The organism is Streptomyces sp. NPDC087270 (assembly GCF_044744625.1).
Taxonomy (GTDB): domain Bacteria; phylum Actinomycetota; class Actinomycetes; order Streptomycetales; family Streptomycetaceae; genus Actinacidiphila.
Map to the genome: position 1 here is coordinate 1 of NZ_JBIUYR010000034.1, position 52,608 is coordinate 52,608.

Annotated in this window: 40 protein-coding genes and 1 pseudogene; 27 read left to right on the plus strand and 14 right to left on the minus strand. The window is 73.9% G+C overall.

The features are described 5' to 3' along the window. Positions 1 to 451 precede the first annotated feature (451 nt). Positions 452 to 676 carry a hypothetical protein gene (locus ACIPAE_RS38860; protein ID WP_329368335.1) on the minus strand — a complete coding sequence of 75 codons (225 nt, stop codon included), beginning with the start codon at positions 674 to 676 and terminating at the stop codon, positions 452 to 454. A gap of 323 nt (positions 677 to 999) precedes the next feature. Continuing rightward, positions 1,000 to 3,948, minus strand: coding sequence for a BTAD domain-containing putative transcriptional regulator (locus tag ACIPAE_RS38865; RefSeq protein ID WP_329368337.1), 2,949 nt, complete (start codon positions 3,946 to 3,948; stop codon positions 1,000 to 1,002). Between the two features lie 477 nt (positions 3,949 to 4,425). On the opposite strand from ACIPAE_RS38865, the gene ACIPAE_RS38870 reads away from it, so the two are divergent. Next, positions 4,426 to 5,193, plus strand: a complete 768-nt coding sequence (locus tag ACIPAE_RS38870; protein WP_329368338.1) for an AMP-binding protein — start codon at positions 4,426 to 4,428, stop codon at positions 5,191 to 5,193. A gap of 139 nt (positions 5,194 to 5,332) precedes the next feature. Here ACIPAE_RS38870 and ACIPAE_RS38875 read toward each other — a convergent pair whose 3' ends face one another. Beyond that, a complete protein-coding gene (locus ACIPAE_RS38875) occupies positions 5,333 to 6,895 on the minus strand; it encodes a CehA/McbA family metallohydrolase (RefSeq protein WP_402452063.1) in 1,563 nt (520 codons plus the stop codon). A 552-nt stretch (positions 6,896 to 7,447) separates the two neighbouring features. Between ACIPAE_RS38875 and ACIPAE_RS38880 the strand changes: the two genes are divergently transcribed. From ACIPAE_RS38880 to ACIPAE_RS38895, 4 genes are all read left to right on the plus strand, one after another. After that, complete coding sequence (locus ACIPAE_RS38880; protein WP_402452066.1) at positions 7,448 to 8,650, plus strand: phosphodiester glycosidase family protein; 1,203 nt, start codon at positions 7,448 to 7,450, stop codon at positions 8,648 to 8,650. A 511-nt stretch (positions 8,651 to 9,161) separates the two neighbouring features. After that, positions 9,162 to 10,265: an ADP-ribosylglycohydrolase family protein gene (locus ACIPAE_RS38885; RefSeq protein WP_328465042.1), complete on the plus strand. Its 1,104-nt coding sequence runs from the start codon at positions 9,162 to 9,164 to the stop codon at positions 10,263 to 10,265. Between the two features lie 167 nt (positions 10,266 to 10,432). After that, positions 10,433 to 11,629, plus strand: coding sequence for a PLP-dependent aminotransferase family protein (locus tag ACIPAE_RS38890; RefSeq protein ID WP_402452070.1), 1,197 nt, complete (start codon positions 10,433 to 10,435; stop codon positions 11,627 to 11,629). A 367-nt stretch (positions 11,630 to 11,996) separates the two neighbouring features. Then, positions 11,997 to 13,622, plus strand: a complete 1,626-nt coding sequence (locus ACIPAE_RS38895) for a sodium:solute symporter family protein (RefSeq protein WP_402452072.1) — start codon at positions 11,997 to 11,999, stop codon at positions 13,620 to 13,622. 102 nt (positions 13,623 to 13,724) lie between these two features. Here the strand turns inward: ACIPAE_RS38895 and ACIPAE_RS38900 are convergent, their stop codons facing one another. The 3 genes from ACIPAE_RS38900 to ACIPAE_RS38910 all read right to left on the minus strand — a co-directional run bounded on the left by ACIPAE_RS38900 (position 13,725) and on the right by ACIPAE_RS38910 (position 15,923). Continuing rightward, positions 13,725 to 13,934: a DUF397 domain-containing protein gene (locus tag ACIPAE_RS38900; RefSeq protein WP_328465036.1), complete on the minus strand. Its 210-nt coding sequence runs from the start codon at positions 13,932 to 13,934 to the stop codon at positions 13,725 to 13,727. A gap of 200 nt (positions 13,935 to 14,134) precedes the next feature. Then, positions 14,135 to 14,989 carry a helix-turn-helix transcriptional regulator gene (locus ACIPAE_RS38905; RefSeq protein WP_328465034.1) on the minus strand — a complete coding sequence of 285 codons (855 nt, stop codon included), beginning with the start codon at positions 14,987 to 14,989 and terminating at the stop codon, positions 14,135 to 14,137. Positions 14,990 to 15,275: 286 nt separating this feature from the next. Then, on the minus strand, positions 15,276 to 15,923 hold the full coding sequence (locus tag ACIPAE_RS38910) for an NAD(P)H-dependent oxidoreductase (protein ID WP_329366928.1): 648 nt from the start codon (positions 15,921 to 15,923) through the stop codon (positions 15,276 to 15,278). Positions 15,924 to 16,099: 176 nt separating this feature from the next. Between ACIPAE_RS38910 and ACIPAE_RS38915 the strand changes: the two genes are divergently transcribed. Then, the gene (locus ACIPAE_RS38915) at positions 16,100 to 16,549 is read left to right on the plus strand and encodes a winged helix-turn-helix transcriptional regulator (RefSeq protein WP_402452075.1); all 450 of its coding nucleotides are present in this window, start codon (positions 16,100 to 16,102) and stop codon (positions 16,547 to 16,549) included. 74 nt (positions 16,550 to 16,623) lie between these two features. Here the strand turns inward: ACIPAE_RS38915 and ACIPAE_RS38920 are convergent, their stop codons facing one another. Continuing rightward, positions 16,624 to 17,085: a MarR family transcriptional regulator gene (locus tag ACIPAE_RS38920; RefSeq protein WP_328466715.1), complete on the minus strand. Its 462-nt coding sequence runs from the start codon at positions 17,083 to 17,085 to the stop codon at positions 16,624 to 16,626. A gap of 75 nt (positions 17,086 to 17,160) precedes the next feature. Next, positions 17,161 to 20,100: a SpoIIE family protein phosphatase gene (locus ACIPAE_RS38925; RefSeq protein ID WP_402452077.1), complete on the minus strand. Its 2,940-nt coding sequence runs from the start codon at positions 20,098 to 20,100 to the stop codon at positions 17,161 to 17,163. A 421-nt stretch (positions 20,101 to 20,521) separates the two neighbouring features. On the opposite strand from ACIPAE_RS38925, the gene ACIPAE_RS38930 reads away from it, so the two are divergent. The 5 genes from ACIPAE_RS38930 (at position 20,522) to ACIPAE_RS38950 (ending at position 25,177) form a co-directional block, all read left to right on the plus strand. Then, the gene (locus tag ACIPAE_RS38930; protein ID WP_402452079.1) at positions 20,522 to 21,403 is read left to right on the plus strand and encodes a J domain-containing protein; all 882 of its coding nucleotides are present in this window, start codon (positions 20,522 to 20,524) and stop codon (positions 21,401 to 21,403) included. Positions 21,404 to 21,530: 127 nt separating this feature from the next. Further along, a complete protein-coding gene (locus ACIPAE_RS38935; RefSeq protein WP_329366923.1) occupies positions 21,531 to 21,863 on the plus strand; it encodes a rhodanese-like domain-containing protein in 333 nt (110 codons plus the stop codon). 230 nt (positions 21,864 to 22,093) lie between these two features. Next, complete coding sequence (locus ACIPAE_RS38940; protein WP_402452082.1) at positions 22,094 to 22,894, plus strand: DUF5819 family protein; 801 nt, start codon at positions 22,094 to 22,096, stop codon at positions 22,892 to 22,894. Next, a complete protein-coding gene (locus ACIPAE_RS38945) occupies positions 22,891 to 24,282 on the plus strand; it encodes an HTTM domain-containing protein (RefSeq protein ID WP_402452084.1) in 1,392 nt (463 codons plus the stop codon). Before ACIPAE_RS38940 ends, ACIPAE_RS38945 begins: the two co-directional genes overlap by 4 nt. A gap of 79 nt (positions 24,283 to 24,361) precedes the next feature. Further along, positions 24,362 to 25,177, plus strand: coding sequence for a TrmH family RNA methyltransferase (locus tag ACIPAE_RS38950; protein WP_402452086.1), 816 nt, complete (start codon positions 24,362 to 24,364; stop codon positions 25,175 to 25,177). A 53-nt stretch (positions 25,178 to 25,230) separates the two neighbouring features. Here ACIPAE_RS38950 and paaN read toward each other — a convergent pair whose 3' ends face one another. Next, positions 25,231 to 26,907, minus strand: a complete 1,677-nt coding sequence (gene paaN, locus ACIPAE_RS38955; RefSeq protein WP_329366914.1) for a phenylacetic acid degradation protein PaaN — start codon at positions 26,905 to 26,907, stop codon at positions 25,231 to 25,233. Positions 26,908 to 27,061: 154 nt separating this feature from the next. Here paaN and ACIPAE_RS38960 point away from each other — a divergent pair, with 154 nt between their 5' ends. Beyond that, a complete protein-coding gene (locus tag ACIPAE_RS38960) occupies positions 27,062 to 28,594 on the plus strand; it encodes a 3-hydroxyacyl-CoA dehydrogenase (RefSeq protein WP_402452111.1) in 1,533 nt (510 codons plus the stop codon). Continuing rightward, on the plus strand, positions 28,591 to 29,196 hold the full coding sequence (locus tag ACIPAE_RS38965) for a TetR/AcrR family transcriptional regulator (protein ID WP_329366912.1): 606 nt from the start codon (positions 28,591 to 28,593) through the stop codon (positions 29,194 to 29,196). Before ACIPAE_RS38960 ends, ACIPAE_RS38965 begins: the two co-directional genes overlap by 4 nt. An 86-nt stretch (positions 29,197 to 29,282) precedes the next feature. On the opposite strand, the gene ACIPAE_RS38970 is transcribed toward ACIPAE_RS38965, so the two are convergent. Further along, positions 29,283 to 29,807, minus strand: a complete 525-nt coding sequence (locus ACIPAE_RS38970) for an Lrp/AsnC family transcriptional regulator (RefSeq protein ID WP_328466731.1) — start codon at positions 29,805 to 29,807, stop codon at positions 29,283 to 29,285. A gap of 183 nt (positions 29,808 to 29,990) precedes the next feature. On the opposite strand from ACIPAE_RS38970, the gene pdhA (ACIPAE_RS38975) reads away from it, so the two are divergent. The 6 genes and pseudogenes from pdhA (ACIPAE_RS38975) (at position 29,991) to ACIPAE_RS39000 (ending at position 37,454) form a co-directional block, all read left to right on the plus strand. Further along, positions 29,991 to 31,091 carry a pyruvate dehydrogenase (acetyl-transferring) E1 component subunit alpha gene (gene pdhA / locus ACIPAE_RS38975; protein WP_329366909.1) on the plus strand — a complete coding sequence of 367 codons (1,101 nt, stop codon included), beginning with the start codon at positions 29,991 to 29,993 and terminating at the stop codon, positions 31,089 to 31,091. A 77-nt stretch (positions 31,092 to 31,168) separates the two neighbouring features. Beyond that, entirely contained in the window at positions 31,169 to 32,140 is a 972-nt protein-coding gene (locus ACIPAE_RS38980; RefSeq protein ID WP_329374122.1) for an alpha-ketoacid dehydrogenase subunit beta, read from the plus strand. Further along, complete coding sequence (locus ACIPAE_RS38985; protein WP_402452090.1) at positions 32,140 to 33,585, plus strand: dihydrolipoamide acetyltransferase family protein; 1,446 nt, start codon at positions 32,140 to 32,142, stop codon at positions 33,583 to 33,585. The genes ACIPAE_RS38980 and ACIPAE_RS38985 overlap by 1 nt, the downstream gene beginning before the upstream one ends. Before the next feature lie 17 nt (positions 33,586 to 33,602). Next, a pseudogene (locus tag ACIPAE_RS38990) lies at positions 33,603 to 34,645 on the plus strand (DUF6457 domain-containing protein). Next, on the plus strand, positions 34,642 to 36,312 hold the full coding sequence (locus ACIPAE_RS38995; protein ID WP_402452092.1) for a molybdopterin molybdotransferase MoeA: 1,671 nt from the start codon (positions 34,642 to 34,644) through the stop codon (positions 36,310 to 36,312). The pseudogene ACIPAE_RS38990 and the gene ACIPAE_RS38995 overlap by 4 nt, the downstream one beginning before the upstream one ends. A 155-nt stretch (positions 36,313 to 36,467) precedes the next feature. Beyond that, positions 36,468 to 37,454 (plus strand): potassium channel family protein, encoded by a 987-nt coding sequence (locus tag ACIPAE_RS39000; protein ID WP_329374120.1) that lies wholly within the window; start codon positions 36,468 to 36,470, stop codon positions 37,452 to 37,454. Between the two features lie 74 nt (positions 37,455 to 37,528). On the opposite strand, the gene ACIPAE_RS39005 is transcribed toward ACIPAE_RS39000, so the two are convergent. Then, complete coding sequence (locus tag ACIPAE_RS39005) at positions 37,529 to 39,067, minus strand: MFS transporter (protein WP_402452095.1); 1,539 nt, start codon at positions 39,065 to 39,067, stop codon at positions 37,529 to 37,531. 95 nt (positions 39,068 to 39,162) lie between these two features. On the opposite strand from ACIPAE_RS39005, the gene ACIPAE_RS39010 reads away from it, so the two are divergent. Together ACIPAE_RS39010 and ACIPAE_RS39015 are read left to right on the plus strand one after the other, a co-directional pair. Then, positions 39,163 to 40,095, plus strand: a complete 933-nt coding sequence (locus ACIPAE_RS39010; RefSeq protein WP_366413352.1) for a LysR family transcriptional regulator — start codon at positions 39,163 to 39,165, stop codon at positions 40,093 to 40,095. Positions 40,096 to 40,106: 11 nt separating this feature from the next. After that, a complete protein-coding gene (locus ACIPAE_RS39015; protein WP_329366900.1) occupies positions 40,107 to 41,072 on the plus strand; it encodes an NAD(P)H-quinone oxidoreductase in 966 nt (321 codons plus the stop codon). Positions 41,073 to 41,119: 47 nt separating this feature from the next. Here ACIPAE_RS39015 and ACIPAE_RS39020 read toward each other — a convergent pair whose 3' ends face one another. After that, entirely contained in the window at positions 41,120 to 41,725 is a 606-nt protein-coding gene (locus tag ACIPAE_RS39020; RefSeq protein WP_402452099.1) for a hypothetical protein, read from the minus strand. Between the two features lie 976 nt (positions 41,726 to 42,701). Between ACIPAE_RS39020 and ACIPAE_RS39025 the strand changes: the two genes are divergently transcribed. Then, positions 42,702 to 42,926, plus strand: coding sequence for a hypothetical protein (locus ACIPAE_RS39025; RefSeq protein WP_402452101.1), 225 nt, complete (start codon positions 42,702 to 42,704; stop codon positions 42,924 to 42,926). A 110-nt stretch (positions 42,927 to 43,036) separates the two neighbouring features. Next, on the plus strand, positions 43,037 to 43,591 hold the full coding sequence (locus tag ACIPAE_RS39030; RefSeq protein ID WP_329366894.1) for a bacterial proteasome activator family protein: 555 nt from the start codon (positions 43,037 to 43,039) through the stop codon (positions 43,589 to 43,591). A 100-nt stretch (positions 43,592 to 43,691) separates the two neighbouring features. Here the strand turns inward: ACIPAE_RS39030 and ACIPAE_RS39035 are convergent, their stop codons facing one another. Then, the gene (locus ACIPAE_RS39035) at positions 43,692 to 45,401 is read right to left on the minus strand and encodes a protein kinase (RefSeq protein ID WP_402452104.1); all 1,710 of its coding nucleotides are present in this window, start codon (positions 45,399 to 45,401) and stop codon (positions 43,692 to 43,694) included. Positions 45,402 to 45,659: 258 nt separating this feature from the next. Here ACIPAE_RS39035 and ACIPAE_RS39040 point away from each other — a divergent pair, with 258 nt between their 5' ends. Further along, a complete protein-coding gene (locus tag ACIPAE_RS39040; protein ID WP_402452107.1) occupies positions 45,660 to 47,291 on the plus strand; it encodes a protein kinase in 1,632 nt (543 codons plus the stop codon). A 95-nt stretch (positions 47,292 to 47,386) separates the two neighbouring features. Here ACIPAE_RS39040 and ACIPAE_RS39045 read toward each other — a convergent pair whose 3' ends face one another. Next, positions 47,387 to 48,403 (minus strand): phosphotransferase, encoded by a 1,017-nt coding sequence (locus tag ACIPAE_RS39045; RefSeq protein WP_328474307.1) that lies wholly within the window; start codon positions 48,401 to 48,403, stop codon positions 47,387 to 47,389. Positions 48,404 to 48,819: 416 nt separating this feature from the next. Between ACIPAE_RS39045 and pdhA (ACIPAE_RS39050) the strand changes: the two genes are divergently transcribed. From pdhA (ACIPAE_RS39050) to ACIPAE_RS39060, 3 genes are read left to right on the plus strand one after another with little or no spacing between them, the layout of a single operon-like run. Beyond that, entirely contained in the window at positions 48,820 to 50,007 is a 1,188-nt protein-coding gene (pdhA, locus tag ACIPAE_RS39050) for a pyruvate dehydrogenase (acetyl-transferring) E1 component subunit alpha (RefSeq protein ID WP_328466753.1), read from the plus strand. Between the two features lies 1 nt (position 50,008). After that, positions 50,009 to 50,983: an alpha-ketoacid dehydrogenase subunit beta gene (locus ACIPAE_RS39055; RefSeq protein WP_329366891.1), complete on the plus strand. Its 975-nt coding sequence runs from the start codon at positions 50,009 to 50,011 to the stop codon at positions 50,981 to 50,983. A 19-nt stretch (positions 50,984 to 51,002) separates the two neighbouring features. Then, positions 51,003 to 52,463, plus strand: coding sequence for a dihydrolipoamide acetyltransferase family protein (locus tag ACIPAE_RS39060; RefSeq protein WP_402452114.1), 1,461 nt, complete (start codon positions 51,003 to 51,005; stop codon positions 52,461 to 52,463). Positions 52,464 to 52,608: the final 145 nt, after the last annotated feature.

The window sequence follows — 52,608 nt, forward strand, 5'->3', positions numbered from 1 at the left end:
CCTGCCTGCTCCTCTCCAATCCCCTGGCCTGACCGCTCCCCGGCTTGACCGCCCACCCGCCCCGGCCCCCCCCCCCCCCCCCCCCCCCCCCCCCCCCCCCCCCCCCCCCCCCCCCCCCCCCCCCCCCCCCAACCCCCCCCCCCAACCCCCCCCCCCCCCCCCCCCCCCCCCCCCCCCCCCCCCCCCCCCCCCCCCCCCCCCCCCCCCCCCCCCCCCCCCCCCCCCCCCCGGGGGGGCCCCCCCCCCCCCCCCGGGCGGCCCCCGACCTGCTGCCCGGACTGTGAGCCGGCCCCCTGAGCCAGCTCGCCGGTCCCCCCTCGGGCGTCCCCCTCTTCTCCAGCGGACCCGGAAACCCCCATCTCCAGGTCCACGGGACCATGCCCGCCGCTGGGCAGTTCGCCCGGCGCCCCGTGCCACACCGTGCCGTGCCGCACGGGCGCCTCGCGGCGGATCAGTTTGCGGGCTCGGACTCGGTGTGCCAGTTGTTCGGCTTGACCTGACCGGGCTTCGTCGTGGGCTTGTCCGCCAGCAGCCCGTCGACCGGGGCCTCCGAGGCGTCCTCCGTGTGCCAGTTGGCCGGCTCGACCTTTCCCGGAGTCGGCGTGGTCGGCGGAGCGGGGTCGGTCGGGTCGGTCGGCGGCTGGTTCTCGGTGGTCTCGGTGGTCTCAGTCGTCATGGTGGTTCTCCTGCACTTCGGGGACCTGCTGTGGTGAAGCCCACCCGGCGACGACCCCCGTGCATCACCGGGCGGGCGGCTCGTGCGGTGATGGAATCGTGGCAGCCGCCGATAATCAACCGATAAACGGTATCGATGAGTTGCCGAATCGGCTGGTAGCAGTCCCGGGCCGCGAGTCCGGTGCCCGTTTCCACCCCGTCCCGCCGGGCCCGTGCCCGGTTCCGCCCGGTCGCGGGACCAGGCCGCAACCCGGTCCCGTCAAATCCGGTACACGGTCCGGCTCGGGCCCGCCGCGTCGCACTCCGTGCCGTGGCCGGCCGTCGTCAGCCGACCATCCGGATCACCGAGGGCGCGGTCTCGTCACCGAGCAGCCGCCGTACCTCCTGCGCCTCCGGAGAGCCGAGCGCCACGTACATGCCCAGCGCGTCGTGCCAGCATGCGTGCGCTCGTACGAGCTGGCCCATGTCGGCGAGCGCCCGGCCGAGCACGGTGAGTACGTTGGCGGTGCGCCACTCGCCGCCGACCTCGCGCTGGATGACCAGGGCCTGTTCGGCCGCGGCCGCCGACCGCAGGCTGTGGCCGGCCGCCCGGTGCGCCTCGGCCAGCCGGTAGAGCGCCATGCCCTCCCAGAACTGCTGCCGGGCGTCGCGGAAGATCTCCACCGCCTCGTTCAGGCGGGCCACCGCCTCGTCGATGCGTCCGGCGGCGGTCAGCGCGACGGCGACGGCGTACAGCCCGTTGCCGAGCCGGAAGCCGACGTTCAACTCCCGGTAGACGGCGAGCGCCTGCTGGCTGTTGGCCACCGCCGCGTCGGAGTCGCCGAGGCTCAACTGGGCACGGGACAGGTTGCTGAGGGCGGACGCCTCACCGTGCCGGTTGCCGTCGGAGCGGAACGCCTCCAGGGCGGCCTCGTGGTATTCGGTGCAGACGTCGAAGCGTTGCGCCTGGTGCGCGATGATGCCGCGCAGGTTCGGCGCGTAGCTGCAGGTGACGGGGTCCTCGGCGGCCAGCCCGACGACCATCGCGCGCCGCGCTTCCTCGTCGGCGGCGGCGAAACGGGCGGTCATCCGCAGGAGTTGGGCGACCAGCACCCTGGCCCGGCCCTCGACCAGGGCGTCACCGCAGGCGTTCGCGGTGGCCACGACCGCGTGTGCGGCCTGTTCGTACTGCCGGGCGTAGATCCCCGACTCCATCAGGTCCTGGGCGGCCCACAGCAGGTCCGTCGCCTTGCGCATCAGGCCGCCGCAGCCGTCGTCGGCCGACTGCTCGACGGCCGCCAGCAGGACCTGGGCCTCGGCGAACAGCCACTCCAGCCCGGCTTCGCGGGAGTCGAAGGCCATGCCGGGCAGGGAGGTTACGGCGAGGTGGTCCAGCACCCGGTCACCGGGGTTCTCCAGCGCGTAGACGGCCGTGGCCGAGGCGAGGTAGAAGTCCAGCAGCCGGGACAGCGCCGAGCAGCGCTCCTGCTCGGTCTCGTCACGCTCGGCGCACTCGCGCGCGTACAGCCGCAGCAGGTCGTGGAAGCGGTAACGGGCCGGCGCCGCCGACTCGATGAGGCTTATGTCGACCAGTGTCTCCAGCAACTCCTCGGCCGTGTACGGGTCGAGGTCCAGGACGGCGGCGGCCGCGTCCAGCGAGATGTCGGGGCCCTCGGGGAGGGACAGCAGCCGGAAGGCGCGGGCCTGCTGGGGCGACAGGTGGCCGTAGCCGAGCGCGAAGGTGGCCTTGACGGCGAGGTCGCCGGCCCGCAACTCGTCCAACCGGCGTCGCTGGTCGGCGAGTTTGCGGGCCAGTACGGAGACGGTCCAGGTGCGGCGGGCGGCCAGCCGGGCAGCGGCGATCCGGATCGCCAGCGGGAGGAAGCCGCAGGCGCCCACCACGGCGAGCGCGGCCTGCCGTTCACCGGCCACCCGCTCCTCGCCGACGATCCGGCTGAAGAGTTGGAGGGCCTCCTCGGGCGACATCACGTCGAGGTCGACCAGGTGCGCGCCTTCCAGGTCGACCATCCGCATCCGGCTGGTGACCAGAGCGGCGCAGCCGGGCGTGCCGGGCAGCAACTGCCTTATCTGCGCGGCGTCGTAGGCGTTGTCGAGCAGGGTGAGGACGCGGCGGCCGTCGAGGGTGGAGCGGTAGAGCGCGGCGCGCTCGGCGAGCGAGTCGGGGATGGCGGGGTTGGGAACGCCCAACGCCCGCAGGAACGCGCCGAGTACGGCCTCGGGCTCGGCCGGGCGCGGTTCGGTGCCCTGCAGGTCGACGTACAACTGCCCGTCGGGGAAGGCGTCCCGGACCGCGTGCGCGACGTGCACCGCGAGGGTGGTCTTGCCGACGCCGCCGATCCCGGCCACGGCGGAGACCGCCATCACCCCGCCCTCCTTGCCCTGCTCGGTGGCCAGGGCGAGTTGGCGGCCGAGTTCGTCGGCGACGGCGCGGCGGCCGGTGAAGTCGGGCACGCTCGCGGGAAGTTGCGCGGGGCGGACGATCTCGGGGGTGCCGGCGTGCGCGGAGACCGGCGCGGCCAGGTCCGGGTCGGCCTCCAGGATGCGCTGGTGCAGGTCGCTGAGTTCGGCGGAGGGGTCGATGCCGAGCTCGTCGGCGAGCAGGCGGCGGGTGTCGGCGTAGACGCCCAGCGCCTCGGCCTGGCGCCCGCTGCGGTACAGCGCGAGCATCAGCAGGACGCGCAGCCGCTCGCGCAGCGGGTGTTCCGCGGAGACCGCGGTGAGTTCGGAGACCGCCTCGGCGTGCGCGCCCAGTTCCAGGTCGAGTTCGAGGCGTGCCTCGATCAGGCCGACCCGCCACTCGGCCAGCCGGGAGCGCTGCGTCTCCGCGTACGGCCCGGGCAGGCCGGCCAGCGGTTCGCCGTGCCACAGGTCGAGGGCGGCCGCCAGCAGGCGCCGGGCGTGCTCGGGGTCGCTCGCCTTCGCCTTCTCCGCGTCGGCGGCGAGACGTTCGACGACGGTGTAGTCCAGGGCGTCGGGCGCGACGTGCAGGGCGTAGCCGCCGGAGTCGGTGACCAGCGCCTTGGGGCCGAGCGCCTTGCGCAGCCGGAAGGCGTACGAACGCAGCGCGGCGAGCGCGGTGTTGGGCGGGCTCTCGCCCCAGACGGCGTCGAGCAGTTCGGACGCGGAGGCGGTGCGGCCACCGCGCAGCAGCAGCGCGGCGAGCACCGCCCGCTGCTGTGGCGCCCCGGTGCCGATCGGGACGTCGCCGCGCCAGGCACGCACCGGGCCCAGCACCGCGAAGCGCAGGCCGCCCGGGTCCGTGCTGCTTTCCATCGTCTGCCCCCTGGATCGCCCATGTGCACATGCCGGGTGCGTCCCCGAGCCCGGCGCTCCGCGCGTATATCTATCGTTCATCGCTGGACGGAACAGTTCTCTGCATGACATGCGGAGCCGAAAGTTCGGCCCCGTCCGTGCCAGTTTGCCGTGTCGGGCGGCCGAGGTCACCCCGTGCATGGTGCCGATCCGGCCTCGTGCCGAATGTTGGGCCGAATTCGAGGTTCTGTCTGTGCGTGCGCGGAGGTTGTGTTGTGTGGGACAGGTTCACACCTATGTGTGTCCTGCGAACGGGCGGGTGACAGAGACATGCGGGTGTCGGGCAAAAACGATTCGGCGGATTCTTCGGTTTCAGGAGGATTGCGCCGGGAAACAACACTTGTGTCCGGTGCGGTGCTCTCCTGGCCGTCGTTGCACGGGACATCCACGCTCCCGGGGACGGGACCCGTACCGCCCGCACCCACCGGGACGGATACGGTGACCCGCGGCGGCGGGAAGCACAGCCGGCGCCGGCGGGGGCGCGGCGGTGGTTCCCACACCACCCTGGGCGAAGGCGGGCGCCTGCCCGGCCCGTTGCTCCGGCAGCGGGCCGAGCACCGGCCGCAGGGCATACCCGCGCTGCCCTACGGAGACAGCGCGCCGACGACCGGTACCGCCGGGTGCAGCTTCGCCGAGCTGGACCGACGGGCCCGGGCGGTCGCCGCGCGGCTGGGCAGCGTGCTGCAACCGGGCAGCCGCGTCATGCTCGTCTACCCGCAAGGGCCCGACCTCGCGGGCGCGTTCCTCGGCTGCCTGTACGCGGGCATGTCCGCGGTGCCGCTCGTGCTGTCCTCGCCCGGGGCGACGAGTTCGGTGGCCCACGCGGTGCGGCGCTGCGACCCGGCGATGGTGCTCACCGGCACCGACACCTGGACGCCGCTGGCGGTCGACCGGACGCGGGTCGAGGTGGTCGAGGCGGATGGCGTCCATGTCTCCGGCGAACCGGTGTGGCGGCTCGCGCAGAACTGGCGGCCGGTGGGCGTGCTGCGCGGCGCGCCCGCCTACCACCGGTACCACGATGACGGGGCGGTGGGCGGTCGGCTGGAGCCGGCGATGTCGCACGGCGATCTCACCGAGGTGATGGACGAGTTGGCCCAGGCGGTGCGGCTCGGCACCGACGAGGAGAACGTCGGCTGGATCGCCGCGGTGCACGGCGTGGAGGATGCCGTGTGGCGCATCCTGCTGCCGATCCGGATCGCGGTGTAGTGGTCGGCGCGATGCGCGGACGGCAGCAGGAGCGCCCGGACGGATGAGCATGGATCAGAACGGATGAGAAAGGCAGGAGGAACGGAGACGAGGGGGCGGTGCCGCGAGGGGCTGCGCCGCGAAGGGGTGCGCGAAGGGGTTATCGGCGGCCGAGCCAGATCGGGTTGGTGAGCGCGGCGGCCGGTCCAGGCAGGCCGGAGGTGTCGCCTGCCGCCGCGGGGTGCCGTACTTCCGCGCGCACATAGGACGCCAGCGACGCGGTGGTGGTCCACTCCACGGCACCGGAGGCGGGCAGGACCTGTCCGACGACCTGGCCCTCGTCGGTGAGCAGCCGCAGCAGGGAGCCGGCCGGCACGCCGGCGACCTGGAGGCGGACGGTCACCTCGGCGTCCGCGGCGACCTGCAACCGGTCGCCGATGCCGGCGTGTTCGCCGTGCGGGCCGGTGGCGGACAGGGAGAGCCGGACGTCGGCGTTCTCGGCGATCCAGGAGTGCCCGGCGCGGATGCCGGCCTGCAGGGAGCGGCGGTCGAGGCCGTCGGCGAGGACCACTGTCTGCGGCAGGCCGACGACGTCGGGGTCGCGGTGGGCGTCGGAGTTGCCCATCGCCGGCAGCCATTGGCCGTCGCCGCGCCGGGCCGCAGCGGTGAGCAGGTTGTCCCAGGTGAGCAGGGAGGCTTCGTCGTCAGGCGTCCAGGGGCCGTTCCAGACCTCGATGGCGTCGACGTTGTCGTAGCCGAACTTCCACTGGCTGGCGAGGCTGGTGCCGTACGGGTGGGCGGGCACCACGATGCCGCCGGCCCGGCGGATCTGCCGGGCGAAGCGGTCGAAGGCGTCGTCGCGGGCCCGGTAGCGCCAGTCGATCCACTCGCCGCCGTCCAGGCCGATCGCGAGGTAGTGGCCGTTGCGGGTGGTGATCTCCTCACCGGTGAGGATGAGCAGGTCGTCGCCGGCCAGCGGGCCGAGCAGCGGGTGCGCGGAAGAGGTGTTGTGGTCGCTGGAGTTGATGAAGTCGAGCTTCGCCGCCCGGGCGAGCGCGGCCAGTTGCTCCAGGGTGCGCTTGCCGTCGGAGTGCACGGTGTGCAGGTGGCAGTCGCCGCGGTACCAGCCGCGGCCGCGGCCGCGCACCTGCTCCGGCGGGTAGTCGGGCACGGGGGTGGTGCCGCGGTCGCCGAAGGTGAGGGTGACGGTCACCGAGTAGTCAAGGCCCTGCGGCGCGACCGTGTACGGGCCGAGCACCACATGCCAGGTGCCCGCCTCGACCGGTCCGGGCAGGTAGCCGGGCGTCGCCTGCTCCGCGCTGATCGAGAACTCCGTGCGCGCCCCGCCCGACCAGCCGCGGAAGCCCCGGCCGCCCAGGTCCGTGCCGTGCTGGTCGAAGATGCCAATGTCGCAGGCGTTGCCGAGCAGCCCGGCGGGCACGTCGGGCCGGTCGTAGGTGTACGACACGGCGATCTGCCGTACGCCGCGTGGCACGTTCAGCGGCAGGTACACGAAGTCGGCCACGCCGGTGGGCAGGTGGCCGGTGAGGGTACGGGTCACCTCGGTGCCGTCGGCGGGTGTCGGGGAGCCGGCCGCGGGGTCCTGGCCTGAGCCGGGGCCCGCGCCGGAGTCGGAGGCGGCGGCGAAGTCCACGGGGGCCAGCGTAAGGACGCCGGCCGCACCCGCGCTCGCGGAGAGCTTCAGTACATCTCGTCGGTCCATGGCGTCCACGGTCGGGGGTCCGGGTGAAGGGTGCGTGGCCGGGTCCGGTGCGCCCGGGGGCGGTAGGCGGCGGGATCGGTGTGGCGGTACGGCCGTTCGGGTGAGCGGAGCGCACGTCGGAGCGGGCCCGGCCCGTACGCCGGGACGGCCGTGGGCTTGTGCGCCCGGGTGCGCCTCGGCACGCTCGCTCGCGTGCACATGCACATGCCAACCCCTCGCCCCGGGCGCGTGGTCGTACGACCCGCACGCGCGGGGCCGTATGCGGTGGGAGAGCGCGGCGCGCCCCTCGTGGGCTGCGTGTTCCGTGCCGCGCGCCACCGCCGCAACTGCGCTGCCGTGCGGGCGAATTCGCCGCAGCGCCGCCGTCCCGTCGCCCGCGGTTCACCGTGCGGCCCGCGCCGGGCTGCTGAAGTCCTTCCGGACGAAGCTGAGTTGCGGGTCGGAGGAGGAGACGTGAGCGGTCGTACGAGAGCCACGGCGGGGCCGACGGACAGCGGGGCACGGGCGCGGGCACGGGTGAGGGCGCGGGTGCGGGCCGGGGGAGCGGCGGTCGTGACGTTCGCGGCGCTGGCCGGCGGTCTGGCGGGGGCGTCGGCGGCGGTGGCGCGGGACGTCGGCGGCCTGCCGTACTCCCAAGTGGAGCAGGTGGCACGGGGAGTGACGTACGGGCAGTTCTCGGTGGACGGCGGGAAGGGCGCCGTGACCGGGTACATGCTGACCGTCGACCTGTCCGACCCGCGGGTGCGGGTGGACCTGCTGACGCCCGGTGCGGTGGCCGACCGGGCGCCCGTGTCCCAACTCGCCGACTCCGCCCGGGCGGTGGGCGCCGTCAACGGCGACTTCTTCAACATCAGCGAGGAGCACGCCGGCGTCACCCCGACCGGCTCCTCCGACGGCCCGGAGATCGCCTCGGGCCGGGCGCTGAAGGCAGCGGTGCCGGACGCGCAGCGGTTCGGCCCGGCGATGCCGCCCGGCGGGACCACGCGGGACGTGCTCGGCGTCGGCGTGGACCGCAGGGCCCGGCTGGACCGGCTCACCCTCGCCGGCAGCGTCCGTACCCGGCAGGGCAGTCACCCGCTCGGCGGCTTCAACCAGTACGCGCTGCCCGAGGGCGGCATCGGCGCGTACACCGCCGGGTGGGGCACCGTCTCCCGCGAGCGCGCCGTCTGCGGCTCCGACACCTCCCGCGCCGCGGCGTGCAGCACCGACACCTACGAGGTGACCGTGCGCGGCGGCCGGGTCACCGCCGTGGCCGACACCCCCGGGCAGGGCGCGATCGCGCCGGGCAGCACCGTGCTGGTCGGGCGGGACGCGGGCGCGGACACCCTGCGCACGCTGCACGTCGGAGACCGCGCGGACGTCGGCGAGCGCCTCGTCCCGACCGCGTCGCACGTTCCGTACGCCTTCGCGGTGGGCGGCTTCCCGGTGCTGCGCGACGGCGCCCCGCTGCCCGGGCTCGACGCGAAGACGGCCGCGGTGCGGACCGCCGCGGGCTTCGGCGACCACGGCCGCACGCTCTACCTGCTCGCCCTCGACGGGACCGCGGCCGCCGACCCGGGCCTGACCGTCGCCGAGGTCGCCGACGTGATGCGGCAGGCGGGCGCCGACGACGCGGTCAACCTCGACGGCGGCGGCTCCACCACGCTGGTCACCCGCGCCCCAGGGGACCCGGCCGCCACCGTGCGCAACCACCCCTCGGGCGTGGCCGAGCGCCCGGTCGCCAACGCGGTCGGGGTGTTCAGCGCCGGCCACTGAGCCGGCGGGGAGCCGGCCGCCGGTCCGCGGGCCGTGGAGCCGGCTCCCTGGAGTGCGGCCCAGTGCGCTGCGCGTACGCCGGAGCGCACTTGGCACTCCTGTATGGCACCCGGCGTACGCCCCCTGACCCTCTCCTGAGCCCCACCTGACCCATGCCTGCCCCCGCCCGCCCCTGCCTGCTCCTCTCCAATCCCCTGGCCTGACCGCTCCCCGGCTTGACCGCCCACCGGCCCGGCCCGCCCCTGCCGCCCCGGCCCGACCCCCACCGCCCCGACCGCCCCCCGGCCCGCCCGACTGACCGAAGCGACCGACCGAAGCGACCGGCCCAATCCGCCCCAACCGACCCACCCGCCCCGCCCCGTACCGGGAGAAACCCCGGAAAACGCCGGAAAAGACGGCCCTTCGCGGACAACCCCGCACCTACCCTCGGCCCCCCTTCCGCTCTCGGTTTCGTCGGATATCGTGCGGCGCAGCACGGGATCGGATCGGGTGATGTTCGAAGGGGAGCGCATTGACCGCTGTCTGGGGACGCGCGCAGCAGCAGGACTTCCGCAGCCGGGTGCGCGGCTGCCTGCTCGGCGGAGCGATCGGCGACGCACTCGGCGCCGGCGTGGAATTCGAGTCGCTCGAGGCCGTCCTCAACACCCACGGCCCCGACGGCGTCACCGACTACGTGCCCGCGTACGGCAGACGCGGTGCCATCACCGACGACACCCAGATGACGCTCTTCACGGTCGAGGGCCTGATCCGCGCCCAGGTCCGCCGGGACACCGGCGCCTGGCACCCGCCCACCGACATCCACCGCGCCTACCTGCGGTGGGCCGCCACCCAGAACGAGTGGGGCCCCGACGAGCGCCGCAAGGACACCGGCTGGCTGGCCCGCGAGGAGTGGCTGTACGCGCGCCGCGCGCCCGGCGGCGCCTGCCTCAGCGGCCTGTCCGACGACCGGATGGGCACCCTGGAGGAGCCGAAGAACCCGGGCTCGAAGGGGTGCGGCGGGGTGATGCGGTCGGCACCGTTCGGCCTGCTGGTCGGGTGGGAGCCGCAACTCGTCTTCCAGCTCGCGGTCGAGTGCGCCGCGCAGACCCACGGCCACCCCACCGGGCAGCTCGCCTCGGGCGCGTTCGCGGTGATCGTGCACGGGCTGGCCCGCGGCGAGGCGCTGGACGGTTCCGTGCAGCACGCCCTCGCCCTGCTGGGCGCCCGCCCGGGCCACCAGGAGACCACCGACGCCCTCCAGAGCGCGCTGGGCGCGGTACGCCAGGGCCTGCCGTCGCCGCAGCGGGTCGAGGCGCTGGGCGAGGGCTGGACCGCCGAGGAGGCGCTGGCGATCGGCGTCTACTGCGCGCTGGTCGCCGAGGACGTCAGGCACGGGCTGCTGCTGGCGGTCAACCACTCAGGCGACAGCGACTCCACCGGGTCGATCTGCGGCAACCTGCTGGGCGTCCAGCACGGCGAGACCGCGCTGCCGCCCGCCTGGATCGCCGAGTTGGAGGGGCGGGCCACCATCCTCCAGCTCGCGGACGACTTCGCGATGGAGATGACCCAGTCCCCGGCGCTGCACGGCCCGTCCGGCGCGAGCCCGGCGTGGCTGGACCGCTACCCGGCGGCGTGACCGCGGAGGTGCGGGGCGGGGCGCGGGCGGCCACGGACCGGCACCCGGTACGGCCGTACCCGTGCGTGGCGGTCGGTACGCCCACCGTGTGCGGCGCCTCGCGGGCCGGATGCCCGCATCGTGGAAAGTAGCTGGACACAGCAACGATTCTTCGTAGGCTGCACGCCATGACGACCAGCCTCCGCGGAGCACTCCCCGAACTCGCCGGCCGCGCCCGCTCGGTGGGTTCCTCGCCGGTACGCGAGATCCTCGCGCTGACCGCGCGGCCGGAGGTGATCTCCTTCGCGGGCGGGCTGCCCGCGCCGGAACTGTTCGACGCCGAGGGGCTGCGCCAGGCGTACGACCGGGTGCTCGCCGAGCGCCCCGGCCAGGTGCTCCAGTACTCCACCACCGAGGGCGACCCGGACCTGCGTGCCGCCGTCGCGGCCCGGCTGTCCGGGCGCGGCCTGCCGACCGAGCCGGACGACCTGCTGGTGACCGGCGGCTCGCAGCAGGGGCTGAGCCTGGTCGCCACCGCGCTGCTGGAGCCCGGCGACACCGTGCTGGTGGAGAACCCGACCTACCTCGCCGCGCTGCAGTGCTTCGGCCTCGCCGGCGCCCGGGTGGTCCCGGTGCCCACCGACGCCGACGGGGTGCTGCCCGACGCGCTGGAGGAGCTGGTGCGGCGCGAGCGGCCCAAACTGCTCTACCTGGTGCCCAACTTCCAGAACCCCACCGGCCGTACGCTCCCGGCCGAGCGGCGCAGCGCGGTCGCCGGGATCGCCGGGCGGCACGGGCTGTGGATCGCCGAGGACGACCCGTACGGGGAGTTGCGCTTCGAGGGGGCGCACCAGCCGCAGATCGCGTCGTACGACGCCGCGGCCGACCGCACCGTCCTGCTCGGCAGCTTCTCCAAGGTGATGGCCCCCGGGCTGCGGCTGGGCTGGCTGCGTGCTCCGGCCGGCTTCCGCCGGGCCTGCGTGATCGCCAAGCAGTCCGCCGATCTGCACACCTCGACCGTCGACCAGGCCGCCGTCGCCCGCTATCTCGCCGACCGCGACCTGGACGCGCACCTGGACCGGGTCCGGGCGGCCTACCGTATCCGGCGCGACGCGCTGGTGGCCGGGCTGGCGGACGCGCTGCCGGCCGGCTCCGGGTGGAACCGGCCCGAGGGCGGCATGTTCCTGTGGGTGCGACTGCCCGAAGGGCATGACGCCACCGCGCTGCTGTCCGTCGCGGTTGGCCACGACGTCGCCTACGTGCCCGGCGCGCCGTTCTTCGCCGCCGACCCCGATCCGGCGGCGCTGCGGATGTCCTTCACCACGCACACCGCGGCGGAGATCGGCGAGGGGCTGGCGCGCCTCGCCAAGGTGTTCCGGCCGTAGGAGCGCGGCTGCGACCGCTCGTGCCGGTCCTCTCCTTCCTGTACGGCCGCCCGGAACTCCCGCGTCCCGGGCGGCCGTTCCGTCATGCCGCGCGCCAGGGCGCGGGAGTGCGGACGTCCGGCGAAGTGCCCGCTCATCGTCGGTTCGGCGGGCGGGTCGTCACAATGCCAAGCTGAGCAAAGAACGAGTAAAATCGTTCTGCTTTCTGACCTGAGTTCAGGTTTATGAACAACCTAGCCCTTGACCGGTCCCCCGGAACAAGGGTTCAATCCCCCAAGTCCCCACTCCCGCAAGGGGGCGACCCCGCCCGAGCGAGCGGCACGGCGAAGCGCCCTCACGTTCACAAGGCGGACCCCCGGGAGGGGACATGAACAGTCTCGACTGGACCGTTCTCATCGCGTACTTCGGCGTGATGGTCGTGATCGGCCTGTGGTCCCACAAACGCGTCGACGACGTCGGGGACTACTTCACGGCCGGCGGACGGATGCCCTGGTGGCTGTCCGGCATCTCGCACCACATGGCCGGCTACAGCGCGGTGATGTTCACCGGTTACGCGGGCATCTCCTACCAGTACGGCTTCACGTCCTATGCCACCTGGGCGTTTCCGATCGCGATCGGGGTCGGCATCGGCGCCAAGCTGTTCGCGCCCCGGCTGAACCGGATGCGCTCGCGGCTGCACGTCGCCTCACCGCTGGAGTACCTCAAGGACCGCTACAACCTCACCACCCAGCAGGCGCTGGCCTGGTCCGGGGTGCTGCTCAAGATCGTGGACGTGGGCGCCAAGTGGGCCGCGATCGCCACCCTGCTGTCGGTCTTCACCGGCATCACCATCACCCAGGGCATCGTGATCACCGGCGCGATCACCGCCGTCTACTGCACGGTCGGCGGTCTGTGGGCCGACGCGCTCACCGAACTCGGCCAGTTCGTCATCCAGTTGATCGCCGGCGTGGCGATGCTGGTGGCCACGCTGCGCCACATCGGCGGCATCAGCGGCATCTGGAACGTCTGGGACGAGCCCGCGCTGCGCCATCACGGCCACCCCACCGCCGGCCCGTACACGACCGTCTTCCTGCTGGCGTACCTGTTCATCAAGACCTTCGAGTACAACGGCGGGATGTGGAACCAGGCGCAGCGCTACATGGCGACGCCGTCGGCCCGTGAGGCGTCGCGCTCCGCCGCGCTGTCCTCGGCGCTGTGGTTCGTCTGGCCGCTGGTGCTCTTCTTCCCGATGTGGGTCGCGCCGCTGCTGGTGCACGCGAACAAGCCCGACGCGTCCGACTCCTACGCGCTGCTGAGCGAACGGCTGCTGCCGCACGGGCTGTTGGGCCTGGTGGTGGTCGGCTTCTTCTCGCACACCATGGCGATGTGCTCCTCGGACGCCAACGCGATCTCCGCGGTGATCACCCGGGACATCGCGCCCGCGGTCTCCCGGGGCGCGCGCGGCTGGACCACCCGGGTCGGCCTGTTCGCGGCGCGGATCACCACGCTGGTCTTCCTCGGGCTGTCCATGGCGGTGGCGACGCAGGTCAACTCGCCCACGTTCAAGGACATCATCACGGTGGTGATCAAGTGGGTGGCCGGGCTGGTCGGGCCGATCGCGATCCCGTTCATGCTCGGGCTGATGCGGCGCTTCCGCAGGTCGGGCCCGACCGCGGCGCTGACCAGCTGGGCGCTCGGCCTGCTCGCCTTCTACCTGCTCAACTACTTGGTGAACGACGCCGTGTCGGGCGGGGTGAACCTGGAGTACCAGATCGCCGGTCCGGTGGCGGTCTCACTGGTGCTGTTCATCGTGATCGGCTGGATCAAGCCGGAGGACACCCCCGAGCGGGACGCGATCATCGCGAAGGTGGACGCCGAGGGGGCGGCCGAGGCGGCCGAGGCGGCCGAGGCGGCCGGGGCGCCCGGTACGAAGGGTGCGGAAGGCGTCGAGGGTGGGGGCGGCACGGACGGCGCCGGCGACCCGCTGGGGCACCCGAAGCCCGCCACGGAGTGACGGGGTAGCGGCCGCCCGGAGACGGAGCGAGCCCCCTCGGCCAGGACGGCGGCCAGTCGAGAGGGCTCCTCTGCGGTGTGAGTGACGCTCGCGCGGTCGGTGTCAGCGCAGTTCGAACGCTCCGCCGTCCACGTCGGTGACGAAGGACGCCCACGCCTCGGGGGAAAAGGTGAGGACCGGACCCTGCGGGTCCTTCGAGTCGCGGACCACCACGGCCTCCACGGCGGGTGACTTGACCTCGACGCATGCGCCGTTGCCGGTCGAACGCGAGGACTTGGTCCAGGCGGGGGTGCTGCCCAGCTTGATAGCCATCTGTGCTCCGGTCTGTGCTGGTTGCGGTCGGCGCGGTATACGCCATTGACTGACGCATTCGACGCTACCGGCCAACATCAGGGCACGGAGAGGCCCTTCACCCGACTGGATGGCATATTCCCCTCAGGACTTCCGCATTGACCGGCCAGGGGCGTATGCTGCCCGCTTTCACCCGCCAACGGGGCTTTCCGGGGCGGAAGTTACGCGTAGCGCGCGGCCGCGTCGGTGATGAACGCCCGGGTCTGCTCGGCGCTCAGCGCCTGCGCGCGCAGGTGCTCGTACATCACGCTGTACGCCTGCACGTCGGTGTCCTTCTCCAGGTACAGGTCGCTGTTCACGCCCTCCAGGTACACCACGGTCGCGTCCGTGGTGTCGGTGAACTCCAGCACCGCGAACTGCCCGCTCAGACCCGGGTGCGCGCCCACGTCGAACGGCAGCACCTGCACGGTGACGTGCGGCAGGTGGCTCAACTCCACCAGCCTGGAAAGCTGTTCGCGCATGACCTGGTTGTCGCCGACCCGGCGGCACAGCGCGGCCTCGTCGACCACCGCCCACATCCGCAGCGGCGAGTCGGGGTCGGTGATCCGCTCCTGGCGGCGCATCCGCACGCTCACCCGCTTGTCGACCTGCTCGGTGGTGGCCTCCGGCAGGTTTCCCGCGATCATCGCGGCGGCGTACGCCGGCGTCTGCAACAGGCCCGGCACCACCTGGGGTTCGAAGACCCGCAGGCTCGCCGCCTCGGTCTCCAGCCCGATGTAGACGCTGTAGGGGATGTCGCCGAAGGCGTGCCACCAGCCCTGCTGCCGGGACTCCTTGGCCATCTGCATCAGCGACTCGACGATCCGCACGTCCTCGACGCCGTAGACCCCGCACAGATCGCGTACGTCGCGCTGGCTGATGCTGCGGCGCCCGTTCTCCAGGCGGCTGATCTTCGACTGGGAGACCAGCAGCCGGGCCGCGACCTCCTCGGCCGTCATCCCCTTCTGCTCGCGGAGCTTGCGCAGCTCCGACCCCAACCGGCGTCGCCTGACGGTGGGGTTCACGTTCGCGACCACAGGGACTGCACCTCCACGCTGAACCGTACTGATGGTCAGCAGCCTGCCACTACCGGTCATCGCCGCGCTGGCGAATGGACGGACAACCTTGCAACCCCCGGTTGCCGGGGATTCGCTTGCCGGGGGATTCGGTCGCGGGGGAAGACGGCGGCGGGGGGGGGGGGGGGGGGGGGGGCGCGGGGGGGGGGGGGCCGCCCCCCCCCCCCCCCCCCCCCCCCCCCCCCCCCCCACCCCGCTTGCGCGTGGCGCCCACCGCCCCTGACGGCGCGGGCACCCCGGCCGCGAGCTACGCCGCGAAGCGCGCCGCGAGCGCCTTCGCCTTCTCGGTCGCGTCCTCGTGCGCCTTGGCCCGCGAGGCGTCGGCCGCGTCGACGAGCGAGGCCATCGCCGGGTTGACCCGGGCCAGGGTCAGCTCGGGGATGATGAAGTCGACGTCCAGCGAGAGCATCCCGGTCAGCACCTTCTCCAGGTACGTGGTCAGGAACTCGTAGCTCTCGCGCGGCGTGCCCGGCCCGTAGCCGCCACCGCGCGCGGCCACCACCGTGGTGGGCTTGCCGGCCACCGAGCCGCCCTCGCCCGCGGTCCTGCCGACCATGATCACCTGGTCCAGCCACGCCTTGAGGCTGGACGGGATCGTGAAGTTGTACATCGGGGTGCCGATGAGGATCGCGTCCGCCTGCTCCAGCTCGTCGGCGAGTTCGGCGCGCAGCGCGGCCGCGGCGGCCTGCTCCGGCGTGTGCGACTCGGCCGGGACGTTGGTGCTGATGATGCCGTCGGCGGTCAGGTGCGGAAGCGGGTGGGCGGCGAGGTCGCGGTAGACGACGGTGCCGCCGGGGTGCTGGGCCTCCCACTCCTTGCGGAAGGTCGCGGTGACCTCGCGGGATATGGAGGAGTCCTGGAAGGCGGACGAGTCGATGTGCAGCAGAGTGGCCATGGGGGTTGAGCCTCTTCGTCGTAAAGGGGGGGACAGGGGCGGGGGAGTAGCACGCGGCACGGCGCTCCGACGACGTTCTCCGACGTCAGCAGCGCCGCAAGTTCGTACGTAGCTATTTTTAACACAGAGACTTACTTTTTTGCAGCACTACCCCGCCGACGGAGTACGCTGTGTTCATGGAACGGGGACAGCAAGTGCGCCCGGGTACTCCCTGTCGGGGCGTGGATGTGGCCCTGACCAGGGTTTTCGAGCTGTTCGGCAAGCGATGGACCGGCTTGATCGTGGCCGTGCTCACACACCGCCCCGCGTACTTCGCCGAGATCCGCCGTGCCATTCCCCGGATCAGCGAGCGCATGCTCTCCGACCGGTTGACCGAACTCGCCGACGCGGGCCTGGTGGTCCGCGAGGTCGATCCGGGTCCGCCGCTGCGGGTCAGCTACGGGCTGACCGAGGCGGGGCTGGCCATCCGCCCGGCGCTGGGCGAGCTGACCCGGTGGGCCGAGAAGTACCTGCCGGACGTGCCCTGCACCGAGCCGGACCCGGTCGCCGCGGATGCAGTGGACGGGGTGGGCGCCGTGGGGACGGTCGGCGCGGTGGCGGACTCGGGCGAGTGCGCCGCGGGGTGAACCCGGGCGAGTGCGCCGCGGGGTGAACCCGGGCCGATGTGCCGCCGCGTGAACGCGGGGCGCCGCCGGGTCGGCTACGACTGCGTCGCCGCGTCCTCGTTGTAGCGCACCAGGTAGTCGGCGAACCGGGCCAGGTCCGCCGGGTCCCACGCCGACAGGCGCTCCTTGAACGTCTCCTGCCGCCGTACCCGTGCCGCCGCCAGGGTCTCCACGCCGTGCGGTGCGAGGTGCAGCACCTGGACCCGGTGGTCGGTCGGGTCGGTCCGCCGTTCCAGGAAGCCGTCCCGCTCCAGGGCCGCCACCTGGCGGCTGACCGTCGACTTGTCCAGCAGGTAGTGCGCGGCGAGGTCGGTCGCCCGGCAGCCCTGCTGCTCCTCCAGGTGCGCGAGGATGGTGTACGCCACCAGGGACAGTTCGGGGTGCATGCGCGCGGCGGTGGCGCGCGCCCGCCGGGCGAACGCGGTCAGCTCGCGCTGGATGGTCTCCAGCGACGCGACGGCTTCGGCCGGCCGGGCGGGGGTCGCTGCTGCTGACATCGCGGTCACGCTCCTGCCTGGTACGGCCGCGATCGCGAGTGATCGGCAGCGCAAGAGTTGTATATTACAACGATATCAGGAGGGCAGCGGCAGCTCGAACCACACCACCTTGCCGACCGCCTTCCGGCTGGTTCCCCAGCGCCGCGACAGGTTCGAGACCAGCGCGAGCCCGCGCCCCCGCACGTCGTCCGCCTCGGCGCGGCGCAGTTGCGGCAGGTTGTGGTTGTCGTCGCTCACCTCGACCAGCAGCTTGCCGACCCGCATCAGGCGCAGCTCGACCTCGTAGGAGGCGGCCTTGATCGCGTTGGTCACCAGCTCGCTGACCAGCAGTTCCGCCACGTCGCCGAGGTGTTCCAGGCCCCACTCGGCGAGTTGGCGGCGGGTCAGCTCGCGGGCCCTGGCCACCTCGGTGTAGTCGATCAGCAGGGTCCAGCGGACCACGTCGCGCGGGGCGACGCCCTCGAAGCGGGCGACGAGCAGGGCCACGTCGTCCCTGCGGTCGTCGGAGTGCACCCGGGCGAGTATCTGCGCGCACACCTCCTCGGGGGACTGCTGCGGCTCGATCACGTTGGCGCACAGGGCCGCGAGCCCGGCGTCGATGCCCTGCCCGCGCACCTCGACCAGCCCGTCCGTGCACAGCACCAGCCAACTGCCGTCCGGCGCCGGGATCTCCACGGTCTCGAACGGCACCCCGCCCACCCCGATGGGCGCTCCGCCGGGGATGCGCAGCAGTTCGCCGTGGCCGTCGGAGCCGGCCAGCACCGGCGGGATGTGGCCGGCGTTGGCGAGGGTGAGGGTGCGGTGGATCGGGTCGTACACCGCGTAGACGCAGGTGGCGAGGTGTTCGGTGCCCAGGCGGTGGGCGAGGTTGTCGAGGTGGCGCAGCAGCTGCGCGGGCGGCAGGTCGAGTCCGGCCATGGTGATCACGGCGGTACGGAACTGGCCCATCACGGCGGCCGCCTGGAGCCCGTGGCCCATCACGTCGCCGACGATGAGCGCCACCCGGCCGCCGGGCAGCTGGATCGCGTCGAACCAGTCGCCGCCGACCTGTGCCTGCCGGTCCCCCGGCATGTAGTGGTGCGCGATGCGCACGCCGGGGATGCGGGGCGGCCGGGTCGGCATCATCGAGCGCTGCAGGGTGGCGGCGGCGCGCGACTCCTGGCGGTGCAGCCGGGCGTTGTCGATGTGCACGGCGCCGCGCGCGACCACCTCGCCGGCGGTGGCCGCGTCCCGGGCGTCGAAGGGGCGGCGGCCGGGCCCCCGCAGGAAGTAGACCCGGCCGAGCACGGTGCCGCGGGCGGTCAGCGGCGCCACGATCAGGGAATGGCCGGCCATCAGCGGGCCGAGCGCCGGAACCCCGAAGTCGAGTGCGATGTCCGGGGAGAGCGCGGGGTCGACCACGGGCACCAGGACGGGGTCGCCGAGCCTGGGCACCATGTCGCCGGCGGGCAGCGCGATCAACTCGCCTTCGGGGATCGCCGTCTCCCAGGCGCCGGGCGGGCCGGGCAGGGCGGTGGCGACCCGGCGGACGAGCACGGTGTCGGACGGGCGGTCGTCCTTGGGCGGTTCGGCGTCGGAGAAGAGCTGGTCGACCACGAGCACCGAGGCGAGGTCCGCGAAGCGCGGCACGGTGACGGAGCAGAGTTCGCGTGCGGTGGTGTCCAGGTCGAGGGTGGAGCCGACGATGGAGCCGGCGGCCCGGAGCAGGGCGAGTTGCTCGTCGAGGGCGTTGCCGGCGGGGTGGGGGATCGCGGCGGTGGGGTCGGGGCGGGCGAGGTCGGGGCGGGCGGTGCCGGCGGGGTCGGCGGCCTGGTCTCCGGTCCGATGATCGGACGGTACGGATGTGTCCGTCGGTCCAGCCGCGCCTTCCGGTCTTCCCGGTCCTGCCGGTCCTCCCGGTACTGCCGTGTCCGTCGGGGCGCCGTCGTCCGCCGGCGCCCCGACCGTGGACAGCGGGTAGGACGCGTACGACGTGAGGGACGGCAGCGGCACCGCCGTCAGCGCCGACGCGCTGGACAGGTCGCCGGCCCCCGTGGCCGTACCGCTGGTGGTGGGCCCGGCCGGGTGCGGCGCGGCGCCCGCCCGGTGGTCGCCCGGCAGCAGTTCCCTGCGTACCGCGGTCTCGGCGCGGGCGGCCGCGGCGAGCCGGGCGCGTTCGTGCGGCACCACCGGCAGCCGGGCGCCGTCCTCGACGTCGAGCGCGGGGTGGCCGAGGGCCGCGATCTGCCGGACGATCCGGTCCAGCCGACCCGGGCTGGCGCCCGGCAGCACGTCGGCGAGCCGCCCGGCGAGCGCCTGGCCCACGGCCGGATCGGCGCTCGGCGCCAGCACGGCGGCGACCGCGATGTCCTGGCGCTGCGGACCCTCCGCGCCGTACGGCAGCAGTCGCCCGCCGAGCGCGATCCGCAGCCCGCCGGTGCGCAGCGGCTTGGCGTGGGTGGCGATGGCGAGCATGCTCCGGCCGCCCGGCTCCACCAGCCGGTACGTCCACCACAGGACGTCCTTCACGGTGCCGTCGCGGTCGGTGGCGGCCAGCGCCCCGGCCCAGGAGGAGACGGTGAGGTCGTCCAGCAGTTCCAGGGTGTCCTGGCGGGCCGCGGCGGGACGCTTGTCCGTATGCCCGGCGGCCGGGCGGGTCGTGCTCAGCAGACCGGCCGCGCGGTGGCCGAAGACGTGCTCCCAGCGGTGGCCGAACAGCTCCTCGGCACCGCGGTTCCAGTACGAGATCCGGCCGTCGGGGTCCACGCAGAGCACGGCGAGCCGCAGCAGGGCGGCCAGACCCGGGGTGACCGGTGCGGGCGCGGTGATCGGCGCGGCGACGGGCGCGGTCGCCGGTGCTGGGACGGGCGTGGGTGCGGGCACGGGTACGGACGCGGCCGTGCGGGCGGACGGCAGCGGCGCGGGCCGTATCGCGGGCACCGCTGTGCCGGGGCCCGGCAAGGGCTCGGTGCGGTCGGAGCGGTCGGTGTGATGGTCCGGCTCGGTGGCATCGGGATGCCCGGTGATCTCGTCCAACGTCGTGCACCTGCGGTCCGGCGCTGAGGTTCCGCGCTGAGTAGGGTCGGCTTTCAAGGCAAGCACGAAACGTCCGGCCTGGTCGACCGATTGGCCGGATTGGCGCCCGCTCGCGGGATGCTGACGGTCCGTTCGCTGACGGCGATCGGCGGCGGGCGGACGGCGGCGGGCGCGGTGGCGACGCAGGGGGCCCGGGCCCCGTGAGCCCACCCGCACACCGGTGCCCGGCCGGGCCCGCTTCCCGCGGTCTGCCTGGGCCGTCGCCGCCGGCGCCCCGACCGGTTGACTCGTACGGGCGACCCGCGCGGCCGGCTCTTCCGCCCGGGAAGTCCCCGCCCACCGCCCCGGCAGGTGCGTAGCCCGAGGTCGCCCGTGACCGCACTCCAGCGAAGATCGACCGTAGAGGGCCTACGCTATCCGGGTGACGAACACCTCCGGACCCGGACCGTCCGCCGCCCCGTCCGCCGCCTCCGCCGATCCGTCCGCCGCCGCAGCGGCGGCTGCCGCGGCCGCGGACGGCGCCGTGCATGTGGACCCGGAGGGCCAGGAGCGGCTGGCGAAGGCGGTGCGCGCCGCCGAGCAGGCGCTGATCGAGTTCGAGATCGCGGTGGAGACCTTCCGGGTCGAGGTGGAGAACTTCTCCCGGCTGCACCACCAGCGGCTCGGCCCGATGTATGCGCGGCTGGACGAGCTGGACGCGCTGATCGCGGAGGCCGTCGCCGCGCACAGCGGTGACCGGGCCGACATCGAGCGGGCCTGGGAGGCGCGCGCCCTGGTGATGCCGATGCCCGGGGTCGAGGAGCTGTTCGGCGGCCTGCTCGGCGCCGACGGGGTGCGGCCGGTGGAGGACCCCAACCCGCCGCGCCGGGTGCGCCCGGGCAAGGAGGCCCAGCGGCTCTACCGCGAACTGGTCCGCAAGGCCCACCCCGACCTCGCCCAGGACGACGCCGAGAAGGAGCGCCGCAGCGGCTTCATCGCCCGGGTCAACGAGGCGTACGCGTACGCCGACGAGGAGGGGCTGCGGGAGCTGGCCGCGGAGTGGGAGGCCGGTCCGGTGCCGGTGGCGGACCTGCCGAGCGAGGCCGAGGTGCTCTACGCCCGGCTGGAGTGGCTCGCCGAGCGCAAGGAGAAGCTGGCGGCGCTGGCCGCGGAGCTCGACGACAGCGCCATCGGGCAGATGATGAAGCTCGCCCCCGACGACCCCGACGCGCTGCTCAACGAGATCGCCGAGCAGTTGCTCACCCAGGTCTCGCAGCGCGAGGCCCGGCTCGCCGAACTGGTCCACGGGGCTTCCGGCGGCTGAGGTAGCTTTCCCGTAGGCCGCACCGTTCCCGTGGCTCGCACCAATCGCACAGTTCGCACCATTCGTACAGTTCGCAGATTCCGTACTTCGTACGTCCGTACGCCCGTGTCCCAGGAGGCCGCGTCCGATGTTCCGCTCCCAGCTCCCCGCGGTGGATGCCTCCGCGGTACCGGCCGACGCGACCCTCCTCGATGTCCGGGAGGACGACGAGTGGGCCGCCGGGCACGCCGAGGGCGCCCTGCACATCCCGATGGGTGAGGTCGTCGCGCGGCTTTCCGAGCTGCCCGAGGGCGGCACGGTCCACGTGCTCTGCCGGGTCGGTGGCCGCTCCGCGCAGGTCACGCAGTACCTGATCGGGCAGGGTGTGGACGCGGTGAACGTCAGCGGCGGCATGCTCGACTGGGAGTCGGCCGGGCGTCCGGTCGTCGACGACAGCGGCGCCGAGGGCTACGTCCTGTAGTACCGCCTGTAGTACCGCGCTCCGTAGCACCGGCTGCTACCGCCCGCGCTCGCGCCTTTCCTCTTTCGCAGAGCCGTTCCTGCGCCTGTGGATAACTCGGTAAGGTCACCGCCGGGGCCCCGGGTGGCTAGGGTCTGACGTCCAGGCCCCCGAGGACACCCGAACGTCGGACCCTGGGCGTTCAGGGCCGTGGTCGGATGCGTCGCGTGCAGCGGAGAGCGGAGAGACGGATGGGGCCAACGGACGGGCCGCCGCCCAATGTGGCGGCGCTGTCGCTGCCCGGGCGGATAGTCGTGGCGGTGACGGTCGGCGCGGTCGCGGTCGGCGCGCTGCTCCACCTGGGGATGGTGTTCCTGTACGTGGCGCCGTCGAACACGCTCAGCAAGGAGCACGCGGCCGCCGTCAACGACTACATCTACCCGGAGTTCGAGCAGAACTGGAAGCTGTTCGCCCCCGACCCGCTCCAGCAGAACGTGCACATCCAGGCCCGCGCCGAGCTGAGCAAGCCCGGTGGCGGCACCGAGACCACCGGTTGGGTGGACCTGACCGGCATGGACATCGCGGCGATGCGGCACGACCCGCTGCCCAGCCACACCCAGCAGAACGAACTGCGCCGCGCCTGGGGCTACTACACGGACACCCATGACGCCCAGGAGCAGGCGACCAGCTCCGGCGGCGACCTGAGCCGCACCTACCTCCAGCGCATCATCCAGGGGCGGCTCGGCAAGAAGCTGAACGGCGGCACGGTGGTCCGCATCCAGGCCCGCGCGGCCACCACCCCGGTGGCGCAGCCGTCCTGGAGCGTCGGGGCGTCCTCGCCCACCACCCAGTACCGGACCCTGCCGTGGTGGGGCGTCGACTCCGCCGCCCCCGGCGCGACGCCCGACCCGGGTACGACCGCTGCTCCCGGTACGACCGCTGCTCCCGGTACGACCGCCGCCCCCGGCGCGACGCCGAGCAGCCCCGGCCCGAGCACCACTGCTCCGGCGCCGACCACCACCACTGCCGGGCAGCAGGGGGCCTCCTCATGACCGCGCCCCGCACCCACGCCGAGACCCCGGCCGGGCGGCACGTCCCGGCCACGCCCACGTACGCCGGCGTGACCGCCGCACTCGACCGCGGTGTCACCCGCGGCCTGGCCCGGATCACCAGCGGCGCCATCGGCCCGTACCAGAGCGCGGTGGTCCGGATCGGGATGTCGCTGACCTGGCTGCTGTACCTGCTGCGGGAGTTCCCGCACCGCGGTGCGCTCTACGGCCCGCACAGCGCCTGGGGGTTCGACCTCGCGCAGCGGCTGCTGGCCGGCAACCACGCGTTCAGCGTCCTGATGTGGAGCGACAGCCGGGCCTGGTTCGAGATCGGCTACGCCTTCGCGATCCTGGCGAGCGCGGCGCTGATGCTGGGCTGGCGGACGCGGACGTCCGCGCTGATGTTCATGGTCGGGGTGCTGTCGCTCCAGAACCGCAGCGTCTTCATGGGCGACGGCGGCGACAACGTGGTCCACATCATCGCGATCTACCTCGCCTTCACCCGCTGCGGCCAGGTCTGGTCGCTCGACAGCCGCAGGGCGCGGCGCCGGGCGGAGAAGGAGGGGGCCGAGGCCGAGGTGTCCTCGGCAGCGGTGGAAGCCGGCGGTCAGGGTTCTGGCGCCGGCGTGGACGCGGCCGGCGACGTGAGCACGGAGCCGGCGCCCGGCGCCCGGGCCGCGCGCGCCGGGGTCGATCCGGTCGGCGTGGCGCTGTGGACGGTCTTCGGCGCGGTGCTGCTCGCCGCGTCGTTCGGGGACAAGCTCAGCACCGGCTGGGACCTGGTCTTCTGGGCCTGCTGGGTCGGGCACGCGGTGTGGTGGGCGGTCCGCCGCTACGCGCCCGGCGAGCCGCGCACGGTGCTCGACATCATCGCCAACGTGGTCCACAACGGCGCGATGCTCGTGATCGTGGTCGAGGTGTGCCTGATCTACTCCACCGCCGGCTGGTACAAGATCCAGGGCAGCCGCTGGCAGGACGGCACCGCGCTGTACTACCCGCTGCACCTGGACGACTTCACGCCCTGGCCGGCGCTGTCCCACACGCTGGCGAGCCACGCCGTCATGGTCATGCTGATCACCTACGGCACGGTGATCGTCCAGGTCGCCTTCCCCTTCACCCTCTTCAACCGCCGGGTGAAGAACGTGCTGCTGGTCGGGATGATCATCGAGCACGCCTCGATCGCCGTGGTGCTGGGGCTGCCCTTCTTCTCGCTGGCGATGATCTCCGCCGACGCGGTCTTCCTGCCGACCGGTTTCCTGCTCTGGGCCGAGCAGCGGATCACCGGCCGCCGGCGCGGCCGGGAGCGCGCCACCGGGGCCCTGCCGGGCCAGCGCGCCGACGACCTGGCCGAGCCCGCCGTGGGCCCGCCGCCACCGTCGGCCGTCACCTGACGGGACTCGCCGCCCGCGGTGCCGCACCGGACGGGCCTGCCCCGGCGGGGCACCGGGGCCCGGCCCGTAGGGTGAGCGCATGACCGAGGACGAGGCCGCGCGGCCAGGGAGCGGCGCGGCCGCGGCGCACCGCTGGCAGGCGGCGACCGAAGCGCGGTGCGTGTTGCTCGACGGCTTCCACGCGCTCAAGCACGCGCTGCGTTTCGGCGCCGACGTACGGGTCGCCGTGACCGCGGACCGGCCCGGGCTGCTGCGGCTGGCCGCCGAGTTGGCACCCGACCTCACCGCGGAACTGGCCGGGCGGGTCGCCGAGGTGCCGGGCCCGGTGCTGCGCGAACTGGTGCCCCGGGTGCATCCGACCGGCGTGGCCGCGCTCGCCGCCCGCCCGGACCGCGCGGCGAACCTGGCCGACCTGCACCGCATACCCCGGCTCGCCCCGCTGGTCGTGCTGGACTCCCCGCGCAACCTCGGCAACGTCGGTGCCGTCATCCGCCTCGCCGCCGGCTTCGCCGCCACCGGGGTGGTGACCACCGGCGACCTCGACCCCTGGCACCCCAACGCCGTACGGTCCGGCGCCGGGCTGCACTACGCCACCGCGGTCGAGCGCGCCGACCCGGACACACTGCCGCCGGGTCCCCGCTATGTCCTGGACCCCGAGGGCGAGGACATCCGCGACACCGGCCTGCCCGACGACGCGCTCGTGGTCTTCGGGTCCGAGCGGCACGGCGTCTCCGCCGCGCTGCGCGACCGGGCCGACGCGCTGGTGTCGCTGCCGATGCGGGCGCAGGTCTCCAGCTACAACCTCGCCACCAGCGTGGGCATGGCGCTCTACCACTGGGCGGCCACCTCCCGCTCGCCGCTGGTGCCGGGGCGGGGCGGGCCGGGCGGGCACTGAGCCGGGGGCCGGGCCGTCCTGCCCCGGCCTACTCGGGGCAGGTGCGCCGCCTGTCAGGCCGGGCGGCGCACCTCCACCACCCGGAAGCGGTTGGCGACGAAGGCTCCGTCGCACAGGGCGGAGTTCGCCGCCGGGTTGCCGCCCGAACCGTGGAAGTCGGAGAACGCGGCGGTCTGGTTGACGTACACCCCGCCGGTGAGGTTCAAGGAGAGCTGGGCGCACTCCTCGAAGCAGACCTCTTCCAACTCCCGCTCGACCTGCGGGGACGTGGTGTAGCCGGCGACGGTCATGGCGCCCTTGTCCCGGATGGTGCGGCGCAGCAGTTCCAGCGCGTCGGCGGTGGAGTCCACGGCCACGGCGAAGGAGACCGGCCCGAAGCACTCCGTCAGGTAGGCGGACTCGGCGTCCGGCTTCGCGCCGTCGAGCGAGACGAGCGCGGGGGTGCGGACCACGGCGTCCGGGAAGTCGGGGTGGGTGACCGCCCGGGAGGCCAGCGCCACGCCGCCGATGCCGGGGGCGGCGTCGAGCCGGGACTTCACGTCGGCGTTGACCAAGGCGCCGAGCAGGGCGTTGGCCCGGGCGTCGTCGCCGAGGAGCTTGTCGACCGCGGCCGCGAGGTCGGCGACCACCTCGTCGTAACTCCGGGGGCCCTGGTCGGTGCTGATGCCGTCGCGGGGGATCAGCAGGTTCTGCGGGGTGGTGCACATCTGGCCGCTGTAGAGGGACAGCGAGAAGGCGAGGTTGGCGAGCATGCCGCGGTAGTCGTCGGTGGAGTCGATCACCACGGTGTTGACGCCGGCCTTCTCGGTGTAGACCTGGGCCTGCCGCGCGTTCGCCTCCAGCCAGTCGCCGAAGGAGGTGGACCCGGTGTAGTCGATGAGGCGGATCTCGGGGCGCAGCGCGAGGGTCTTGGCGAGCCCTTCACCCGGACGGTCCACCGCCAGGCAGACCAGGTCCCGCGGATAGCCCGCCTCGGCGAGCACCTCGCGGGCGATCTCGACGGTCAGCGCGAGCGGCAGCACGGCCCGCGGGTGCGGCTTGACCAGCACCGCGTTCCCGGTCGCGAGGGAGGCGAACAGGCCCGGGTAGCCGTTCCACGTCGGGAAGGTGTTGCAGCCGATGACCAGGCCGATGCCGCGCGGCACCGCCGTGAACGTCTTGCGCAGGCCGATCGGGTCCCGCTTGCCCTGCGGCTTGGTCCACTCCGCGGTCTCCGGGGTGCGGACCTGCTCCACGTACGCGTACGCGACCGCCTCCACGCCGCGGTCCTGCGCGTGCGGGCCGCCGGCCTGGAGCGCCATGGTGAACGCCTGGCCGGTGGTGTGCATCACGGCGTGCGCGAACTCCTGGGTCCGCGCGTTGATCCGCGCGATGATCTCCAGGCAGACCAGGGCGCGGATCTCGGGACCTGCCTCGCGCCAGGCGGGCATCGCCGCGCGCATGGCGGGCAGCAGCACGTCGGGATCGGGGTGCGGGTACTGGATGCCGAGGTCGATGCCGTACGGCGAGTGCTCGTCGCCGGTCCACTCGTCGGTGCCCGGCTGGTCGAGCGGGAAACGGCCGCCGAGGCGCGCCTCGAAGGCGGCGCGGCCGGCCTCGGGGTCGGGATACGCCTTGGGGTGTTCGGGGTGCGGCGACCAGAACGCGCGGGTCCTGACGGCCTCCAGTGCCTGGTCGAGGGTGCCGCGGTGGCGGTCGACCAGGAGCACGGTGGAGAGATCGGCGGACATGGGACCAACTCCTCGTCGAGCTGGGCTGAGTGGCGGGGACACCGCTAGATTAACCGAATGTTCGGTCGGGACAAGAGGAGCTTCTCGGCCTGTGGATAACTTCGCGGACCACCCCGCGGACGACGTCGACGACCTCGGCGAGGAGAGAGCAACCGTGACCGCACCAGATCTGACCAGCACCGTCGCCGTCGTCGGCGCGGGCACCATGGGCCAGGGCATCGCGCAGGTCGCGCTGGTGGCCGGCCATCGCGTGCTGATCCACGACGCCGTGCCGGGGCGGGCCCGCGCGGCCGTGGAAGCGGTCACCGCCCGGCTGGACCGGCTGGTCGAGAAGAGCCGGCTCGGCACCGAGGAGCGCGCGTCGGCGCTGGCCCGGCTCGCGGCGGCCGAGACCATCGCGGACCTGGTGCCCGCCCGGCTCGTCGTGGAGGCCGTGGTCGAGGACCTCGCCGTCAAGCAGGGGCTCTTCGCCGAACTGGAGCGGGTGGTCGCCGACGACTGCCTGCTGGCGACGAACACCTCCTCGCTGTCGGTGACCGCCGTGGCGAGCGGCCTGCGCCGCCCGGGCCGGCTGGTCGGGCTGCACTTCTTCAACCCGGCGCCGCTGCTGCCGCTGGTCGAGGTGGTCGCCGGCGCGGCCGGCGACCCGGCCGCCGTGACCGCCGCGTTCGACCTCGCGGCCGCCTGGGGCAAGACCCCGGTGCGCTGCACCGACACTCCCGGCTTCCTGGTCAACCGCATCGCCCGCCCCTACTACGCCGAGGCGCTGCGCGTGTACGAGGAGCGGGCCGCGGACCCCGCCACCATCGACGCCCTGCTGCGCGAGAGCGGCGGCTTCGCGATGGGCGCGTTCGAGCTGACCGACCTGATCGGGCAGGACGTCAACGAGGCGGTCACCCGCTCGGTGTGGGAGGCGTACGGCCGCGATCCGAAGTTCGGGCCCTCGCTGGCGCAGCGCCGGCTGGTGGAGTCCGGCCGGCTGGGCCGCAAGGCGGGGCGCGGCTGGTTCCCGTACGGCCCGGGCCACAGCGCGGCCGAGGTGGCGGCGGCCACCGAGCCGCACACCGCCGACGCGGCCCTGGCGCCGGAGTTCGTCACCGTCCGCGGGGAACTCGGCCCGGCCGCGGAACTGGCCGCGCTCGCCGAGGAGGCGCGGGTGGAGGTGCGCGGGGAACCCGCGGCGCCCGGGACGACGGGCGGCGCGTTCGTCCTGCCCGGCGGCGTCCGCCTGCACCTGGCCGACGGGCGGCTGCCGGGCGAACCGTCGATCCAGTTCGACCTCGCGCTGGACTACCGGGCCGCCACCAGGGTGGCGATCGCGCCGGCCGCCGGGGTGCACGCCGACGCCGTCGCCGAGGCGACCGGCCTGTTCCAGGCCATGGGCAAGGAGGTCAGCGTCATCCGGGACGTGCCCGGCATGGTGGTCGCCCGCACCGTGGCGATGCTGGTGGACTTCGCGCTGGACGCCGTCGCCCGGGAGGTGGCGACCGCGCACGACGTGGACACCGCGATGCGGCTGGGTGTGAACTACCCGCTGGGGCCGCTGGAGTGGGGCGAGCGGATCTCGCTGCCCTATGTGCGGGACCTGCTGGACGGCCTGCACGCCTGGTACCCGACCGGACGGTACGCACCCGGTCCTGAACTGAGGCGGCGTGCGGCGGCGGCCCGGGATGTGGTCTGCTCATGACCATGCCCAAGCGCGACACCTACACACCGGACTCGCTGCTCGCCGTGGCCGTCGAGGTCTTCAACGAGCGCGGTTACGACGGCACGTCCATGGAGCACCTGTCGCAGGCGGCGGGCATCTCCAAGTCCTCGATCTACCACCATGTGCGCGGCAAGGAGGAACTGCTCGAACGGGCGGTCGGCCGCGCCCTGGAGAGCCTGTTCGGCATCTTCGAGGAGACCGGCGCGACCGCGGGCCGCGCGGTGGACCGGCTGGAGTACGTCACCCGGCGCACCACGGACATGCTGGTCGAGGAGCTGCCCTACGTCACCTTGCTGCTGCGGGTGCGCGGCAACACCGGCACCGAGCGGCGGGCGATGGAGCGGCGCAGGGAGTTCGACCAGCGGGTGGCGGAGCTGCTCAAGGCCGCCGTCGCCGAGGGCGACCTGCGCGCCGACGTCGAGCCCCGGCTCGCCACCCGGCTGCTGTTCGGCATGATCAACTCGGTGGTGGAGTGGTACCGCCCGGACGGCCGCGGCTCCGTACAGGCCGAGCAGGTCGCGGACGCGGTGGTGCGGCTGGCCTTCGACGGGCTGCGGATACCGCCGGGCACCGACTCCTGACGGCCGCCGACCGCGCGGGTCAATCCAGCCGGCCGACCGGGTCGGCCGAAGCACCTGGTCGGTACCGGCCCGGTCGGTGGACCGCCCTAGATCGTCGGGTACCCGTCCGGGCCGTTCTCCTGCCGCGGCCAGTCCCCGACCACCAGGTCGGTCTCCTCGAAGACCAGCAGCGTGCGGCTGCTGAGCACCTCCTCGATCGCCTGCAGCCGGGTGAGCACCAGTTCGCGCAGGCTGCGGTTGTCGACCGTGTGCACCAGCAGCAGGACGTCGAAGTCCCCGCTGACCAGTGCGATATGGACGACACCCGGAAGAGTGACGAGTTTCTGCCGGACGGTCCGCCACGAGTTCTGGACGATCCTGAGCGTGATGTACGCGGAGGCGCCGTGCCCGGCGCGTTCGTGGTCGATCCGGGCGCTGAATCCTCGGATGACTCCGTCCTCGACCAGCCGGTTGATCCGGGCGTACGCGTTGGCCCGGGAGACGTGTACACGCTCGGCCACGGAGCGTATCGACGCCCTGCCGTCCTCCTGGAGCAGCCGCAGGATCGTGCGGTCGATCGCGTCCAGAGGTCGGACCCCTTGTGCGTCTTCGGCCATCTGTTCTCTCGCCATCCCCCCGGGACTCCTTAGCATGGACGTACTGGCTCCATCTCAGGCTGTGCAGAACCGTTTGTCCACAGGCCGAACCACCCCGTAGCCAAAATGCCTCCGGCGACCGAACAATCGGTTGGGAGAGCGAGACCCGCTCTCGCCGCCCCGACCACACCGGTCACCGATTCCAAGGAGGTGCTCGCGATGACTGTCCTGGACACCCCCGCCTGGCGCCCGCGCACCGAAGCCGGGCCGCTGTTGCCCGACCAGGAGCCGTTCCGGCTGCTCGGCACCCCCGAGGCCGCCCGGCTCGCCCCCGCGCTGCTCACCGAGCTGTACGCCCAGCTCGTCCGCGGCCGCCGGTTCAACCGGCAGGCGACCGCTCTGACCAAGCAGGGCCGGCTCGCGGTCTACCCGTCGAGCACCGGCCAGGAGGCGTGCGAGATCGCCGCCGCGCTCGCGCTCGGCCCGCGCGACTGGCTCTTCCCCAGCTACCGCGACACCCTCGCGGTGGTCGCCCGCGGCGTGGACCCGGTCGAGGCGCTGACGCTGCTGCGCGGCGACTGGCACACCGGATACGACCCGCGCGAGACCCGGGTGGCTCCGCTCAGCACCCCGCTGGCCACCCAGCTGCCGCACGCGGTCGGCCTCGCGCACGCCGCCCGGCTCAGCGGTGACGACGTGGCGGCGCTGGCCATGGTCGGCGACGGCGGCACCAGCGAGGGCGACTTCCACGAGGCGCTGAACTTCGCGGCGGTGTGGAAGGCCCCGGTGGTCTTCCTGGTGCAGAACAACGGCTTCGCGATCTCCGTGCCGCTGTCCAAGCAGAGTGCCGCGCCGTCCTTCGCCCACAAGGCGGTCGGCTACGGCATGCCCGGCCGCCTCGTGGACGGCAACGACGCGGCGGCCGTCCACCAGGTGCTCACCGAAGCGGTGGACCGGGCCCGCGCAGGCCGCGGCCCCACTCTGGTCGAGGCGGTCACCTACCGGATCGACGCGCACACCAACGCCGACGACGCGACGCGCTACCGCGACGAGGACGAGGTCGCCGCCTGGCGCGCGCACGACCCGGTCACCCTGCTGGAGCGCGAGCTGACCGGCCGCGGCCTGCTCGACGACGCGCTGCGGCAGCGCACCACCGACGACGCGGAGGCGCTCGCCGCCGCCCTGCGCGAGCGCATGCACGACGACCCGCGGCTGGACCCGATGGAGCTGTTCGCACACGTCTACGCGGAGCCCACGCAGCAACTGCGCGAGCAGGAGGCCATGCTGCGCGCCGAGCTGGAAGCGGAGCAGCGCTCATGAGCCCCACCTCCTCGGCCGCCGCCCAGGCCGCGGCGCCCGCTTCCCCCGCCGGGAAGCCTGCCGGGAAGCCCGCCACCATGGCACAGGCGCTCAACCAGGCGCTGCGGGACGCGCTCAGCTTCGACCCGACCGTCCATGTGCTCGGTGAGGACGTCGGCACCCTCGGCGGCGTCTTCCGGATCACCGACGGACTGGCCCGCGACTTCGGCGACGACCGCTGCACCGACACCCCGCTCGCCGAGGCCGGCATCCTCGGTGCCGCGGTCGGCATGGCGATGTACGGGCTGCGGCCGGTGGTCGAGATGCAGTTCGACGCCTTCGCCTACCCGTCGTTCGAGCAGCTCGTCAGCCATGTGGCCAAGATGCGCAACCGCACCCGGGGCGCGCTGCCGCTGCCGATCACCGTCCGCATCCCCTACGGCGGCGGCATCGGCGGCGTCGAGCACCACAGCGACTCCTCCGAGGCGTATTACCTGCACACCCCGGGGCTGCACGTGGTGACGCCGGCGACCGTCGAGGATGCCTACGGGCTGCTGCGGGCCGCCATCGCCTCCGACGACCCGGTGGTGTTCCTGGAGCCCAAGCGGCTGTACTGGTCGAAGGCCGACTGGTCGCCGCAGGCGCCGCGCGAGGTCCCGCCGATCGGGCGCGCGGTGGTGCGCCGCCCCGGGCGCAGCGCCACCCTGATCACCTACGGTCCCTCGCTGCCGGTCTGCCTGGAGGCCGCCGAGGCGGCGAAGGAGGAGGGCTGGGACCTGGGCGTGGTGGACCTGCGCAGTCTGGTGCCGTTCGACGAGGAGACGGTGGCGCGGGTGGTGCGCGGCACCGGGCGGGCGGTCGTGGTGCACGAGTCGTCCGGGTTCGGCGGCGCGGGCGCGGAGATCGCCGCGCGGATCACCGAGCGCTGCTTCCACCACCTCGAGGCGCCGGTGCTGCGGGTGGCCGGGTTCGACATCCCCTACCCGCCGCCGATGCTGGAACGGCACCATCTGCCCGGGGTCGACCGGATTCTGGACGCCGTGGGCCGGTTGCAGTGGGAGGAGGGGTGATGGCCGCGGTCAAGGAGTTCACCCTGCCCGACCTCGGCGAAGGGCTCACCGAGGCCGAGATCGTGCGCTGGCTGGTCGAGGTCGGCGAGGTCGTCGCGGTGGACCAGCCGGTGGTCGAGGTGGAGACGGCGAAGGCCGTGGTGGAGGTGCCCTGCCCCTACGGCGGGGTGGTCACCGCGCGGTTCGGGGCGGAGGGCGACACCCTGGCGGTCGGCCGCCCGCTGGTGACGGTCGCGGTCGGCGCGGACCCGGGCCCGGGCGGCGGTGACGGCGGGGGCTCTGCCGACGGGAGCTCTGTCGGCGGGAGCGGTGACGGCGGGCCCGAGGGCTCGGGGAACGTCCTGGTCGGCTACGGCACCCAGGCGGCGGTCGCCCGTCGGCGCAGCCGGGTCAGGGCGGTCGGCGCGGCGGTCGGGCACGAGCCGGTGGCCGGTGCTGCGAGGACCGCGCGCGGCGATGCCGGTCACCCGGACGGCGGACCGGTCGCGGTCATCTCGCCGCTGGTGCGCCGGCTCGCCCGGGAGAAGGGCCTGGACCTGCGGTCGCTGACCGGCACCGGCCCCGACGGGCTGATCCTGCGGGCCGACGTGGATCGGGCGGCGGGCACCGCGACAGGTGCGGTGGCTGATGTCGGGGCTGATGTCGGGGAGGAGGTCGCGGCGGAGGTCCCGACCGCCCAGGCCGAGCCGGCGGCGGCCCGGCGGCCCGTCGACGGCGAGGTGCGCGTCCCGCTGCGCGGGATACGCGGCGCGGTCGCGGAGAAACTGGCGCGCAGCAGGCGGGAGATCCCCGACGCCACCTGCTGGGTCGACGCGGACGCCACCGAACTGCTCGCGGTGCGCGCGGCGATGAACGCGGCGTCGGCCACGGCGGGCACATCGGCCACCGCGGGCACGGGCGGCGAGGGCACGCGGATATCGGTGCTGGCGCTGATGGCCCGGATCGTGACGGCCGCGCTGGCCCGGCACCCGGAGCTGAACGCGTCGGTGGACACCGCGCGGGGCGAGATCGTACGGCTGCCGGCCGTGCACCTCGGCTTCGCCGCGCAGACCGAGCGCGGCCTGGTCGTGCCGGTGGTGCGGGACGCGCAGGCCAGGACCACCGCCCAGCTGTCGGCGGAGATCGGCCGGCTGACGGAGGCGGCCAGGACCGGGTCGCTGACGCCCGCCGACCTCACCGGCGGGACCTTCACGCTCAACAACTACGGCGTGTTCGGGGTGGACGGCTCGACGCCGATCCTCAACCACCCGGAGGCGGGCATGCTCGGGGTGGGCCGGATCGCGGCCAAGCCGTGGGTGCACCAGGGGGAGTTGGCGGTGCGGCAGGTGGTGCAGCTGTCGTTCACCTTCGACCACCGGGTGTGCGACGGCGGCACGGCGGGCGGCTTCCTGCGGTTCGTGGCCGACTGCGTGCAGGACCCGGCGGTGCTGCTGGCCTCGGTCTGAGCGGCATACTCGCGGGCATGACGACGCGCTACGACGCGGTGGTGCTCGCCGGTGGCGCGGCCCGCCGGCTCGGCGGCACCGACAAGCCCGCGCTGCCGGTCGGCGGCCTGATGCTGCTCGACCGGGTGCTCGCGGCCTGCGCGGCGGCGGACGGGACCGTGGTGGTCGGCCCGCGCCGGCCGACCGTACGGCCGGTGCGCTGGGCCCGCGAGGAGCCGCCCGGCGGTGGACCGGTGCCGGCGCTGGCCGCCGGGCTCGCCGCGCTGTCCGCGATCGGGCCTGCGGCCGGCCCCGCGGGCGGTTCGGGCGGTTCGGGTGCGCCCGTCGCGGACGTGGTCGTGGTGCTCGCCGCCGACCTGCCGTTCCTGACGGCGGCGACGGTCGGCGCGCTGGCGGACGCGGCGGCCGGCGCCGGCAGCGCCGCGGAGGGTGTGGTGCTCACCGACGCGGACGGGCGGGACCAGCCGCTCGCCGCCGCCTACCGGTGGGAGCCGCTGCGCCGCGAACTGGCCCTGCTCGCGGGGGAGTACGGCGGTCTGGCCGGGCTGCCGCTGCGCCTGCTCACCGGCGAACTGGCGCTGCGCAGGATGGCCGATCCGACGGGCGAGGCGTCGTTCGACTGCGACACCTGGGAGGACGTGGCGGCGGCCCGGGCCCGGCTGGAGCGCCGGCCCGAGGGGTGAGCCTGCGTGTCGCCCGGGCCGGGATCGGGGACGATGGGCCTGTGTTGGACGAATGGATCGCAGCAGCCAAGACCGAACTGGGCATCGACCTGGACGTGGACACCCGCGTCCTGCTCGACCTCGCCCGCGACGCGGCACACGGGGTGGCGCGGCCGGCCGCGCCACTGACCACGTTCCTCGTGGGGTACGCCGCGGGGCGTGCGGGCGGCGGTCCGGACGAGGTGCGGGCGGCGGCGGAGAAGGCCGCGGCGCTGGCTCGGCGTTGGGCCGAACAGGCAGAACAGGCAGAACAGGCCGCGGCGGCCGGCAAGGACGGCACCGGCGCAGGCACCGGCGGCCCCTCGGGTACCTCGGGCACCGCGGGCGCCCCGGAATGAGCGCCCCAGGTCCCGGCTCCGCACCCGGCGACTGCGAACCCGTCCGCTCCGGCGGCCTGTCCGCCCCTGCCCCCGCCGCCGGACCCGCGCCCGCCCGCGAATCCACCCCCGGCTCCGACCGTTCCGACCGCTGCGACCCCGTGGACATCGACCCCGTGGACGTCGACCCCGCCCTCCTGGCCCTTGCCGCCGACCCCCTGGCGAAGGCGTACATGGACGGGCTCGGCCTCACCGAGTACCTGCGCCGCCGCGCCCACCCGGCCGTCGCCGCCCCCGACCCCGGCGGCCCACCCGAGTCCGGCGGCCCGCTCCCCTCCGACCCCGGCCGCCCCGTCGTCCACCGGCTGGACACCCCTTGGCTCAGGGCCCGCCACACCGCGCTGGCCGCCCCCCGCCAACTGGACGCGGAGCGCGTGCCGTTGGGCGAGCAGGCGCTGGGCGCGGCGCTGGCGCGCGGGCTGGCGGCACTGACGGACCTGCCGCCGTTCGACTCCTCGGCGATGGACGGCTGGGCGGTCGCCGGTCCCGGGCCGTGGCGGCTGGCGGGCCAGGTGTTCGCCGGTCAGCAGACCGCGGCCCGACTCGCGGACGGGCACGCCGTGCGGGTGGCGACCGGCGCCGAACTGCCCGCGGGCGCGACGGCCGTGCTGCGCGACGAACACGGCGTGACCGAACCGCGTCCGGACGGCGAGTGGTTGAAGGTGGCCGCGCCGCACCCGGCGCCCGTGTCCGGCCAGGAGGTGCGCAGGCGCGGCCAGGAGTGCCGGGCGGGTGAGGAGTTGCTGCCCGCGGGTGTCACGGTGACGCCGGCGGTGCTGGGCCTGGCGGCGGCGTCCGGGTACGACGAGCTGGCGGTCGTGGCCCGGCCGAGGGTCGAAGTGCTGGTGCTCGGGGACGAGTTGCTCGCCGAGGGGCAGCCGGGGAAGGGCCGGGTCCGGGACGCGCTGGGCCCGATGCTGCCCCCGTGGCTGCGCGCGCTGGGCGCGGACGTGGTCGCGGTGCGGGCGCTGCCGGACGACGCGGAGGCGCTGCGGGCCGCGGTCGCCGATTCCGTCGCGACCCGGGGTGCCGACCTGGTGGTCACCACCGGTGGCACCGCGAGCGGCCCGCGCGACCACGTGCACGGCGCGCTGGTCCGGGTCGGCGCGCGGCTGCTGGTGGACGGGGTGACGGTACGCCCCGGGCATCCGATGCTGTTCGCGGAGTTCCCGTGCGGACCGTACGAGACGCCGCGCCCGGCGGAGCGGTCCGGGCCGAAGCCCTCCGCCCCGCCGTGCCGGCCAGAGGGCGGCGCGGGGGCCGAACCGCCGCCCAGGAGAAGCTACTTCGTCGGGCTGCCGGGAAACCCGCTCGCCGCGGTCGCCGGCGTGCTGACGCTCGTCGCGCCCCTGCTCCGGACGCTCGGCGGCCACCCGGCCCCGGCGTCGTACACCGCGCCGCTGACCGAGGACGTCGGCGGGCACCGCGAGGACACCCGGCTGGTGCCGGTCGTGTTCGACGCCCACGCGGCCGCCCGGCCGCTGCACCACACCGGCTCGGCGATGCTGCGCGGGCTGGCCGCCGCCCACGGGATGGCGGTGGTCCCGCCGGGTGGGGCGAAGGCGGGCGACGAGGTCAAGGTGCTGGACCTCGGGATGCCCGGTTCGGCCTGGGGGAGCGCGCGGTGAGACTGCCCCGTGCCGCCCGCGGAGGTGCCGACGACGACCCGGTGCCGTACCCGCCGCCCACCGAGGGCGACTCCCCCGGCGCCGACGACTCCCCCGACTCCTCCGACTCCCGCCGCCGCGGCGGCGGGTCGGGACCGTCCGGCAGCGCCTACCGGGTGCTCTTCCCGCGCCCGGCGGCCGGCCCGCTCAGGCAGGTGGTCCGCCGGCTGCTGCTGGCGCTGCTGGTGCTCATGATCACCGTGCTCATCGTCTACGCCGACCGCGGTGGCTACCACGACAGCGCCAACGGCACGGTGTCGTTCCTCGACGCGCTCTACTACGCGACGGTGACGCTGTCCACGACCGGTTACGGCGACATCGTCCCGTACAGCACCGGGGCGCGGCTGACCAATACGCTGCTGGTGACGCCGCTGCGGGTGATCTTCCTGATCATCCTGGTCGGTACCACCCTGGAGGTGCTGACCGAGCGCACCCGGGAGCAGTACCGGCTCAAGCGCTGGAGGAGCACCTTGCACGACCATGTGGTGATCGTCGGGTTCGGGACGAAGGGGCGGTCCGCCGCGCAGACGCTGATCGGGCGAGGGGTGCGGCAGGACCGGATCGTGGTGGTGGACCCGGTGCCGAAGGTGGTGCAGGCCGCGGCCGACGAGGGGTTCGTGGCGGTCACCGGGGACGCGACCCGCAACGACGTGCTGCTGCGGGCCGAGGTCGGGCGGGCCCGGCAGATCGTGATCGCCGCCCAGCGCGACGACACGGCGGTCCTGGTCACGCTCACCGCGCGGCAACTCAACGGTACGGCGCGGATCGTCGCGTCCGTGCGCGAGGAGGAGAACGCGCCGCTGCTGCGGCAGTCCGGGGCGGACGCGGTGATCACGAGTTCGAGTGCGGCGGGGCGGTTGCTCGGGCTGTCGATGCTCAGCCCGAGTGCCGGGCGGGTGATGGACGACCTCATCACGTACGGAAGCGGGCTCGATCTGATCGAGCGCGCGGTGGAGCCGTCGGAAGTCGGGCGGGCGCCGAGGGAGTTGGGGGACCTGGTGGTGTCGGTCCGGCGGGGGGAGGCGCTTCTCGACCACGACGACAACGAGTTGGGGGCGCTGCGTGAGGGGGACCGGCTGATCGCGATCCACCGGGCGATGTGAGGCCGTGCGCGCGGCGCCCTGGTCCGCCCGGGCGGCCGCGCCCGGGGAGCGCCCGCCCCGCCCCGCCACCGGCGCTACCGGCGGGACCTCAGGATGTCGCCGGTGCCCGCGGGCAGGCGGACGGCGCCGGTGGTGGCGGCGAGGGCGGGCAGGGCGAGCAGGGTGAAGGCGGCGCCGTAGGAGAGCGCGGGGGAGGTGTGGCCCAGCAGGTGGTGGGTGAGGGGGTCGCCGAGGCGCAGGGCGACGGGGGCGGCGGCGACCCCGAGGCCGGCGGCGGTCTGCGTGGCGGTGGCGTTGAGCGTGTTGGCGTCGCGCATCCGGTCCTGCGGGACATCGGCGAACGCGAGGGTGTTGTAGCCGGTCAGGCCGGTCGAGCGGGCGGCGCCGCTGAGGGTGACGAGCGCGCCGATCACCCACAGCGGGGTGCCCGCGGTGAGGAAGGCACAGCCGGCCATGGTCCCGGCGAGGACGACACCGGAGGCGGCCAGCACCGCGCGGTAGCCGAAGCGGCCGAAGAGGAAGCCGGTCGCGGGCTTGATGCCGATGTTGCCGACGAAGACGAAGAGCACCAGGGCGCCGGAGCGTACGGCGCTCCACCCGAAGACCTCCTGGAAGAGCAGCGGCAGCAGGAAGGGCACCGCGGAGACGGAGATCCAGAAGACCGAGCCGCCGGAGACCGAGGCGCGGAAGGAGTGGGTGCGCAGGGTGCCGAGGTCGATCAACGGGCGTTCGGCCCGCCGCAGATGGCGCAGCGCGAGGGCGAGCAGCAGCAGGGAGACCGCGCCGAGCCCGGCGGCGCGCGGCCACGGCGCGTGCGCGTCGGACAGCAGGTGCCCGGTGTAGGTGAGCGCGCCCAGCCCCACCGACGTCCACACCAGCCCGAGCCAGTCCAGCGCGCCCACCCCGGCGACCGGGCCGCCCTCGATCAGCCGCCAGGCGACGGCGAACGCGACCAGCCCGAGCGGGATGTTGATCAGGAAGAGCCAGTGCCAGCTCGCGTAGGTGGTGATCACCCCGCCCAGCAGCGGCGCGGCGACCGGCGCGATCAGCGCCGGCCAGACGATGTACGACACGAGCCGCGGGATGTCGGGCTTGGCGATCCCCGACAGCGCGACCAGCCGCCCGACCGGCACCATCATCGCGCCGCCCGCGCCCTGGAGGACGCGCAGCGCGACCAGTTCGCCGAGGCTGGACGCTGCGGCGCAGGCCAGCGAGGCGACGGTGAACAGCACGATCGCCGTGAGGAAGATCCGCCGGGCGCCGAAGCGCGCGGTCAGCCAGCCGCTCAGCGGGACGATCACGGCGAGGGTGAGGACGTACGCCGTGACGACCAGGCCGACCGCGGTGGCGGAGACGCCGAGGGACGCGCCGATCCGGGGTGCGGCGGTGGACACGATGGTGCCGTCGAGGTTCTCCATGAAGAAGCAGCCCGCCACCAGCAGGGCGACGGCGCGCTGCCGAGGGCTGATCCGGTGTGCCGGGCCGCCGTCCGCACTCGCGGAGGCGGTCGTCGTGGCCGCGGTCGCGGTCGGCCGCGGTGGGGATACGGCCGCGGGGGTGCTGCCGGGTGGGGGCTGCCGCTCGGGTCGCGGCGGCTGCGGGGCGTCGATCATGTGATCAGCGTGCAAGCCGACCATGGTTGATCACAAGGTCCTGGTTGTCAGATGACCGTTGCACGGGATGCAAGGGTCGGTGCGACACTGAAGCCGTGCTCCTGCCGGACATGAATCTGCTGCCCGCTCTGGACGCGCTGCTCCGCGAGGGCAGCGTCACGGGCGCCGCGACCGTGATGAACGTCTCACCGTCCGCGATGAGCCGGACCCTGGCCCGGTTGCGCCGGGTGGTCGGCGATCCGCTGCTGGTGCCCTCGGGCCGCGGGCTGACCCTCACCCCGCGCGCCCGCGAGCTGCGGCCCCAGGCGGCTGCCGCGCTCGGCCAGGCGCTGGCCGCGCTGCGCCCCCCGCCGCCGGTCGATCTCGCCGACGTCCGGCGGGACTTCGTGATCCGTACGAACGACGGGGTGGCCGTGGTGCTCGGAGCCGCCCTGCTCGCCCGGGCCGCCCGCGAGGCGCCGGGCGTACGGCTGCGCATCCTGCCCGAGGGCGACGAGGACCCCGCCGACCTGCGCGACCGGGTGGACCTCGACCTCGGCGCCCTGCCCGAGACCCCGCCGGACGTCCGCACCACCCACCTGGCCGACTTCCGGTACATGGCGGTCGTACGGTCGGCGGAGCGCGGCCCCGGCGCCTGCGCTCCCCTCACGCCGGCGGACTTCGCCGCACTCCCCCACATCACCGCCTCCCGGCACGGCCGCGCCCGCAGCGTGATCGATGACCGGCTCGCCGAACTCGGCCTGGAACGAAGGGTGCTGGCCACCGTGCCGACCTTCGGCGCGGCCTGCTTCCTCGCGCTGGACACCCACGCGTTCGCGATCGTGCCCTCCGGCTTCGCCGAACGCGCCGCCCGGGCGCTGCGCCTGACCGTGCACGAGATCCCGCTGCGGCTGCCCCCGGTGGCGTTCGACATGACCTGGCACGTACGGCACGACGCCGATCCCGCGCACCGCTGGCTGCGGCAGACGCTGGTCGAGCTGACCGGTGACGGCGAGGTGCTCGGCGGGATGCGGCCGGCCGCGGAGTAGCCTCCCGTTGCATGTACGCGATGACGATTCCCCAGCCGGGCGGCCCCGACGCGCTGACCTGGGCGGACGTACCCGATCCGGTGGCCGCGGACGGCGAGGTCGTGGTCGAGGTCGCGGCCGCCGCGGTGAACCGCGCCGACCTCCTGCAGCGGATGGGCCTTTACGACCCGCCGGCCGGCTCCGTGCCCTACCCCGGCCTCGAGTGCTCCGGCCGGATCGCGGAGGTCGGCCCGGGCGTGGCCGGGTGGTCGGTCGGCGACGAGGTGTGCGCGCTGCTGGCGGGCGGCGGCTACGCCGAGAAGGTGGCGGTGCCCGCCGGGCAACTGCTCCCCGTGCCCGAGGGCGTCGACCTCGTGACGGCGGCCGCGCTGCCCGAAGTCGCCGCCACCGTCTGGTCGAACGTCTTCATGGTGGCCCATCTGCGGCCCACCGAGACGCTGTTGGTGCACGGCGGGTCCAGCGGGATCGGCACGATGGCGATCCAGCTCGGCAAGGCGGTCGGGGCGCGGGTCGCGGTCACCGCGGGCAGTGCGGAAAAGCTCGACGCCTGCCGGGAGTTGGGCGCGGACGTGCTGATCAACTACCGCGAGCAGGACTTCGTGGCGGAGCTGGGCGAGGACGGCGCGGACGTCATTCTCGACCTGATCGGCGCGAAGTACCTGGACCGCAACATCGACGCGCTCGCGGTCAACGGCCGGCTGGTGGTGATCGGCATGCAGGGCGGGGTGCAGGCCGAGCTGAACCTCGCCAAGCTGATGGCCAAGCGCGGCGCCGTCGCCGCCACCACGCTCCGCTCCCGCCCGCCGGCCGAGAAGGCGGCGATCGTCGCGGCGGTCCGCGAGCACGTCTGGCCGCTGATCGAGGCGGGCACCGTCCGCCCGGTGGTCGACCGCGCGCTCCCGCTCGTCCAGGCGGCCGAGGCCCACCGCCTGATGGAGTCCAGCACCCACATCGGCAAGATCCTGCTCACCGTCTGACCGCCTCTTCGCCCCGCGCGGCCGGGCGGACCTGCCCGGCCGCGCACTCAGGGCAGGTCGGGGACGTACTCCGCCGGCGGCGGGAGCGGGGAGTAGCGCGCGCCCTTGGCGTTGAAGTGGGCGAGGTGGAAGGTGCGGCCCTCGTGCTCGATCTCCATCGGGGGCGGGTTGCCGACGTAGCGGTACGGGTGGGCCTCGCCGTCGATACGGGCCGGGACGTGCTGCTGCCACGTGGCCCAGGCGTCGGCGTACTCCTGGGCGTGCGCGCGGGAGTTCCAGGGGCGCTCGGCGGGGAGCGGGGCGGCCGGGTCCCGCCGCAGCCCGAGCAGGACGCGGAGCAGGCGGGCGCTGTGGATGCCGCGGACCCGGAAGTTCTCCAGGTCGTCGAGGGCGACCACCATCCGGACGTACCGCCCGGAGCGCCCGCGGTGCCGGCCGACCGCGTGGGTGCGGCCGTGCCCCGGGTCCCATCGGGCCCGGGTGACCCACAGGCGGGCGCCGGGCGGGAAGTGCTTGATGCCGCGCCGGATGTCGAGCCCGGCCTCGCCCTTCGCGGTCTCGGCGCTCACGTTGGCGACCACGCACCAGCCCAGCGGGTCGCCGTCGGGCGGGCCGGCGTCGTCGGAAGCGCCGTCCGCGGGTGTCCCGGTCATGCGGTGATGGTGCCGGGCGGACGGGGCGGGGCGCACCTGGTTTCTCCGGCGGCCCGCTTCTCCGGCGGCCCGCTGTGCCGGCGACGGGCGCCCGAAAGATGCCCGGGATGCCGTATTTGTCGCCTCATGTGACGCTGGGGCGTACACACGGTTGGGTGCGGGAGGCGCGGACGTGCGGTGGGCTGCGGCGGACAGGCGGGGCGAGGCGCGACGGGCGGCCGCGGGCACGATGGCCGCGGGCACGGCGGTGCTGGCCGCGGCGCTGCTCGGAGCGGCGGCGCCGGCGTGGGCGGCCGGGGACACGGCGCCCTCGGCGGTACAGCAGCGACGGCCGCCTGGCCCCTCCGCCACGGCGCCGGGGGCTCCGGACGCGACATCGGGCACTTCGTCGGGCGCTTCGTCGGGCGCGGCGCAGGGCACGCAGCAGCCGCCTGCCGGTCACCCCCGACCGTCCGCTCCCGCCGCCTCGCAGCCGCAGCCGCAGCCGAAGCCGCTGCCCCTGCCCGGGGTCGGCCCCGTGCTCACGCTGCCGGTCCTCCCCCCGACCGTGCCGCCCCTCGCCCCTCCCGCCGTCCCGTCACGGCCGAGCCGTCCTGCCCGGCCGCCCCTGCCCGCTCCGCCTGCGGCCCCGGCGGCCCCCGTACCCAGCGGTCCTCCCGCGTCCGCCGCCCCCGCGCCGAGCTCTCCCACCCACTCCGGCGGCTCGGCCGGCCAGGCGCCGTCCACCGGCTCGCCGCCCGCGCCCGCGGCCCCGGCACCGGACCGCCCGAACCGCCCGGCCCCCGAGTCCTCCGCCGGGCCCCTGCCCGGCACCGGCTCGCCGCGGCCCGGTCACCCCGGCAGCCGCCCCGCGCCCCCCACCCGCGGCGCACCCGCCGCCAAGACCCCGGCCCGGTCCCCGCACGCGGCTCCGCACGCGCCCCTGCGGCCGTACGTCCCGCTCGGGCACCGAGGCGGCCACCCGGGCGCGGCCTCGGTGCCGCTGGGCGCGGACGGCGGGCAGGCCGCTGCCACGCCCGTGCCGTCGTTCGAGGCGGGCGGGTCGCACGCACCGGCCGGGGCCGAGGAGGAGCAGGACGACCAGGCGCTGCCGTTCGTGACCGCGGGCCGCCCGGTGCCGCGGGTGCTGCCGCTGGGCGCCGGGCTGGTGCTGGTCGGGCTGGGACTGGGGTTCCTCGGGTTGCGGCTGCGCCGGCCCTGACCGAGCCGCCACTGACCGCGCTGCCACCGATCGCCCCGCTCGTGACCGCGCCAGCCCGCCCGCGACTCCCGGTGTCGAGGCTCGCGGGGCCGCTGCGGGACAATGGACGCATGGAGATGCCGATGAACGAACGGTCGACGGAGAACTCACAGAATCCGCAGGTCCTGGTCGTCGGGCCGGACGGGATGGCGCTCGGCGGTGGAGCGCTGGGCGAGGGCGAGGAGCCCCGCGAGATCCCGGTGACGGAGATGGTCGAGCAGCCGGCGAAGGTGATGCGGATCGGCAGCATGATCAAGCAACTCCTGGAGGAGGTGCGGGCGGCTCCTCTCGACGAGGCCAGCCGGGTGCGGCTGAAGGAGATCCACGCCAGTTCCGTCAAGGAGCTGGAGGCCGGGCTCGCCCCCGAGCTGGTCGAGGAACTGGAGCGGCTGTCACTGCCGTTCACCAACGAGAGCGTGCCGAGCGAGGCCGAACTGCGGATCGCCCAGGCCCAGCTCGTGGGCTGGCTCGAAGGGCTCTTCCACGGCATCCAGACCGCGCTGTTCGCCCAGCAGATGGCCGCGCGCGCCCAGCTGGAGCAGATGCGCCGTGCCCTGCCGCCCGGCGCGGCCGGCCACGACGAGGAGCCGCAGGGCCCGACGGGCCGCTCCGGCCCCTACCTCTAGCCGACCCCGAGACACGCGAAAGGGCCGGACCTCCGCGGTGGACGCCGCCGAGGTCCGGCCCTTTCGTACAAGTCATACAAGCGCCGAGGTGCGCAAGCGCTCAGTCCGTGCCCTTGCCCGTCGACACCCAGATGGTGACCGGGCCGTCCGTCTTCGGGTTGTAGTCGGCGTCGGCGGACGGCGACTGGCTCGTCACCGAGCCCTTGCCCCACAACTGCTCGTTGGTGTGCTTGATGGTGTACTTCCAGCCCGCGGCCTTCATGCAGGCGACCACGGAGTCGACGTAGTCCGTGTGGAAGTCCGGCATCGTGGCGACGTCGGGCTTGTCGGGGTTGATGAAGTCGTTGTGGGCGTCGGTGCACTGGTCGGTGTCGATGGTGCGGGTCTGGTCGCCCTGGACCACGCTGTCCGTCGCGGACGCGCTCGCGCTCGCCGAGGTGGTGGCGCTGCCGGTCGGGGTGTCGGTGTGGTCCGCGCTGGGGCTGCCACCGCCGCTGTTGGTCATCGCGACGATCACGCCCACGATCACGGCGATCGCGACCACGGCCACCACCACGCCCACGACCAGCGGGGTGTTGGACTTGCCGCCGCGACGCGGGCCGTTCGGCCCGCCGGTGCCGCCGGCCATGCCGCCGCCCGGACCGCCGGTGCCGTTCATGGCGTACTGCTGCGGAACCTGGCCGGGCGGGAGGTTGTACGCGGGGGTGGGCGGCGGGGTCGGCGCGCCCTGCTGCGGGTAGCCGTACGCCGACGGCGGCGGGGTGGTGGGTCCGTAGCCCTGCGGCGGTGGGGTCGGCGCGTACGGGGTCTGGACCTGCTGCGCCGGGGGCGGCACCTGGCCGGGCTGGACCGGGAAGACCGACGCGGCGACGCCCTCGCCGCGGCTGCCGGTGACGGCGTTGCCGGTGATCACCGGCATGCCGCCGCTCTGCGTGGCGGAGAGCACCCGCTCGATCTCGTCGTGCATCGTGTCGGCGGTCGGGAAGCGCTCGGCCGGGTTCTTGCGCAGCGCGCGGGCCACCAGCGCGTCGATGGCGGGGCCGAGCGCCTGGTTCACCGCGGAGGGGGCCGGCGGGGTCTCCTGGACGTGCTGGTAGGCCATCGCCAGCGGCGAGTCCGCGTCGAACGGCAGCCGACCGGTGAGGAGTTCGAAGAGCATGCAGCCGACCGAGTACAGGTCGGAGCGCTCGTCCACGCCGCGCCCGAGCGCCTGCTCGGGCGAGAGGTACTGCGGGGTGCCGACCACCATGCCGGTCTGGGTCATCGAGGTCACGCCGGACTGCATGGCCCGCGCGATGCCGAAGTCCATCACCTTGACCACGCCGCGCCGGGTGACCATCACGTTGCCCGGCTTGATGTCCCGGTGCACCAGGCCCATCTCGTGGCTGACCGCCAGCGCGGCCAGCACGTCGCCGGTGACCCTCAGCGCCTTGTCGGCGGGCATCGCGCCGAACTGGGCGATGTCCGCGGCCAGTACGTCGCCGAGCGGCTTGCCCTCGACGTACTCCATCACGATGTACGGCACCATCTGGCCGTCGATCACGTCTTCACCGGAGTCGAAGACGGAGACGATGTTGGTGTGGTTGAGCTTGGCGACGGACTGCGCCTCGCGGCGGAAGCGCTCCCGGAACGACTGCTCGTTGCCCAGGTTGGTGTGGAGGGTCTTGACGGCCACCGGCCGGTCCAGCACCGTGTCATGTGCCAGATGCACGGACGCCATGCCACCCTGGCCCAGCAGATCCCGCAGCACGTACCGCCCGCCGCCGACCGAGCGCCCCGCGTACCCGCCCTGTGTGGCGTCCCCGCTCATCTGTACCGCTACCCCCTGATGGTGAACCGGGACGGGACAGACCAGTCCCCCGAGCTTGCCCGCCAAGTCTCGCTTATCGCACGTGCACGTCAAGTTCGTTGACCATCTCGTCACCTGATACGCATCGTCCGCGCACAAAGCGGTGACCTTCGTACGGCAGTCGGACGGCGTCCGATCGCGGCAACCGAAAAGCGGTACGGTGGCGCACCAAGACAGCGATGCGCGTACGACAGGCTCGCACCACATGGCTCGCACGACATGGACGGACGACGAGGACTGATGGTCGACCCGAACGAGACGGCCGCCGGCATCGGAGCGTCGGAGGCCAACGGTCCTTGGGGCCCCGGGGCCGTGGTCGGCGACGGCCGCTACCGGCTGACCGGACGGCTTGGCCGCGGCGGCATGGCCGAGGTCTTCGCGGCGGAGGACGTCCGGCTCGGCCGGATCGTCGCCGTCAAGCTGCTGCGCACCGACCTCGCCGAGGACCAGGTGGCCCGGGCCCGCTTCACCCGCGAGGCCCAGTCGGTGGCCGGCCTCAACCACCACGCGGTGGTCGCGGTCTACGACTCCGGCGAGGACGTCACCCGTACGGGCACGGTCCCCTACATCGTGATGGAACTGGTCGAGGGCCACACCATCAAGGACCTGCTCACCGGGCCCACCCCGCCGCCGGTCGACCAGGCGCTGGTGATCGTCTCCGGCGTGCTGGACGCGCTCGCCTACAGCCACGAGCACGGCATCGTGCACCGCGACATCAAGCCCGCGAACGTCATCATCACCACCACGGGCGCGGTCAAGGTGATGGACTTCGGCATCGCCCGCGCGCTGCACGGCGCGGCGAGCACCATGACGCAGACCGGCATGGTGATGGGCACCCCGCAGTACCTCTCGCCCGAGCAGGCGCTCGGCAAGACCGTCGACCACCGCAGCGACCTGTACGCCACCGGCTGCCTGCTCTACGAACTGCTCGCGCTGCGGCCGCCCTTCGTCGGCGAGACCCCGCTGTCCGTGGTCTACCAGCACGTCCAGGACGAGCCGCAGCTGCCGTCGCAGATCAGCGACCGGGTGCCGCCGGAGCTCGACGGCCTGGTGCTGCGCTCGCTCGCCAAGCAGCCCGAGGACCGGTTCCAGAACGCCGAGGAGATGCGGGCGCTGGTCGGGTACGCCCACCACACGCTGATGCAGCAGGGCGGCTGGACCGGGGGGATGTGGAACACCGGCGCGGTCACCGCGGTCACGCCCCGCCAGACCGGCGCCGCGCCCACCGTGGTGGCCCAGAGCGGCCGGCCCGGGCAGAGCGGCAACACCGCGGAGATCGGTCCGCTGCTCGGCGGGATCTCCGGGGTCGGCGGCAGCGACGACGTGCACGGGTACGGCGAGAAGCCGCCGTCCTCCGGGAGCCACTGGGTCAAGCCGGTGCTCTTCGTGATCGCCGCGGTGCTCGCCATCACGCTCGGGGTCTACCTCGCGACCAGGGACACCGGTGGGAGCGGCCCGAGCACCGACCACACCACCGCGCCGACCAGCGCGCAGTCCACCGACCAGCCGTCCGACGACGCCACGGACCAGCCGTCCGACGACACCTCGGGCGCGGTGAACGACGAGCCGACCGACTCCGGCGAGTCCAGCGACACCCCCACCGACACCTCGACGTCCACGTCTCCCACCGACGACACCACGGCGCCCACGACACCGCCCACCCACACGACGAAGCCGACGAAACCGACGAAGCCGACGACACCGCCCACCAAGCCGACCACCCCGCCGCCCACGGGCGGCACCTCCGCCGGCGGTGACGACGGCGGCACCAGCACCGGTGGGACCGCCGGCAGTAGCGGTGGCGACAATGGCGGCGACACTGACGGCGGGATCACGGGAAGCAACGGCTGACGCTCACCTGAAGGGGCGCGGGGAACTGCGCGACCAGCCACCCACGCGCCGCAAGGTCCCGGAACTCCGGGGACGCACCGCCCCGGAGGGTCCGGTCACCCCGTGAACGCGTCGCGGACCCGGGCGTACTCCTCGGTCCACCACACCGCCAGGGCGGACGCGGCCGGGAAGAGCGGGTCGGACCGGGGATCGCGGTGCTGGTAGCGCCAGTGCAGCATCCAGAAGTCGTTGAGCCGCTCCCACCACACGCGGTGCACGGCCGCGGCCACCTCGGACACGGCGATCCCGGCGGCCCGCCGGTACGCCCGGGCGTAGCCGCGGATCTTGGCCAGGTCGAGCCGTCCGTCGGCAGGGTGGACGAAGAAGATGACGGCGGCCCGGACCGCCTCCTCGGCCCGCGGGTGGACGCCCAGCCGGTCCCAGTCGATGATCGCGGCCGGCTCCTCGCCGCGGTAGAGCAGGTTGAGCGGGTGGAAGTCGCCGTGCACCCAGCCGCTGGCGCGGTCGTCCGCGGCCGGCGGCCGGCGGTGGGCGTGCCGGCGCAGCAGCGCGCGGCGTTCGAGCAGGCGGTGCTCGGCGAGCCGGTCGAACGCGTCGAAGGGGCGGTGGCCGCGGACCAGGGTGAGCAGGTGGTCGATCTGCTCGTGGGTGTGGTCGGGGTCGGCGCTGGGGTGCGGTTCGGCCGGGGGCGGCGGCTGGGTGTCGGCCAGTCCGGTGTGGACCCGCCCGAGCAGGGTGCCGAGCCGGTGGGACTGGCTCTGGGAGAGCTCGGTGCCCTCGCGGTGGCGGCCCTCGACCCACCGGAACAGGGCGTACCGGTGGCCGTGGTGGACCGTGACGGTGGTCCCGTCGCGGTCCGGCAGCGGCGCGGCCGCGGGCAGTCCGAGCCGGGCGAGCCGTCGGGTCGCGTGGTGCTGTCGGGCGATCACCGCGGGTGCCGCGGTGTCCGCCGAGATGTACTGCTTCAGGAAGTAGCGGCCGCTGCCCGTGGTGATCCGCCAGCCCCGGTTGAGTAACCCGCGTGGTACGGGTTCGCAGGTCAGCAGGGTCGCCGCACAGTCGTAGCGGCGCAGCAGGGCGGTCAGTGCGGGCGGCCGCTGTGCCGTGCCCATCACGCGGCTCAGCGTAGATCAACGGGCGGTTCGGGCATATGCGAGTGGCGTGAGGGGCCTTGCGTCTGCTATGTCCGGCTGGTCGGATTCGGGCGATGGCCGGAACCGGACGGCACTCCGGGCCGTTCACCCCTTACGGACTTTTCCCGATCGGGATACGGTGCCGGTGTCCCGGTCATGGCCTGCGGTAACGCGGACTACTAGGAAATCCAAGCAAAACCGCAGGTCAGAAAGTGTGCCCTCGGTGTACGCGAAGGCTTCCCGATGTAGGTAACGTCTGCTTTGCAGGCCATTCGCCGGGGCGTTGTCACGCCTGGCCCGGCCATGCCGCACATACCCCGTGCGTCACGCCGGACCAGGTGAGCCGCACTGGCTCTCCGGCAGATCCCGGGGGCCGGACAGACGGAGGAGCGAACGTGAGCGTGAAGAGCACTGCCGCTGGGGGTCCCCCCGCCTCGGGCGGGCGCACCAGCCGCGGCCGCGCGAAGCGCCGTGGGGGCGAGCCCGAGCTCGTACAGCTACTGACCCCCGCGGGCGAGCGCGTCGAGCACGGCGAGTACTCCATCGACCTGACCCCGGACGAGCTGCGTGGCCTGTACCGGGACATGGTGCTGACCCGGCGGTTCGACGCCGAGGCGATCACCCTGCAGCGGCAGGGCGAGCTGGGGCTGTGGGCCTCGCTGCTCGGCCAGGAGGCCGCCCAGATCGGCTCCGGGCGGGCCACCCGCCCGGACGACTACATCTTCCCGACCTACCGCGAGCACGGCGTGGCCTGGACCCGTGACGTGGACCCGTTGAACCTGCTGGGCATGTTCCGCGGGGTCAACAACGGCGGTTGGGACCCCAACGAGAACAACTTCCAGCTCTACACCATCGTCATCGGCTCGCAGACGCTGCACGCGACCGGCTACGCGATGGGCGTGGCCAAGGACGGCGCGGACGCCGCGGTGATCGCGTACTTCGGCGACGGCGCCTCCAGCCAGGGCGACGTGGCGGAGTCCTTCACCTTCGCGGCGGTCTACAACGCGCCGGTGGTGTTCTTCTGCCAGAACAACCAGTGGGCGATCTCCGAGCCGACCGAGAAGCAGTCCCGGGTGCCGATCTACCAGCGCGCGGCCGGCTACGGCTTCCCGGGCGTCCGGGTGGACGGCAACGACGTGCTGGCGGTGCTCGCGGTCACCCGGGCGGCCCTGGAGCACGCCCGCAGTGGACAGGGCCCGATGCTGGTGGAGGCGTTCACGTACCGGATGGGCGCGCACACCACCACCGACGACCCGACCCGCTACCGCAGCGACGAGGAGCGCGAGGAGTGGGCGTCGAAGGACCCGATCGCCCGGCTGCGCACGTACCTCGACAAGCAGGGCCTGGCCGACGAGGAGTTCTACGCGGGCCTGGACACCGAGAGCGACGCGCTGGCGAAGCGGGTCCGCGACGGCGTGCGGAGCATGCCGAACCCCGACACGATGGCGATCTTCGAGAACATCTACGCCGACGGGCACGCGCTGGTGGACGAGGAGCGCGCCCGGTTCGCCGAGTACCTGGCCTCCTTCGAGGACGCGCCCGCCGGGGCCCATGGGGCGGCCGGCTCCGGAAAGGGGCACTGACATGACGCAGATGGCCATCGCGAAGGCGCTCAACGAGTCGCTGCGCACGTCGTTGGAGAACGACCCGAAGGTCCTGGTGATGGGGGAGGACGTGGGCCGGCTCGGCGGCGTCTTCCGGATCACCGACGGCCTGTTCAAGGACTTCGGCGAGGGCCGGGTGATCGACACCCCGCTCGCCGAGTCCGGCATCGTGGGCACCGCGATCGGCCTGGCGCTGCGCGGCTACCGCCCGGTGGTGGAGATCCAGTTCGACGGTTTCGTCTTCCCGGCCTACGACCAGATCGTCACGCAGCTGGCGAAGATGCACGCGCGGGCGCTGGGCAAGATCAAGCTGCCGATCGTCATCCGCATCCCCTACGGCGGCGGCATCGGCGCGGTGGAGCACCACAGCGAGTCCCCGGAGACGCTCTTCGCGCACATCGCCGGGTTGAAGGTGGTCTCGCCGTCGAACGCCTCGGACGCGTACTGGATGATGCGGCAGTCCATCGAGTGCGACGACCCGGTGATCTTCTTCGAGCCGAAGCGCCGCTACTGGGACAAGGGCGAGGTGGCCGTCTCGGCCGTGCCCGCGGGGCTGCACAAGGCGGCGGTGGCCCAGGCCGGCACCGACGTCACGCTGGTGGCGTACGGTCCGATGGTGAAGGTGTGCCTGGAGGCGGCGGCCGCGGCGGCGAACGAGGGCCGCAGCATCGAGGTGGTGGACCTGCGCTCGATCTCGCCGATCGACTTCGACACCGTGCAGACTTCGGTGGAGAAGACCGGGCGGCTGGTCGTGGTGCACGAGGCCCCGGTCTTCTTCGGTTCCGGCGCGGAGATCGCGGCCCGCATCACCGAGCGCTGCTTCTACGCCATGGAGGCGCCGGTGCTGCGGGTGGGCGGTTTCCACGCGCCGTACCCGCCGGCCCGGCTGGAGGAGGAGTACCTGCCCGGTCTGGACCGCGTACTCGACGCCGTCGACCGCGTGCTGGCGTACTGAGGAGAGGGTTGTGACGATCATGGCCGTACAGGCACAGCGCTTTCGCGAGTTCAGGATGCCGGATGTCGGTGAGGGCCTGACCGAGGCGGAGATCCTCAAGTGGTACGTGGGCGTCGGGGACACGGTCACCGACGGGCAGGTGGTCTGCGAGGTCGAGACGGCGAAGGCGGCCGTGGAGCTGCCGATCCCGTTCGACGGGGTGGTCAGCGAGATCCGCTTCGACGAGGGCACCACGGTGGATGTGGGCACCCCGATCATCGTGGTGGACGCGGGGGGCGAGGACGCGCCGGGCGGTGACGAGGCCGGAGCGGCCGCTGCCGTCGCCGCGGAGGCGGTCGAGGCGGCGGAACCCGCGCCGGAGCCGGCCGCGAAGCGGACGGCGGTGCTGGTCGGTTACGGGGTCGCGCCGTCGTCGACGACCAGGCGGCCCCGTAAGCAGAAGCCGGGTGGGCCGGTGCCGGGGGAGCCGTTGAACGGGCACGCGGCGCCCGCCGCACCTGCCGCGCCCGAGGCGCCCGTCGCTCCTGAGGTGCCCGCGGCGGAGGCTCCCGCGGCCGGTGCTCCCGTGGCCGGTGCTCCCGTGGCCGGTGCGTTGCGGCCGCTGGCCAAGCCGCCGGTGCGCAAGCTCGCCAAGGAGCTGGGCATCGACCTGGCCACCGTGGTGCCCACCGGGCCGCAGGGCGAGGTGACCCGGGAGGACATCAGGGCCGCCGCCGCGCCGCCGGCCCGGCTGCCGCTGCCGGCGGCCGACGACGTCGCCGGCGTCACCTCGACGGGCGCGCGCGAGACGCGGGTCCCGATCAAGGGCGTCCGCAAGGCCATCGCGCAGGCGATGGTCACCAGCGCCTTCACCGCGCCCCACGTCACCGAGTTCGTGACCTTCGACATCACGAAGTCGATGAAGCTGGTGCAGGAGCTGAAGGCCGATCCGGCGTTCGCGGGGCTCAAGGTCAGCCCGCTGCTGCTGGTCGCCAAGGCGCTGCTGGTCGCGCTCCGCCGCAACCCGGAGGCCAACTCGGCCTGGGACGAGGCGAACCAGGAGATCGTCCGGAAGTCCTACGTCAACCTGGGGATCGCCGCGGCCACCCCGCGCGGTCTGGTGGTGCCCAACATCAAGGACGCCCACGACAAGACGCTGCCCGAACTGGCGTCCGCGCTGGGCGACTTGGTCACCACCGCCCGGGAGGGGAAGACCTCGCCCGCCGCGATGCAGGGCGGCACCGCCACCATCACCAACGTCGGCGTCTTCGGCATCGACACCGGCACCCCGATCCTCAACCCCGGCGAGTCCGCGATCCTCGCGTTCGGCGCGGTCAAGCTCCAACCGTGGGTGCACAAGGGCAAGGTGAAGGCGCGGCACGTCACCACCCTCGCGCTCTCCTTCGACCACCGGCTGGTCGACGGCGAGCTCGGCTCGAAGGTGCTGGGTGACATCGCGGCGATCCTGGAGCAGCCCAAGCGGCTGCTCACCTGGTCATGACCGGCTGAACCCCTTCCACAGCGGCGGGGGGGGGGGGGGGGGGGGGGGGGCGCGGCCCGCGGGGGGGGGGGGGGGCCCAGGCACACGGGGTGTGGGTGGGGGGGGCTCGAGGGGGGTGTGTGGGTTGTGGGGGGGGTGGGGCGCG

Coding starts and splice junctions, on each gene's coding strand:
- ACIPAE_RS38860 (WP_329368335.1), bottom strand. CDS start 676: ATGACGACTGAGACCACCGAGACCACCGAGAACCAGCCGCCGACCGAC.
- ACIPAE_RS38865 (WP_329368337.1), bottom strand. CDS start 3,948: ATGGAAAGCAGCACGGACCCGGGCGGCCTGCGCTTCGCGGTGCTGGGC.
- ACIPAE_RS38875 (WP_402452063.1), bottom strand. CDS start 6,895: ATGGACCGACGAGATGTACTGAAGCTCTCCGCGAGCGCGGGTGCGGCC.
- ACIPAE_RS38890 (WP_402452070.1), top strand. CDS start 10,433: ATGACGACCAGCCTCCGCGGAGCACTCCCCGAACTCGCCGGCCGCGCC.
- ACIPAE_RS38895 (WP_402452072.1), top strand. CDS start 11,997: ATGAACAGTCTCGACTGGACCGTTCTCATCGCGTACTTCGGCGTGATG.
- ACIPAE_RS38900 (WP_328465036.1), bottom strand. CDS start 13,934: ATGGCTATCAAGCTGGGCAGCACCCCCGCCTGGACCAAGTCCTCGCGT.
- ACIPAE_RS38910 (WP_329366928.1), bottom strand. CDS start 15,923: ATGGCCACTCTGCTGCACATCGACTCGTCCGCCTTCCAGGACTCCTCC.
- ACIPAE_RS38915 (WP_402452075.1), top strand. CDS start 16,100: ATGGAACGGGGACAGCAAGTGCGCCCGGGTACTCCCTGTCGGGGCGTG.
- ACIPAE_RS38920 (WP_328466715.1), bottom strand. CDS start 17,085: ATGTCAGCAGCAGCGACCCCCGCCCGGCCGGCCGAAGCCGTCGCGTCG.
- ACIPAE_RS38935 (WP_329366923.1), top strand. CDS start 21,531: ATGTTCCGCTCCCAGCTCCCCGCGGTGGATGCCTCCGCGGTACCGGCC.
- ACIPAE_RS38940 (WP_402452082.1), top strand. CDS start 22,094: ATGGGGCCAACGGACGGGCCGCCGCCCAATGTGGCGGCGCTGTCGCTG.
- ACIPAE_RS38945 (WP_402452084.1), top strand. CDS start 22,891: ATGACCGCGCCCCGCACCCACGCCGAGACCCCGGCCGGGCGGCACGTC.
- ACIPAE_RS38950 (WP_402452086.1), top strand. CDS start 24,362: ATGACCGAGGACGAGGCCGCGCGGCCAGGGAGCGGCGCGGCCGCGGCG.
- paaN (WP_329366914.1), bottom strand. CDS start 26,907: ATGTCCGCCGATCTCTCCACCGTGCTCCTGGTCGACCGCCACCGCGGC.
- ACIPAE_RS38965 (WP_329366912.1), top strand. CDS start 28,591: ATGACCATGCCCAAGCGCGACACCTACACACCGGACTCGCTGCTCGCC.
- ACIPAE_RS38970 (WP_328466731.1), bottom strand. CDS start 29,807: ATGGCGAGAGAACAGATGGCCGAAGACGCACAAGGGGTCCGACCTCTG.
- pdhA (WP_329366909.1), top strand. CDS start 29,991: ATGACTGTCCTGGACACCCCCGCCTGGCGCCCGCGCACCGAAGCCGGG.
- ACIPAE_RS38980 (WP_329374122.1), top strand. CDS start 31,169: ATGGCACAGGCGCTCAACCAGGCGCTGCGGGACGCGCTCAGCTTCGAC.
- ACIPAE_RS38985 (WP_402452090.1), top strand. CDS start 32,140: ATGGCCGCGGTCAAGGAGTTCACCCTGCCCGACCTCGGCGAAGGGCTC.
- ACIPAE_RS38995 (WP_402452092.1), top strand. CDS start 34,642: ATGAGCGCCCCAGGTCCCGGCTCCGCACCCGGCGACTGCGAACCCGTC.
- ACIPAE_RS39005 (WP_402452095.1), bottom strand. CDS start 39,067: ATGATCGACGCCCCGCAGCCGCCGCGACCCGAGCGGCAGCCCCCACCC.
- ACIPAE_RS39015 (WP_329366900.1), top strand. CDS start 40,107: ATGTACGCGATGACGATTCCCCAGCCGGGCGGCCCCGACGCGCTGACC.
- ACIPAE_RS39020 (WP_402452099.1), bottom strand. CDS start 41,725: ATGACCGGGACACCCGCGGACGGCGCTTCCGACGACGCCGGCCCGCCC.
- ACIPAE_RS39030 (WP_329366894.1), top strand. CDS start 43,037: ATGGAGATGCCGATGAACGAACGGTCGACGGAGAACTCACAGAATCCG.
- ACIPAE_RS39035 (WP_402452104.1), bottom strand. CDS start 45,401: ATGAGCGGGGACGCCACACAGGGCGGGTACGCGGGGCGCTCGGTCGGC.
- ACIPAE_RS39040 (WP_402452107.1), top strand. CDS start 45,660: ATGGACGGACGACGAGGACTGATGGTCGACCCGAACGAGACGGCCGCC.
- ACIPAE_RS39045 (WP_328474307.1), bottom strand. CDS start 48,403: ATGGGCACGGCACAGCGGCCGCCCGCACTGACCGCCCTGCTGCGCCGC.
- ACIPAE_RS39055 (WP_329366891.1), top strand. CDS start 50,009: ATGACGCAGATGGCCATCGCGAAGGCGCTCAACGAGTCGCTGCGCACG.
- ACIPAE_RS39060 (WP_402452114.1), top strand. CDS start 51,003: ATGGCCGTACAGGCACAGCGCTTTCGCGAGTTCAGGATGCCGGATGTC.